The sequence below is a fragment of the Anabaena sp. FACHB-1237 genome (assembly GCF_014696225.1).
GTDB lineage: Bacteria > Cyanobacteriota > Cyanobacteriia > Cyanobacteriales > Nostocaceae > FACHB-1237.
On the sequence record NZ_JACJPV010000001.1, the window covers coordinates 115,343 to 173,013 of the forward strand.

A 57,671-nucleotide genomic window follows, 5' to 3' on the forward strand; every position below is an offset into this window, starting at 1 on the left:
GGCATATTTTAACTTTCAAGACTGGCAAATTATCGGTTCTAGTCCTGAAGTGATGGTCAAGGCAGAAAAAGACGAATTAGGGGGTATAATTGCCACTGTTAGACCTATTGCGGGAACACGGCCACGAGGTAAAACTAGTATTGAAGATGAGGCTTTTGCTAAAGAATTGTTAGCAGATGCCAAGGAAGTGGCTGAACATATTATGTTAGTAGACTTAGGACGTAATGATTTAGGTCGAGTATGTGAAAATGGCAGTGTAAAAGTTGATGAATTAATGGTAATTGAACATTATTCTCATGTGATGCACATTGTTAGTAATGTAGTGGGAAAATTAGCAAATCATAAGACAGCTTGGGATTTATTAAAAGCCTGTTTTCCTGCGGGTACAGTTAGTGGTGCACCAAAAATTCGCGCTATGGAAATTATTAATGAGTTAGAACCTACTCGTCGCGGAGTTTATTCAGGAGTGTATGGATATTATGACTTTGAAGGACAATTAAATACAGCGATCGCTATTAGAACTATGGTATTACATAATCAGATTGTCACAGTACAAGCTGGCGCTGGTTTAGTGGCCGACTCTCAACCAGAAACAGAATATCAAGAAACATTAAATAAAGCCAGAGGTATGTTAGAAGCCATTGGTTGTTTGAAATAAAAGATCGATCCCCGACTTCTTTAAGAAGTCGGGGATCTATGATAAACTCATACTGAATATCTAAATTACCTTTTTCATATTCAACAAGCCTTTAAGTATATACTTACCAAGTATTTGGTTTTGCCAAATTTTTAAACTTAGTAAATTGCGGATCAAATAACAATTTAATTGTTCCCGTTGGTCCATTTCTATGTTTTGCAACTATCACTTCTGCTATTCCGCGATCGGGAGTATCTGGACTATAATATTCATCACGATATAACATCATCACTATATCCGCATCCTGTTCAATTGAATTATGAACAATAATATTATTAGCAATAAAATTATGTAATTTATTTACTGTTAAATCAAATACTTCTTCTTCTCCATCCAATTCAATTGAGACAATTTCATCCCAATAAACATCACCATTAGCAAGAGTAATTAGTTGTTGTTGGCAATTTAATTGATCAAGTCTTTTCCAACCATGAATTGTCAAAAATTTATGATTACCTGTAGCCCTAATTTTTCTTCCTAATCGAGTTTTTAAAGTAAATACCGATTTTATACCTGTAGAAAAGGCATTAGTAACAATCGCCCTTTCTAGCTTCATTGTATCTTTGTTCAAGCCCCACACTGCAAAACCAGATGTCCCTACTAATTCTTTAATTGGTATTTGTAATCCATTATCATTATCTGCTAATGTTACTAAGCTATCGCCAGCTAAACAGCCTGATTCTCTCAAATCTGATAACATCGGACGTTTATTAGTTCTCGCTTCCACTCCTCGACTTAACTGAGATAAAGCAATAATTGGTACAGATAATTCCCGCGCTAAACCTTTCAAAGATCGGGTAATTCTCGATAATTCCTGTACTCGATTATCTCCTGCACCTTCCATTAATTGTAAATAATCTATTATTATTAATCCTAAATTAGCACTTTGTTCTGCTTGCAATCTCCGGGCTTGACTCCGCATTTGGGTAACAGTAATATTAGGAGTATCATCAATAAAAATCGGAGTTTCTGCTAATAAACTAATGGCACGACTTAAATCTTCCCATTGATTTTGGGCAATACGTCCAGTTCTTAAATAACTACTTTCAATTCTCGCTTCACTAGCTAATAATCTTTGTACTAATTGTTCTTTAGACATTTCTAAACTAAATACTGCCACTGGTAATTGATATCCCGCAGCAATATTATGGGCAAGGTTCAGGCAAAATGCAGTATTATGAACACAAATATCATTAGCTACAAAGTTATGGGTTTGAGGAATTGTTAAATCATAAACTTGTTTATTACCTGCAAATTCTATAGATATTATTTCATCCCAATATACATCACTATTGGCTAGTTTTTGGAGATGCAAATTATCTAAAGTAGTAGCTAATATCCATAGTCTTTCTCTAGTTAATGAACCTTTACCAATATGGAGATTACTGTAGTTATTAATACCATCATTTTTAGCTAAATTACTCCAAGATTGATCACCTTTTGCGGCTGATATTTCTTGCCAAATTTCTTTAGGAATTAAATCACAATTTGTTTGATATCTTTTTTTAGATATTGCTTTTGCAACTTTTTCTAATGCTTCTTCTTTACCGAAAATACCAATTTCTTCAATAAATACTTTAATAGCTATAGTATCCGTAATATCTAATTGCCAAGATGATCTAATAGTATTATTATACTTATTTAACCGAGGTTTTAATCTGGAAATAATGCCAAATCTGAGTAATAAATGCTGTATTTGTCTAGCTAACTTTTCGCTAACTGTTCCATAACCTAATTGTGATTGACCACTTGTAAGTACAGTAGCCCAACCATCTGTAGAAAATAGACGATTTAGAAATAATGCTATTTGTGATTTTTCTAGTTTAAAAATGATTTTTGGAATAGTTTTAGTATGAGCATCTTTCCCCCACAAACCTAATTTCTCTAACCATGCTGTTAAAGAATTTTTGGTAGATTTACTGATACTAGAAAATCCATAAGGTGCAAATTTTTCTGACTCTATTTGCAGAGTTTCACATAGTAAATTAAAAGTTTCATCATTGGCTAAACATAATCCTTTTTGCCACATACAAATTAACGATGGCTTTACACCTAATTTATTACTTAACTGTTTAGCAGATAATGAATGAGATAAAATAGCATTTTTAAGAGTTTTAGCAAAGATTTTTCTTTGATTAGCAATAAATTCTAAATCCCCTGGAACACAAAATGATGGTGTTCGTTTTCCTTGAGAATCCTCTCTTCTTACTGTTAAACCTCCAAATTCATTTACCGCTTTCCAAAAATCCTCTTGTATTAATTGGTTACTGTTTGTAAATCTAGGAGTGGTATTAGTTAAACCACTATCATTAATCAAGTAAGCTAATAATTTAACTTGACATTCTGGAATTTTCTCTTTTCCGAAAATATCAATCTTCTGAGGTACAGCTATTTTATCTCCCACTTGCAAATTTTCTAATTTCTGCCAACCTTTAATAGTTAAATATGGATGAGTAATAGTAGTTTCAATCATTCTCCCTAAACGAGTTGTTACCCGAAAAACAGGTTTAATACCATCATCTATAAATGCTGATGGTTGAGTAATAGTAAATTGCCAATTTTCATTTAATGTTAATAAAGATGCTGTACGATTTTGATATATTTCTTGAATAGTAGTAATTTCTCCATTTTCTAAAATAATTTCTGCATCAAAACTCAAACATTTCCCCATTGAAGGTCTTCCAGCCACTATAATTAAATCAGAGCGTTGAAACCCCGTAGTCATCGCATCTAAATCATAAAAACCACAGGGGATACCCGGTAAAGCAATTCCTTGATGACGACTATCTATATCATCAAAAGTATGAATTAAAGTATCACTAATATGAACTAACCCACTTTGAGGTTTTTCTTGAGTAACATTAAAAACTTTTTGTTCCGCTTGATCTAAAACTATCGGTAATTCTGTCTCTGTTTGAAAACCTAATTGCACAATTTCATTACCTGCTTTTATTAACTGTCTTCGCAGGTATTTTTCCATTACTAATTCCGCTAAAGCATCAATATTCACCGCTGAAACTGTCCGATCTATCAATGTGGCTAATTTGTTTCTACCGCCAATTTTTGTCAGTTGATCATGATCTGTCAACCAGTTAGTAATAGCTAATAAATCTGTGGGTTGTTGTTGGGCATGAAGACGTAATGCCGCTTGATATATAATACTATGGGTGCTAATATAAAATGCTTCTGGAACTAAGCGATCGCTCACCCTATTAATTGCTTCTGGATCTAATAATATCCCCCCTAAAATTGCCTCTTCAGCCTCTATATTTTGCGGAGGTAAACTATTTTTATGATCACCTTGAAAATTTAATTCTTCATTCATAATATTAGCTATCAGTAGTCAGCTATCAGCTATCAGTTTTTTTGCGTGTGACTCCTGACTCCTGACTTCTGACTCCTGACTCCTATTATCCTAATTAGAAACTACTTCAATCTCAATTTGCGCTGTAACTTCAGAGTGCAATTTAATATCCGCTTTGTAACTTCCCAATTTACCAATATCAGGAATGGTAATATTACGACGATCTATTTCTATACTAGCAGCCGCTTGAATAGCATCAGATACATCCTGAGTAGTTACAGTACCGAAAATAGCTTCATTTTCACCCACTTGTTTGGCAATTTTCAAACTAGCAAGTTTTTCTAAAGCCGCTTTTTGTTCTGTTGCTTGTTGTTTTAATTCTAATTGTCTTTGACGCTCTTTTTCCCGACGTATTTCCACTTGTCTGAGAACAGCAGGTGTAGCCTGTGTAGCTAAACTTTGGGGAATTAGATAGTTACGTGCATAACCAGGTGCTACCTCTACTAAATCTCCTGATTTGCCCAACTTACTCACATCTTTGGTTAATACTAATTGTACTCGTTTGGCCATGATTTTGCGCTTCCTGTCAATTTTTCTGTTAATTCTTAAATTTTGGTTATGAACCCCAAAGATTAAATATTATAACGAAATTGGTGGGGCGATCGCAATACATCAGCAAAAAAATAAATTTTCACAACCATGATCTTTGTATTCAGTAAATAGAAAATTAGCAACTTTCATCCCCAACTGACCATATAATGTAAAATATCACCTGTTGAGTAAGAGCTTCTACATAATGAAAACTCGACTACATATCCTCCAAAAAAATCCCACGTCATCTACCCATACTCCCATTTCTAACCCTTTCCAACCTCGTGGTTTTGGGATGGACGAAAACTCCCAGCAAAGCACATATTCGCCACAAGAAGTAGATTTAGACGCACGGTATGAACACGCTAAAAGGATGAGACGTAACTGGGATGAAATTTCTGTATATCCGTATGGACAAGAAACAATTATGCCTGTACAAGCTAAATTAAGTATAGGTCAGCCTAATGATAAATATGAACAAGAAGCCGATCAGGTAGCTGATAAAGTGGTTCAAAAAATGAACTCTCCTGAAAATAATATTCAAAAAGAAGCTGCTCCCGAAGAAGAAGAACTGCAAATGAAATCTTTAATTCAACGTGAAGCTGCTCCCGAAGAAGAAGAACTGCAAACTAAATCTTTAATTCAACGTGAAGCTGCTCCCGAAGAAGAAGAACTGCAAACTAAATCTCTAATTCAACGTGAAGCTGCTCCCGAAGAAGAAGAACTGCAAATGAAATCTTTAATTCAACGTGAAGCTGCTCCCGAAGAAGAAGAACTGCAAATGAAATCTTTAATTCAACGTGAAGAAATTAAAGAAGAAGAACAACCAGAAATTCAAGCTAAAGGAGAAAATACTAAAAATCCAGCAAATGAAAATTTTGAACAATCTTTAAATTCTAGTAAAGGTGGAGGACAACCGTTAGCTGATAATGTTCGTCAACCAATGGAAAAAGCCTTTGGGGCTGATTTTAGTGGGGTGAAAATTCACACAGATAGCAAATCAGATCAACTAAATCAACAAATTCAAGCTAGAGCATTTACCACAGGACAAGATGTATTTTTCAGAGGTGGAGAATATAATCCAGGAAGTACAGACGGACAGCATTTATTAGCCCATGAATTAACTCATGTGGTGCAACAAAATGGTGGTACTGTTCAGAGAAAACCACTAGCTACTCCTATCATCACATCAGCATACCAAATTATTCAAAAAGCACAATACGCTTACGGATCAGCAAATACAACACCTCATATTCACTGTTATGGTTCCGATTCCCATTTAAAAATTGCTGGTGGAAAACGATATGACTTAGTAAAAGATGGTTACAGGGTAGAACAAAATAGACTTAACGAAGCCTTTGATGCCATTAGGGAGCAATATCCTCAAGAAAATAATAACGTGAGAAATGCTGTTATTAATGCTATGAGAAATATTTTGAGAAATGCACAAATCAGACCTAGAAATGACTAATTTTAATACCTTATTTCTCCTGCCAACTGAACCCGCATCTCATACAATTAACGGTTAAAAATACATAATTAACCGTTAAGTATACAATTCTTACCTAACAATAGAACGTAATAATACCACTTGACGACCATCTGCTAAAATCGCAAAAAACCCATTTTCACCCAATCTTTGTAATGTGTTATATGCCTCTTTTTGGTTAGTTGTATAAACTGCTAATAAATAAGGTCTTTGTCCATAGGAAACAAACCCAACATCACCACCCACAGCTTTTCTTAAAGGTTCTACCAATTCTGGACGGTTAGAATAATCTACTAATATTGCATAACCTTCACCTAAAATTCTGGGATTATAATTACTTGATCTTGATGTGATAACTGTTGTTGTTTGCGGATTTTGTTGTACATTTTGTTCAGGAGGACGAGTGGTAATAATGGCAGATAAACCTACTACATTTTGAATATATCTAGCCCAACGATTAGCATCATCAATTTTACTAAAACCACCAATTCTGGTAACGGTTTGATTGCTATATTGACATACTGATGTTTTGATTTCTGTAGGTAAAGCACTTCGTAATTGTTGTTGATTTTCGTTACTAGGACTAACAACTAATAATAAAAGTTCTCCTGTATTTGGTGGTTGACAGTTAGGAAAGTTTTGCTGGGCAATAACAGGATTAATACTACTAATTAACGTATTAATTAAAGGAGCGATCGCTAATAATAATCCAGTGGTTAAATGTGGTAATCTTTTCATAAAAAGTAATTGGTGATTAATAATCTATTGATCATCTATATGAGAACAGGGGAAAGAACTAAAAATTTTCAAGTTCAAAATTTTAATTCATGTTCCCCAGTCTAACTCCTGATTAAGCTACTGCACTTAAAGATTCTAAAGGATTAGATATAGTTTCTGATGGGGCTAAAAATTCCCCAGTAATCACATATTCTAATCTTAGTTGTAACCAAGTAATAAATTGCTTATTAGTAGAAATGATAGCCGCCGCAGGTTGTGGACATTTGGCTTTAATATCTTTCATTTCTGGTGCTTCTATAAAAGCAGGTTGTTTAATTAACCAAAAATCAATAGCTTTTTCTTGCTCGTGATAGTTGCGGGTACGTTCTTTCAGAACTTCTGCTATTGGTTCTTCTTCCATTAGGAAGTGTTGACTGGCTAAAACGTAATAGTATGTTTGCATTGTTTTCCTTGACTGACTAACCAATTATTTTAGGATAAAGAGGGAATTTTTCTGTACTTTCACTACTTAACCCAAGTTGCTAGTTATTAATTTTCGGATATTTTGTAGTCTGTAGAGTGCGTCAGACAGAATAATTTAGGATAAAATTACTAATTTTAAGATTCTGACGCACCCTACTTCATCTAACTGGCAACTTACATTACTTATAGCAGGGAATAGGGAACAGCGAATACTCTTAAATAACTCATCACCCCGCACCCCGCACCCATTTAACTTTTCTTCAAACCTTTAAACCAACTACCAAAGGGACAACTTCCTTTTTGCTGACTATTTTCCTGACTATTTTCTAGTGTGCCACCTGCTGTCAATTTTTCCAAAAACAGGGCATTATCAAAATAGTGTTCTAGGTAAGTAATCTTTAAATCATCAGTAACATGAGCTACACTCATACCAACAATTTCTACGGTTTCCCCTGTGGGTTGATGGTTTTTATATGCACCGCGAAAATGTCCCCAGTGTCGCCATTTGAATGTAACTTTTGGGGGACCAGAATATACTTCTAATACTTCCCAGGGGAAACCTTGGGGAAAGGTACTGTGAAAAATATCATGGGATGATTCAAAGGTTTCTTCAGAGGATTTATAATGTTCTGAATCTGCCATGAACAGATTATAAGTACCCTTTTCCCCTAATTCGGCAGCAGTAAATTCTTTTCCACCGTTGGTAGTGACGCGAAATTGATCATTGACGATGGATAACCATTGTTGAGGGTTAGTTTTCCAAGAAACTTCCATTTCAAAGGTTCTTACCAGATTTTGTACTATAGATTCTAAAGAACCTTCTATATGATGTTTGATGCTTTCTTGGGCGAGATTTTCTACAGAACGACTATAATCAGGCTGATGATGATTACGCCATTGTACATTTGTAGCAGTTTTGATAACTGTTTCTCGGTCTTGTACCCATAATGGTAGGTTATTTGATGTTTGGGAAGTCATAGAAACCTAAGTTGATCTATTTACTGTGTGTTTAAATGAGATTGACTTGGATTTCCGCAAAGATTCGGATACAAAAAAGCTAACTAATGCTAACAAAAGTTCGCTTTTTCTTCCTGCTTTATCCTAGAAGTGTCGGCACTATCTAGTCCACAGGCTAACACGGTTAATCTAACCGCTTCTTTTTTTTAAATTTGTTGCCGCGTTTAAATCTCTGTCACACTCAAAACCGCGTTTACCACATTTAAACACTCTTTGAGTGGTAATTGAGATTTTTTCTCTCCACAATCATGTTACCACAGAGGTGTGACTTTGCACAGTAAGCATAAGTAGGTAATTGTTAGTAATTGTTAGCTTTTCAGTTACTGTTAATTAACCCCTATTTTAGCATGATTAGCGGAGTGCGGAGTGTAGGGGTTTAGCAGCGCTAAACCCCTACAATTGCCTTCTAATAACTGCTGATGGCTGATAGCTGAAGGATGACTACTAAATACTACCTGCGATCGCCTGTTTCATTTCTCTTACTGCTCTTTCTATACCAACTAAAGCAGCACGACTAATGATAGTATGACCAATATTTAACTCTTCCATACCAGGAATACTAGCCACAGGATAAACATTCCAATATGTTAAACCATGGCCGGCATTGACTCGTAAACCTGCTTTTATGGCCTGTTCACATCCTTGAGTGAGAATTTTTAATTCTCTGTGACGACTAGCTTCATCCCTAGCTTCTGCATATTGTCCTGTATGCAGTTCTATAAATTTAGCTTGGATTTGAGCAGATGCAGCAATTTGGGCAGGTTCAGCATCAATAAATAGACTCACAGGAATGTTAGCGCCTTGGAGTTTATTGACTATCTCTCCTATTCTAGCAATTTGCCCCACAATATCTAAACCACCTTCTGTGGTGACTTCTTCCCGTTTTTCTGGTACTAATGTCACATAATCTGGTTTAATGTCCACAGCGATCGCTAACATCTCCTCAGTAGCAGCCATTTCTAAATTCAAATGAGTTCTTACCGTTTCTCTTAATAATCGCACATCTCGATCCTGAATATGTCTTCTATCTTCTCTTAAATGTACAGTAATACCATCAGCACCAGCCAATTCTGCTAACAGTGCTGCTGCCACTGGATCAGGTTCCACAGTACGTCTAGCTTGACGAATAGTAGCAATATGATCAATATTTACACCCAATGTACACACGCCTAGTTTCTCCTGATTCTTGATCTTGTGAACTTGATTTTACTTTGTACAAGGTTAATTATCTTGTGGGACTTACGCAAGTGTCACACCAAAAATCTGATGTAGGGTACGTCAGATATCAAGAATAGGTTTATTTACATGATTTATGCTGTCTTACGTGGTTGGTGAGCTTGCCGCACCCTACTAATGTGCCGGTTACGTAAGTCCATTTAATTAGATATGCTAGTTAACTTATAACTTGTATATATAAATTCGTGACATAAAATGAATGTTACCAGTATTTACGTAAGTATCCAAAAATAATTGAGTATCATTATATCACTCTTTGCTGAAGTATAAATATATAAAAATAAATAAGTAACTAAGAGTTTATTAAGTAAACTTTTATTTTTTATTACTAGGTTAACAAAAAAGATAAGGTATGATTTGAATCAATATTAAAATAGTATGATCTCAACATCACTAAGGAGAATATGTAGTATTCACATACAAACCATTAGACATGAATGTACTTGATGGCATAGCAATGGATCAGCTAAAAACATCAAGAATTGCTGACTTTTCCACCCATAAATTTGTGATCACAAAAATGTTTTGATTTAGGCACATTCATATTAAACTCACAAGATGAGTTCTTCTACAAATCCGTGATAACTCAAAGATCAGAGGACAACATCAATGATATATATTTTAGGTCAAGCGGCTACACCAACACCAGCCGCAAATGCAGTTCCAGTAGCACCATTTATTATGCCTAATGTGCAACAGATCACTAGTTTTCTATCCACATTAGGCATCTGTGCGGCAATTTCCTTTGGTATATTCTTCGGGTTATTTTACATTTTAAGACCCTTAGTAAGACGCTGGGAAAAAGATACATTACTTCTGATTTTGGGAATTTCCCAAACTCCAGTGACAATATTCTTGATTCTAGTAAGTTTTAAAATTTCCTTATTTCATCTGCAAGGGTTAGGATCAATAATTGATTTGATTCAAAAGGTTCTGACAGCTTTCTTAATAGCAGACATTACCTACTGGGTATCTCAACTATTTACAGAAGCAGCAGTAACCTATTTGAAAGCCTATGCTCGCAAAACAGAAGCAGTATGGGATGATGTTTTAATTCCGCTATTGCAAAATTTCATACCAGTCATTACTTACATCATTGGTATATCACTATTCTTTACCACATTAGGAGTTGATTTAACAGGACTAGGACTAGCATTAGGTAGTATTTCGCTAGTATTAGGATTAGCAGTTAGAGACATTTTAAGTAACTTTTTTAGTGGTTTAGTATTATTAGTAGATACACCATTCAAATTTGGTGATGTAATTACTACTTCCGATGGTTCCTTAGCAATTATCAAACAAATTGGCATTCGGGTAACAAAGCTGTATTTAATTGAACAGCATTGTGAAGTCTATATGCCTAATGCGGCTTTGGGAAATCAAAGTATTACTAACCTCAGTCGTCCCACAACTCACTATGCTTATACTATTAAAGTTTCTGTGAGAATAGATGCTGATGCTATCATGGCTACAAATATTTTGAAAGAAATAGTTGTGGGACATCCAGATACCCTAGCTAATTTTGATGACAAATTAAAACATTTGGATGCTTTCTATGGATTAAGAGAAGCAGAAAATGATAAACTTTCCAAAAAAGAAGCTGGCCGTTTACGCATAAGTATTGAAAAGGACATTAATCTAGTTCTCCAGAAACTTAAAACTCTATTTGATGATTTAATTGAGGAGATTAAGATATTAGAAAGAGGAGGTTTAGATGCCCAAGAGTTAAGAATTCTGCAGAAAAATTATCAGGAAATATTGAATTTAGTAGGTATGGTTGTACTTACAGAACGTAAAGGTAAACGCCAACGTTCTTGGTTAGAAGAAGAACAGGAATCCCCAGAGAAACATAATCTCATTAGTTTAGTTAGAAATTGGTATAATATTTGGTTAAAAGACCCAGATCTAGTATTAGAAGATCAACATATTTTACCTGATGAATGGGAACAAAAAATTGACCTTTTGAAAATCAAACTGAATAAGTTATATCAAACTATTTCTAATCCCGGAGTTGATGAAACTAGATTAGATGACTATGCCGTGAGATTTGTAGATTGGTTAGAAAGTAATTTTAAGGAATCTACAACCGCTTGGAAAGAACCACAAATTCAAATCACTGATATTCAAGGTTCAGGAATGCAATTTTCTGTGAGATTGTATATTGATAATATTCAATTAGAACATTGGAGACGTGGAGAACGAGTTAAAAATGAGGTGCGTCGAGAAATGATTAGAAGACTCAGACAAGCTCACATTTATACTGGTTGATTTTGAGTTATCAGTTATCAGCTATCAGTTATCAACTTAAAATCAAAAACTGACTACTGACGGCTGACCGAAAATAATGGGATACAAGCCCCGTCCTTCTAGGACGGCTTTTCTTGAGTTTTGATATACTCCTTTAATATCTCTAGCTGCGCACCTCCTACAGAGATAGCAAAATAACTAGGACTCCACAATGCTTCTTTATGGGGTTTTTTATAGCCAGCTTGCCCATACCTACGACTAGATACGCCTTTTAAAGCATTTACTATCTGGGAAATAGATAGCTTGGGCGGATACTCAATAAGTGCATGAACGTGATTATCTTCACCATTAAACTCAAGCACTTGAAAATTCATTTTTTCAGCGACTTCTCGAAATGATTTTTCAATGTTATTAGCAGATGGGAAGCAACAAGTCAAGTTGGCTCTGAATGTGGATACAAATGGGGTAAACTTGATTTAAAAATTCGGAAAATTCAGTGTTTAAATTATGGAACTGAACAGGACCGTGATGAAAACCAAAAATATCAATAAAGTCGGGATAGGGCATTGCCACGACTCTAAACGGACGCAGAGGCAGAGTAAGACTACTTCGGTAGCATCAGTCAGTGAAGCGTCAAGAATCACCGCGCCTTTAGGTCGGTGAGTATGTCAATAGTGTACAATTATAAAGTTAGGTTATTTAAAGAATTAACTAGAAAATTAGCCAATTATAGCAGCCATGAATCAAGCAAATACAAGTACCAGTACAAATACAAAAATATGTATATTAGGCGGAGGCTTTGGAGGACTATACACAGCATTGCGCTTAAATCAATTGCCTTGGGAAAATAGAAAAAAGCCTGAGATTATTTTACTGGATCAGAGCGATCGCTTTATCTTTTTACCTCTACTTTATGAACTCCTCACTGGAGAAATGCAAACTTGGGAAATAGCACCACCCTATACAGAAATACTCCAAGGTACAGATATCCATTTTCATCAAGCTACTGTCACTGACATTGATATTAATACACACACTGTCACTGTCCAAAATCACACCAATATTCAAGCTACTACCTCCATCACTTATGATAGATTAGTTCTTTCCTTGGGAGGAGAAACACCTTTAGAATTAGTACCAGGGGCTAAAGAATATGCTTATCCCTTCCGCACTATTAGCGATGTTTATAACTTGGAAGAAAAACTGAGGAAATTAGAAAAAACTAACTTAGAAAAAATTAGAATTGCCATAGTTGGTGCAGGTTATAGTGGAGTGGAAATAGCTTGTAAACTAGCAGACAGGCTAGGAGAAAAAGGGCGTTTTCGGATCATTGAAACCGGTGATCAAATATTACGTACATCTTCAGATTTTAACCGGGAAATTTCTAAAAAAGCCCTAGATAAACGAGGCATATTTATAGATTTAGAAACTCAAGTTACAGCCATAAATGAAAACAGCATTTCCCTAGAATATAAAAATCAAATAGATACCATACCTGTTGACTTAGTAATTTGGACAATAGGTACAAAAGTTTCCCCAGTAATTCACAATTTACCACTACAAAAAAATCCCCAGGGAAAAATTACCACTAACAACAAATTACAAGTTATTAACTATCCCGAAATCTTTGCATTAGGAGATGTAGCAGACAGTCGAGATATACAAGAAAAACCAATTCCATCTACAGCACAGGTAGCATTTCAACAAGCAGATTATACCGCATGGAATATCTGGGCTTCTTTAACAAATCGTCCTTTATTACCCTTTTGCTATCAACCTTTAGGAGAAATGATAGCTTTAGGAATAGATAATGCTACCCTCACAGGTTTAGGAATTAAATTAGATGGTTCTTTGGGCTATTTAGCGCGTCGTTTAACCTACTTGTACCGTTTACCAACTTTCAATCATCAAATGAAAGTAGGATTTAATTGGTTAGTTCAACCTATAATTCAAACCATGACCAAAAATCTGGGATACAAGCCCCGTCCTTGACGGCTTTTCTTGATTTTTAATATACTCCTTTAATATTTCTAATGGCGCACCTTCTACAGAAAAATTATTAGGCGTTGCTGAATTGGGGTATGATACTTATTTCGCGCATCAGCGAAGCGAAGCACTTGAGTTAGACGCAAAGTTTCAAATTTTGAATTTCTCAATTTCATACCTGAGTTCAGCAACGCCAATTATTAATTATGTAGGGTATATTTATAGCAAGGTTGTTAAAAGATTAACTAGTACAGCTTGGCGTAAATAAACAGACCATTCTAAATCGTCCAAAAGCCTATACCGTCTTGGTTTTGAATGCATTACTTTTGAATGCATGACTTCCGCCTTGCGCTACTAGGGTTAAAACTTGCATACAACCACAGTTTTTTACCTCTGTCACCCGTAACCTGCTATAATACCTCCAACCTGTGACATTTAGTTATTGTTTCAGTTTCATGCACCCTGTTTGTAGAAAACTGGAAAAGTTAGTATCATGCAAAAACCAAAAGTTATTTTTTTAGATGCCGTCGGTACATTATTTGGGGTAAAAAATAGCGTGGGTGATATTTATAGTCAAATTGCCCAACAATTTAATGTTGATGTTGAACCGCAACAATTAAATAAAATTTTTACCAAAAGTTTTCAAGCAGCACCACCTCCCATATTTCCTAATACAGATAGTAAAGATATCTCTGAAAAAGAATATCATTGGTGGTATAGGATAGTTTTCAACACTTTTGCAGACGCAGGAGTTATTAACCAATTTGCTAACTTTTCAGATTTCTTTAGTGAATTATATGTTCATTTCAGTACTTCCGATCCTTGGTACGTCTATCCAGATGTACCTTTAGCATTAGTGAATTGGCGTAGATTAGGGATAGAATTAGGTATATTATCTAATTTCGATTCTCGTTTATATCTAGTATTGCAAAGTTTAGGGCTAAAAGAATATTTTAACTCTATTACTATTTCTACACAGGTATGTGCAGCTAAACCTGATCTAAAAATCTTTAAAATTGCTTTAGAAAAACATAATTGTTACCCGGAAGCAGCATGGCACATAGGAGATAGTCTTAAAGATGACTATGAAGGTGCCAAAGCAGTAGGTATGAGAGGTATTTGGCTGAATCGCCATCTCAGTATAGGTAATATAAAAAATTAAGCTTATGGCCTAACTAACTTTGATAATTTTAGAAGCAGGATTTTATTAAATTGCTATTGCTGCTACCAATTTATCATATTTACAGCACATTCCATCTACATGAGGTACACTATGAACACAGCAAGATGCCTGTGTTACAAGGGTTTTATCATTAACATCTGTACCTCATAATAACGGAAACTGCCGTATCATATTTAGTCTGGGAGAGCCAAAATAATTTGACTGATATATTGTAATAACGGTTTTTTTGCTGAATTAATAAAAAAATGATCACCTGGTAACATTTTTAAACAGAAACTAGCATTAGTTTGTACTTCCCAAGCCTGTAAAGCATTATGACTGACTTCAGGATCTTGTAATCCTCCAAAAGCAGTAATAGGAAAATCAAAAGGTGCTTTTTCAGTATAATTATAAGATTCTAAAAGAGTAAAATCAGCGCGAATGACCGGTAAGAAAATCTCCATCAATTCAGGATTATCTAATATTACTTGGGGAGTACCATTAAACTTAGATAATTCTACAATAAATTGATCATTTGGTAAATGAGATATCAAAGGTTTTTCTGGAGGAAATTGCGGTGCGCGACGGGCAGCTACCAACAAATGTAAGGGGGATAAATTATATTGAGAACGTAAAAGACGACATAATTCAAAACTAATTAATGATCCCATACTATAACCAAAAATTAGAAAAGGTTTATCTAAAAAAGGGATAATATGATCAGTAATTTCTGTTAATAAAGGGGCAATTTTTTGGTGAGGAATTGCTTTGATCTGTCTTCCTCTACCGGGAATTTCTATAGGACATACTTCAATGTTATTAGGTAAGTTATGATGCCATGTTCTAAAAGTTGTTGCATTTCCACCAGCATAGGTAAAACAAAATAACCGCATTGTTGCGTCAGGATTAGGTTGAGGAGAAGTTACCCAGGAGTTAAAGGTGGTTGTGCTTTTCATAATGTATTTTGTGATTGATCTTGCGAAGTGATATAAGTAGCAACTTTAATTGCTGGGTCATGTATCACAAAACTGAATTATACATGATTGACTAACTCTGATCTTAATTGTGACTCTATTTACCACTGATTAGAACAAACTTTTAATCAATTTAATGACAGTGGAAAATACAGCAAATTCCATCTACATGAAGTACACTATTAGCACAGCAAGATGCCGGGACTACAAGGGTTTTATCATTAACATCTGTACGTCAATAGATCCCCGACTTCTTCAACAAGTCGGGGATCTGGCGCAAAAGTGAAATTAAAATTTCTCAATCCCTGTTATTGTTATATGGGCTGATTACTGATTACTGTTCGCGTAGCGTCCAGTTAAGAATTAACTGAATACTTACGTTTTGACAAAGTTATAATTACAGGTTACATTAGAAAAAACTTAAGACAGAATTACTTACTGAATTTTGATACGTAGTTATGAATGATGAATCTTACAATCTTGGTTTAGAAAAGGCTAAGTCCCAAGATTATACAGCCGCGATCGCACAATTTACCTTAGCTATTGCTAATAATCCCTACTTTACCTCAGCCTATATTCACCGAGGTTTAGCATATTACGATTCTGGAGCAATTCTCCAAGCTGTTTATGATTATACAGAGGCTTTAAAAATAGATGAATCTAGTATGGAAGCCTACTATTGTCGTGCTTTAGCTAGGGTAGCATTAAAAAATTTACCTGGCGCTTTGGAAGATGTAGATAAAGCCATTCGCTTAAATGCAAATTATGCCCCAGCTTACAATTTACGGGGAATAATTCACAGGAAACAAAGCTGTATTTTAGAGGCGATCGCTAATTTTAAAAAAGCCGCAGAATTATATTTAAAAGAAAAAAATGCTGCTCAATGTCAACAATGTTTAGATAATATTAAACAACTACAACCACCAACAACAATATCTCCAGAAGTTTCATCTATACCCCTACCAATTATCTCCACTGAAGAATATTTTATCCAACTATTACAAAAAGCACAAAACGGTAAAACTAGAGAAGCTATTGCTGACATAGATTGGATATTGAAAGCCGATCCGCAAGATGCACAAGCCTATTGTTATCGCGGAGTAGTCAAGTGTAAAATGGGTAATTACCGAGAAGCGATCGCTGACTTTAATCAATCCTTAAACCTGAAATTTACCGATGCTTTAGTATATCGTAATCGCGGCAAAGCTAGGTTTATGATTGCAGATTATCAAGGAGCATTAAACGATTTTCATAAAACTATAGAGATTCAACCGGAAGATCCCCTAGTTTATGTCGCTAGAGGTAATGCTTATCAAAAAATGGGTAAATATTTAGACGCTATGCAAGATTATGAAAAAGCATTACAACTAGATCCCAATTATGCTTTAGCTTACTACAATCGTGGACTTACCTACACATTATTAGAAGAAATGAGTAATGCTATCTTAGATTATCAAAAAGCCGCCAGTATTTATTCAGAAAAAGAAGATTGGGACAATTATCAACAAGTATTAAATAGTTTACAGAAAATTCACACATCTACACCAGAAATTCATCAACAAAAATATGAAATCCTGCGTCAAAGACTATTACGTAAGGTAGGAGGCCATTGGGAAATTGCACAACGTTTAATTCAACAACAAGAATATAATTATCCAGGAATGTCTCAAGAATGGTATTTACAAAGAGTCATTGAAGAAATAGAAAGCGATCGCAGTTAAAATCCCTGATATCCCCTATTTTTCAAGATTTTTTAAGAAATTTGGGGATTTTATTTTCATAAAGTTTAAACTCCTGATAAAGATTTTGTGAAAGCCACTATCTAACTATAGTCATTTGTTTTTTATTACTATAACATAGATTTTTATCAATAGATTAGTAGTCTAGCTAGTAAAACTTGAGTAAAAAACTGCTGGAACTACTAAATACAACCGTGCAAAATAATTAATAAAAATCAGATGGTATAAATGTATGTCAATCATAGATTTTAGACAAACACATCCCCAAACTACTTTTAAAAAACAACTGGAACAACAGTTTAAACAAAGATTCGTTTGTAACCGTTTAATTAATCCTCCTGAAAATTTTATTCCATTTTCTAAAACAGAGATTGAACAATCAATATCCCAAAGATTTGTACAACAAGTTAATAAATATCCTGATGCGATCGCTATTAAAGCTGATCAACAAACTTTAACCTATGAACAACTTAATCACAATGCTAATCAACTAGCAAATTATATACTGCAACACAGAGGAAATCAACTAGAAGTAATTGTCATTCTCTTAGAAAAAGGTACTGATTATATTACTAGCATTCTGGGAATATTGAAAACCGGAAAAATATTTGTTCCCTTAGATCCTACATTTCCCCTAGATAGATTAACTTATATTATTCAAGACTCTCAAGCAGTTGCAGTGATCACAAATAATCAAAATCTATCTTTAGCAAATCAATTAATTCATCCCCTAATTAATTGCCAATGTCAACTATTAAATATTGACGCAATAGATCCAGAAATTTCCGCTCAAAACCCCCAAATTAACATAGAACCATCCACACCAGCTTACATTATTTACACCAGTGGATCAACAGGAAATCCTAAAGGAGTATTACAAAATCATCGTCATTCTTTACATTATTCTATGAATGACACAAATACTTTATTAATTAGTCATCAAGATCGGGTAATTTTCCTCTATTCCTGTAGTGCTTTAGGAGGAATATTATGTATTTTCTACACATTATTAAATGGTGCAAGTTTACATTCATTTGATGTAAAAAGACAGGGATTAACTAATTTAATTAGCTGGTTAATTGATGAAGAAATTACAATTTACCATTCCTTTACGACACTATTTAGACACTTTATAAATACACTAGTTGGTACAGAAAGTTTTCCCAAAATTCGCCTAGTTAAATTAGGAGGAGAAGCCACATCTATTAGAGATGTGGAAAATTACAAAAAGTATTTCACCACAGATAGTATTTTATATGCCAGTTTGGGAGCAACAGAAACAGGAACTTTTAGAAATTTTATAGTAGATCATCACACGAAAATTACTCATAGTACCGTACCTATAGGTTATCCAGTGCAAGATATGGAAGTCATTTTATTAGATGACAATGGCCAAGAAGTTCCACAGGGTAAAATTGGGGAAATAGCAGTTAAAAGTCCATATTTAGCTTTAGGTTATTGGCAAAAACCAGAATTAACAAAAACTGTATTTTTACCAGATACAGAAAATCATCATCAAAGAATTTACCGCACAGGAGATTTAGGTTATATTCAACCTGATGGTTGTTTGTTTCATGCAGGAAGAAAAGACTTTCAAGTGAAAATTCGTGGCTTCCGCATTGAAGTTACAGAAATTGAAATGGCATTATTAAAAAGTGGTAATCTTCAAGAAGTAGTAGTCATAGCTAGTGAAGATATAAACCAAGATAAACGATTAATAGCTTATATTGTTCCCAAAGCAAAATTAACCCCAACTGTTAAAGAACTACGGCAATTTTTACAGCAACAACTACCAGAATATATGATTCCTGCTGAATTTGTATTTTTGGAGGCATTACCATTAACACCTAATGGTAAACTAGATAGAAAAGCATTACCACAATATCACCGGAAATATCAAAATATTGAACTTCATACTTTTACTCAAGTTCATCATAGTGTAGAACAACAGTTAATAGCTATTTGGGAAGAGTTATTAAATGTGCGAGGAATTAATCTTTATGATGACTTTTTTGAATTAGGAGGAAATTCTTTATTAGCTGTGAGATTATTTGCCATTATAGAACAGCAATTTCAGCAAAAATTACCATTATCTAGCTTATTTCCTGATAGTACAATATCAGCGATCGCCCAAGAAATTCGCCAGCAAAAAATCTTAACAAATCAAAAAATCAAAAATTGGTCATCCATTGTTAAATTACAACCCCAAGGAACAAAACCACCTTTATTTTTAATACATTCTTTAAGAGGAGAAGTATTATGTTATCGTAATTTAGCCTTACATCTAGGTTTAGATCAACCTGTATATGGTTTACAACCTCAAGGATTAGATGGAAAACAACCATTTCTCGTTACAATTGAAGATATGGCTAGAAAATATCTCCAAGAAATGCAAACTATTCAACCCCAAGGTCCCTATTATTTAGCAGGTTATTCTTTCGGAGGTATTATTGCTTATGAAATAGCCCAACAATTACATCAACAACATCAACAAGTAGCAATTTTAGCTATAGTTGATACCCTACGTCCAGGTTATAGTCAACGTTTATCATTTATACAACGTTTACCTTTGCATCTCAAAAATATCTTACAACAAAAACCCGATTATTTGTGGCGAAAACTTCCCGGTTGGTATGAACACACTAAATATTATTTTCAAAAAGGATATCATTCCCTAAATATTAATCATACAAAATATATCGATCTTGGTATGATTAATTTACAAGCTATGAATCAATATGTTTTTCAACCTTATCATGGTCAAGCTATCCTTTTCCGTACTAAGGATGAAGAACGTACTGACTCAATAAGTGTAAAATATGATCCGCAATTTGGCTGGGGTGAAATAATTACAGGAGGTGTTAATGTGGAATATATTCCCGGTTCCCATATTTCGCTATTAAATGAACCTTATGTTAAAGTATTAGCACACAAATTAAAAACTTATTTGTAGCAGTCAGTTATCAGCTATCAGCTATCATTAACCTGTACTTTCTGGTCTATTCTATCTTAATCTGTGATAATCTATGATATAAATAAAATCACGGTATTCCTACCTGTAATTCGTAGATTATTTAAGATTATTGACACGAGGTATAGTATCAGTGGGCATAGTAGTTGAAAAAATTTGTAAAAAGTTTGGTAACTTTCAAGCAGTTCAAGACGTGAACCTAGAAGTTAAAAGTGGTTGCTTAGTAGCTTTATTAGGTCCATCAGGATCGGGTAAATCTACACTGTTAAGATTAATAGCTGGTTTAGAAATACCTGATAGTGGTAAAATTATCTTAACAGGTAAAGATGCCACCTATCAAAGTGTGCAAGATAGAAATATAGGCTTTGTGTTTCAACACTATGCCCTATTTAAACATTTAACCGTGAGAGAAAATATAGCTTTTGGCTTAGAAATTCGTAACCTACCAAGGAAAAAAATTAAAGGTAGAGTGGAGGAATTACTAGAACTGGTACAATTAACTGGATTAGGCGATCGCTATCCTTCCCAACTTTCTGGAGGACAAAGACAGAGAGTAGCCTTAGCTAGGGCTTTAGCAGTAGAACCTAAAGTCTTATTATTAGATGAACCCTTTGGGGCGTTAGATGCTAAAGTGCGAAAGGATCTGCGTGCTTGGTTACGTCGTCTCCATGATGAAGTTCATGTTACCACAGTATTTGTTACCCATGATCAAGAAGAAGCAATGGAAGTTGCTGATGAAATTGTGGTCATGAATAAAGGTAAAGTGGAACAAGTTGGTACACCCGCAGAAATTTACGATCACCCAGCATCAGCCTTTGTGATGAGTTTTATTGGACCTGTTAATGTATTACCCAGTTCTGCCAAAATATTCCAAAGTAGTGGTTTTGACTCAGCAAACCCAGAAATATTTTTACGTCCTCAAGACATTTTAGTAGAAAGAGTGGCTAACGGTACAACCACACCGGCATTAATTAGGAGAGTGATTCATTTAGGGTGGGAAATTCAAGTAGAATTAGCTTTAGATGATGGACAAACCATGACAGCCCATTTAACTAGAGAAAAATTTGATGAATTAAAATTAGAACCACAAGAAAGAGTTTTTGTGAAACCTAAAGATGCGAAATCATTTCCTCTGGATTATTCTATTTAGGTGGATAATTTCTCAAAATCATTAATTAGCATTAACTAGTGTGTGTAAAATCTTAACTAAATCAACGCCAAAATATATGAAAATATATTTAATAGTGCTAAGTAAACACACACTACTAAACATTATTAAACATTAATCTTGAAAAATCCTAAAAACTTAGTCATATTTTGTAAATTTCCTGTATTGTAAATATCTAATTTCACAGTACAACCTTATTATATTTTTACATATTTAAACAATGGATAAATTTAGAGTGGAAGTTATTAGTAAAACACCAAATCCGCAACAAACAATCTACGCGGCTATGCACCAAGATTATACTGATGAGTTTGTCTATAATGAGCGCAATTCCTGGCCATCGGAAAGTGAAGCAGGAGAAATTATTGTTAAACGTTTATTAGCTGGACAAAGGGGACATTATGGACCTTTAGAACATCCCCAAATAGTTTTTAATTGCGGTTATTTTCCTCATGGTGTGATGCAGCAAGCGCGTACTCATCGCGTAGGAGTGAGCTTTGATGTACAATGTTTGTCCTATGATACTGAAATTACTCTTGTGAACTGTGAAGGGGAAACTAATGAGAAACTGAAAAAAAGTATTGGTGAACTATACAATATTTGGACAAAGAACGAAAAACAAGATATGGGAAAAATGCCGTTGCGAGTTCTTGATGAAGGAACTGGAATATTTAAAATTGGTAACATTAAAGATGTAATATGTAGTGGTATTCAACCAGTTTACAGAGTATCTTTAGAGGATGGTAAAACCTTAGATTGTACTGTTAATCACCGTCTATTTACGTCAGAAGGATGGTTGACAATGGGTGATGCAGTTGGTTTAATAACTAAACATGATGGTACAGTCCTAAAAATAACGAATCCTTGTTATTTAATGTGTAATGGTTTAGCAGTGGCAGAAAACCCTATTGAACAAAATTCCCATCATAAACAGATACAAGCACATCCAGTCAAGGTCAAAACTGTAGAATACCTTGGTCTACAAATGACCTATGATTTAGAAGTGGAAGGTAATTGGCATAATTTTGTGGCTAATGGCGTAGTTGTTCACAATTCATTTCGGTATACGGGAAACCAATTTATTGAAGTAGCAGAAGGTAAAAAAGATATAGAAGATGTTTTCTATCTGCGTCCTGTGGGTTATTACGCAGATAGACAAGGTAAAAAGTATTATTATTCACCAGAAAAGAGAACAGCAGATTTACAATGGTGTTTGGAAGCAGTTAAACAATATAAAGCAGATTTTGAAAGTGGAATGTCGGAGGAGCATATTCGCGGGAAGATGCCTTTTGATTATCGTCAGCATTTTGTAGTAAGTTTTAATTTGCGATCGCTTTTACATTTTCTCGACTTAAGAAATAAAAAAGACGCCCAGTTAGAAATTCAGAAGTTATGTGAATTGATGTGGCCACACTTTCAAAAATGGAGTCCTGCTATAGCTGCATGGTATGAAAAAACCAGGTTAGGAAAGGCTAGGTTAGCGCCATAATGTGAAACAGGACTTACTCAAGACAGAACAAAACTAAAGGATAATTCATGAATTACCCCATACGCAATAATGGTATTGCTGAACTCAGGTATGAAATTGAGAAATTCAAAATTTGAAACTTTGCGTCTAATGCAAGTGCTTCGCTTCGCCAATGCGCGAAATAAATATCATAGTAAAATTACTGTAGTGCAAGCTTCTTGCTTGCATCTATTATCCAAATTAAAATCAAAACAGCTTATTACTCTGTGCAACAGTGCGATCCTCATGCGTGAAACAAAGTCATAAGCTGTTGTGCCTTTAACTTGAATAATTAATACAAGCAAGATGCTTGTGCTACTGTAACTTCAGGTTTTTTAATTATACAGTGAGTGCTGCACATTAGCTTACTCTTAATCAGTAACATAAAAATCTGCAACTATCCACTAAAAATGATCCAACAACATCCTCTAAATCGTAAAATTCTGGATATCCTGATTTATGGTATACTCAATAGATATCTGGTGATAATTAATGTAGAGACATTTTATAGAATGTCTCTATAAGGTTTTTAAACATTTACAGCGATTTTCATCAGATGTCTAATATCTAATTTACGCAAAAACTTAGAAAATCATCAATGAACATTAGTAACATATTTCAAGCAGGTGGGGTAGTAATGTGGCCACTACTATTTTTCTCAGTGTTAGCAGTAGCACTAATTATAGAAAGGATAGTATTTTGGCAAAAAATTATCAATCGTCAAAATCGTACAGCTAGACAAGTATTAAACTTTTATCGTCAAGGAAATGTTGTCATAACTTTAGATATATTAAAAAATAATGCTGATTTACCAATTGCCAGAATTTTTTTAGCAGCTTTGGAATTAGAAGAAGCTACTCCAGAAGAGTTTAGATTAGCTTTAGAAAGTGAAGCGCAAGCAGAGATTCCACTGTTGAAAAGGTTTCAAAATATCTTTGATACAATAATTGGACTAGCGCCGTTATTAGGACTTTTAGGCACAGTATTAGGCTTAATTTCTGCCTTTGCATCTTTAAATATTGGTGATGTGGGAGGTACAAAAACCGCCACCGTTACATCTGGTATTAGTGAAGCGTTAGTTTCCACAGCTTCAGGACTAATAGTGGCAATTTTTACCCTATTTTTTGCTAATACATTTCGCGGTTTATATATACGTCAAATAGCTAGTATTCAAGAATTGGGCGGACATTTAGAATTATTATATCGTCGTTATTATGAAAGAGGAGATAAGGATAAATCCTATGCGCCTACAAGATGAACCAGACATTCCACCACAAATTAATATTGTGCCAATGATAGATGTGATCTTTGCAATTTTAACATTTTTCATCATGTCCTCATTGTTTTTAACTAAATCTGCTAGTTTACCTGTTAATCTTCCCAAGGCTGCCACTGCTAAATCACAAACTTCCCCGGCTCCAGCAACAGTAACTATAGATAAAATGGGTAATATTAGTTTGAATAAACAATTAACTAACTTGGATAAATTACCTACAAACATTAAAAACTTAATGGGTAATAATTCGGAAATAATTGTGATTATTAATGCTGATAAACAAGCTACTCATGGACAAGTGGTAACAGTTATGGATAATTTACGTCAAGTTAATGGTGTAAAATTAGCGATCGCTACTGAAAAACCGTAATTAGCTATCAGGAAATTTCCCTTTACTTCCTGAAATATTGAGTTTTGCAAATAAAAATGTCAAAAATAAACTTTCTGTAGTACCTTAAAAAGTACTTAACTCCTACGATCCTAAAATAGTAGTGTAAGCATCTTACCTGCAACAAAGATCAAAACTCAACACTTAACAACTTAATTATCTAAAATATAGGATGAAAAACAATTATGACTATTTGGGTAAACGAACAAATTGATCCATCAGGCATGGTTTATGCTTGTATTGCCTGTTGCAACGAATCTCAAGCACAGGAATGTCATGAATCATTTAGAAAAAACCTGACCCCCATGCAAAAAGCCGAGGGTTGGATTGCTAAAATCAGAACAGTGAGTTCCTGGGATGAAGTACCCGTGAATGCTTTGAAACTCAATTGATTTTGATGGATTGATTTTACTTTACTGATTTTACTTGATTGCTAAAATCAAATTGATAGTATTTCCTGAGCAAAAATGTGTTAACAACATTTATTATCATTGTCATTGGATTCTTAGCATTTTTATGTTCATTTTGGGCAATGCGTAAATATCAAAGACATAAAAGAAATCATAGAAATAGAATCAGACAAAACATCCCTGAATATATACCGAGCATTGCCCTTAACTCTATGATTGAGCAAATACAAACAGATCCACAGGATGGTGATTTTCCCAGCGATCGCTATTATTTAGAAGGAGTAGGCTATATTATAGGCGATATTACTTGTGAATTTAACGCCCAATCTAGCCATATTCGTTGTGCAGTTAATCCTCTAGGTCCGTGTGAAAACTGTCCTCACTATAGCAAACAACAACAATCAGACTATCAATCAGATAATAGTCAATAGGTTCTCAATAATGAATTATATCTGAGGTATGGTATAGAATGGATAATGATCGATCCTAGTGAATCATCTATGATAAATTGCAGTAAAACCATTAAAATAGTTATGTTTTGTAAAGTATAGACCACAGATGCTGATCAAGTTAGAAACCAAGAAATATTATAAATGGGTATGGGACGAACCCCTGGGAGGAGACTTTGACGAATGGGGTACTAGTACATACTTTATGGAAATTGGCAAAGATTTATACCCTTTAAGACAAATAGAAGTTTACCAAAATGGTAACGTTTTATTTTATGATAATAGCCATATATTAGATGACTATGGGATGCTGTGCGATAAGAAAATAGATATAGAAGATATAGAAGAATTTGAAATTACACAAGCGGAATTTGAAAAAGTCTGGCATAGCAAAATACCCATTAATAGGTAGTTGTGGTGTGTGTATAGACCTGTTAATTCTTAGGATAGCCTAAAGCCAGTCTCGCATTTACCTGCTATGCTTGAGGTAATCATGCCAGAGCCATGGAATATCAGTAAATCTACTCATTTTTAATCATGACCAACAATACTCAACTTAGTCTTTTTGATAACTCTAACAATCACCAAAATGATTTTATACCTACAGATGCAAAAGTTCCCATTCTATCAGCAACTTATCAGACCATAGAACAAATAGAAAAACACTGCAATCAATGTCAACGTTGTTCCTTAGCAGAAAATCGTACTCACGCAGTGATAGGCCGAGGTAATTTGCAAGCAAAAATCATGATTATTGGGGAAGCACCAGGAAAAAATGAAGATGAAACTGGTTTACCATTTGTTGGTAGATCAGGACAATTACTAGATAAAATTTTAGAATCAGTAAATTTAAGCACCGAAAAAGATACTTATATAGCTAATATTTGTAAATGTCGTCCGCCAGAAAACCGTGTTCCTACTAATGAAGAAATTACAGCCTGCAAACCATATTTATTAGAACAAATTAGATTAATAGACCCAAAAATTATCCTGTTAACAGGAGCAACATCTGTAAAAAGTATTACAGGAGATAAAAGAGCAATTACGAAAATTCGCGGGCAGTGGTTAGAATGGCAAGGGCGGTTATGTATGCCCATTTTTCATCCATCTTATCTACTACGCAACCCTTCCAAAGAGCCAGGATCACCTAAGTGGTTAATGTGGCAAGATATTCAAGAAGTACGGAATAAACTGGATAGTTTGAGATGAAAGGGAGTTTAGGGGGTAGGGGAAAAGTCAAAATTCTTGATTCTGACTTCTTCTGATCTGTTGCTGCCTAATTTCGTTTTGTTTTGTATCAGGTAGGATATAAATCATATCATGTCCGGTTTAACACTTATCATATCTGTTGAGGCTGGTAATGGGTCATTGGTAATTGGGCGGACATGATACAGCAGTTTCCGTTATTATTAGGTACAGATGTTAATGATAAAACCCTTGTAACACAGGCACCTTGCTGTGTTCATAGTGTACTTCATGTAGATGAAATGTGCTGTATCATACCCAAAATTAGCAATACTGGGGAATATTTGGGGAATTTGGTAATTTCAACAACCTATTCTATTCATCAATCTCTAACACATTATAAGTACCAAATATCTTTAATATCTCCGTGTATTCTTGTAGCTCTAACAAAGCAGATTGCATATTTGCTGAATTAATATCTGCCTCTATATCCAGAAAAAACAAATATTCCCCTAAATAGCGCTTAGTAGGACGTGATTCTATTCTACTCAAATTAATGTTTAAATCAGCAAATATTTGTAATGTTTTCACTAACGCACCAGGTAAATTGGCGGGTAAACTAAAAGCTAAAGATGTGTGACTATGACTTGTAAATTCGTGGTTATGCTCACTCACTACCCAAAATCTAGTACAATTATCAGGGTAATCATTAATACCTTTTGCTAATATTGGTAAATTATAAATTTCCGCAGCGCGACTAGAAGCAATAGCGGCTGTATTAGTGTTTTCTTTAATTCCTTTTAGTGCTTCTGTAGTAGAATTAGCCGGAATTAATTTAACATTGGGTAGAAATTGTGATAACCAACCTTGACATTGTGCTAATGCTTGAGGATGAGAATATACAAAATTTATTTCATTTAAGCTATTTGCACAGGAAATAATAGTGTGATTAACAGGTAGAATCAAAGCTAATTGAATTTGTAAATTTTCTAATTGCCAAAAAGTATCCAAAGTCATGCTAACACTACCCTCAATGGAATTTTCCACAGGAACAACAGCTATTTCCGCTTCTTGATCAGCTACAGCTTGCAAAGACTGGGCAATTGTAGTATGGGGATGCAAAGTTGCCGGAATGCCTCGATTTGTTCTTAACCAATTAAGATAGAATAAAGCCGCTTGTTCGGCATAAGTTCCTGGTGGTCCAAGATGGGCAATTTTCTTATGGATGTCTTGCATTTTTCCTCCCTAAACTGATTAATAATTAAATTAAATTAATTATTGTTTCTAATTTGCTACTGTTGACTCTAGTTGATTGTTAAGTGTCTTACCAAAAATCTTTTGTAGGGTGCATTAGACAACATGACTGCAAATAAACAGATTCTTGATATCTGATGTACCCTACCAATGTTCCAGTTGCGTAACTCCTGTAATTTGTTACTGTTTACTCTAGTTTATTGTTAAGAAATATTACAATAATAAAATAATCAATGTAAAATGAATAATCTAAATTTACTAATGGCTACCAAGTTTACTGCTTCTCAATCAGTGGAAATTTCTGTTCCTAAGCAGCCTATTCCCATTCATCATTACTTGCGTCAGCCGCAAAGGTTGGTTTATGCTTTGGCTGATAATAGTCTCATTAAACATATATCTGATGACGTATATCGTTTAAAAATGCGTCCGTTATCGTTTATGTCGTTAAGTATTCAACCAACAGTAGATATGAGAGTATGGGCAGATGCAGATGGAACAATTTATTTGCGATCGCTTAGTTGTGAAATACTAGGATTTGAATACATCAATCAAAGATTTGCCCTAAATTTAAAAGGTTACTTATCGCCTGTATCATCAGATAATGGTACAATGTTACAAGGAAAAGCGGATTTAGAGGTACAGGTAGATATTCCTCAGCCATTTTCCCTAACACCAAAAAACATTTTAGAGGCAACAGGTAATAGCCTACTCAAGAGTGTACTATTGACCATTAAACAAAGACTGTTGCATCACCTATTAGCAGATTATCGTCATTGGGTAGCATCACATATAGATAATATCAAAGAGTCAGGAGTCAGCAAGGGCTTAATGTTAAGCCCAGACTAGGAGTCAGGAGACTGTAGGGGTTTAGCAGTGCTAAACCCACAAGTCAGCATTCCCCACTCCGCACTCAACAGTCAGGAGAAACAATCAGTTGTAATTAAACCTGACAAGGACGAAATGATAGACGATGTAAGGGAGATGGTCCATACTGTTGTAAAGCCAGTAAATGTTTCTGGCTGCCATAACCCTTATTGTTGGCAATATCATACATCGGATATTTAGATCCTAGACGAGTAATTAAATCATCACGCCATACCTTAGCCATAATACTAGCTGCGGCGATGTTCAGCGATCGCTCATCACCCTTAATTACAGTATTTTGTGACCTTGACAACCCAGGTACTAACTGATTACCATCAATTAAACATAAACTAGGTGTAATTTTTAACTTATCCACAGCCCGTTTCATAGCCAATAAACTAGCCTGTAAAATATTTAACTTGTCTATTTCCGCAGTAGTAGCATAACCAATTTTCCAATCTATAGATAGACTAGCAATTTGTTGAGCCAATTTCACCCTACGAGAACTAGAAAGCTTCTTACTATCATTAATTTTGTCCCCCATCAGCATTGAAAAAGCACTTTCTGGTAAAATTACAGCCGCAGCAACCACAGGACCAAATAAACAACCTCTTCCCACCTCATCCACACCAGCAACCATACCATGAAAATTTGAGTAGTCAGATAATTCTAACCACATAGAAGTTAATGGTAATAGTTGTGTTTGTGTCATAATAGTGCGGAGTTGGGTGTTAGGAGTCAGTAGGGGTTTAGTGCCACTCATAGATGTCAATTTACAGCATTTTTCAGGTAAATAAGCTACAGTAGTTGAACCAGTTGAAGGCATCATCCTTTGTAATATAATTAACTATTAAATCGTTCAGCCAGCAAATAATTATATTGATATCGCAACATTTCTAGGGTTTTATCAATTTTTTCTGCTTGCTCTTTTGTCGGTTTAATTTTGTATTGATAGGATATCCGCACCTGATTATTGCCTTTTTCTGCTGTTGGTGTTACTGTCTACAAGCCATTCATCCCACGCTCTTAAGAGTGAGACGTGGGGCTTCTGTCAGGATAGCTAAACCCCGGAGTTGGAAGTTAGTAAAATTAGTCGTTTAAAACCGACTTAAGCTTTGAGACAGGGAATAAATTCCCTGGCTGGCTACTCATTCATATCATCACACGAAGATACATCTCCTTCCGTTGCTGAAGAACGACGACGGCGACGACGGTTAGGAATAGAAGTTGTTATAGATTCTATCTCCTCCGTATTTGATGTCATCATTGCTTCATCACTGGTTGTCATAATTGGTGTACTATCAGATGTACTAACGGTTGTAAAAATAGGAGAAGCTTCAAATTCAGAAACAGCAGGAGTATACTCATCCATCACATCAGAAGTAGGTTCTGCTTCAGGGAAAATATCATCAATGCTTGTACTGTTGACCCTGGGAAAAATAGAGATAATTTCCTCATCAGGCATTTGTCCAGGTTCAACTACATTAATCGTAACCGGACGAGAAATTTTTTCCATACCTAACTTAATTAAAGGAGAAACTCCCATTTCTGCAAAGGTATCTTGTTCTCTAGTGGACATTTCCACCATCACAATTTCTGGTGGTTCAATTTTTACAGTTTCTAATTTTACCTTACCCCGTTCTGGTTTTTCCGTCCAACTCGATTTAAGATTAGGTGTAGGTAGGTCTGATGCTCCTAATTCCCCTTCATCTAAATCTAAATCTGCATCATTAATAAACCCTAATGGATTATTATCTTTACCATTACTTCCCGTCATGCCCAAACGACTGCGACGGGTACGAGTGCGGCGTTTATCCCCTAATTCTTGATAACTGGGATGATGGGAAAGAGTTAAAGAGCTAAATTCTGACTCACTTTCAAAACCATCAGCAAAAGTATCATATTCCTTGGGTTCAGGAATACGCGGTGCTGGTAAACGTACCTCCTTTTGTGGAGTGGGAACAAAACGCTCAGGAATATCCGCCGCAGGTATAGGTAGACGGTTTTCCAGTTCTCCTGGTAATCTCACTGTATGACCTAAACCACCGCAAGTAGGACAAGTTTCCCCAAACAACTCATAGATATTTTGACCCTGACGTTTACGAGTTAGTTCTACTAACCCTAACTCTGTCAACTGGGCAATTTGGGGACGTGCTTTATCAGCCTTGAGTGTTTTATTAAAGTGCTCTAAAACCTGCATTTGATCACGGCGAGATTCCATATCAATAAAATCTACCACAATCACACCAGCAATATTTCTTAAGCGTAACTGACGAGCAATTTCTGTAGCAGCTTCACAGTTTGTCCATAATACCGTTTCTCTGGCTGTAGCTGATCTGGTAAATGAACCAGAGTTCACATCAATTACCGTTAACGCTTCCGTTGGCTGAATGATGATATAACCACCCGAAGGTAAATCTACTCTCGGCCTAAGTGCTTCTCGAATAGCAGCATTGATCCGGAAATATTCTAAAATTGGTGAGCGATCGCGGTGATGATCAATTAATAAACCCTGGGGCGTTTGGCCACCGCTCCAATTTTGTAAATACTGCTTAACCCTTCTTAACCCAGTGTTAGAATCAACTACAATGCGGTTTACATCCCCACCATACATATCCCGTAACACACGCTGAATAAAATCATCATCCCTATTTAACAAAGCTGGTGCACGAGTAGAAGCTGCTTCTTGTTGAATAGCTTCCCACTGCTTTTGTAATACTTCTAAATCCTCAATAATTGCTTCCTCTGGCTTTCCTTCCGCTTCCGTTCTTACCAATAAACCCATCCCAGCAGGTTTAATCAAAATTGCTAAAGCTCTTAACCTATTACGTTCATTTTCGTTCTTGATACGTCTTGATAAGTTAACACCTCTACCATAGGGCATTAACACCATATAACGACCTGGCAACGTAATATTACCTGTTAACCTTGGACCCTTGGTTCCCGTTGGCTCTTTCATCACTTGCACCAGAGCCTTTTGTTGCGGAGTCAATAGTTCCGTGATTGCTGCTGCACTGCGTTTTAACCTCAATGGACCTAAATCAGTCACATGAATAAAACCATTGCGCTCAGGGTCGCCAATATTGACAAAGGCCGCATCTATACCAGGTAATACGTTTTCAACTACACCTAAATAGATATCACCAATTTGATGATGCCCCGTAGCTACAACCAACTCTTGTATTTGATCTTCCGAAAAAACCGCAGCTATTTGATGCTGTTCGGCGATAATAATTTGTTTTGGCATTCAATTTCCTCAAAAACTGACAGCATAAATGATGGGATTTGTGAAAAATTTTCTGTTATTCTTCTTCCGTTGATGTTATTGCTGCAAAGTGCTAATTAGTCATCAGTAGTCAGTAGTCAGTAGTCAGCCATCAGCTTTTCTTCTTCTATAAAACTCAAGGTGGTTGTTACAGTAAACATCTTTTGTATTGTGCATCAGCATATAGCAGGTGACAGGTAACAGGTAACTCCAGTTGAAAGTCCGTTGGTGTCTTGTGTTGTATGATCACAATATGTTCTCATCTAACTAACAACCACTATATTACTAATTTACTGATAGCTGATAGCTGATAGCTAATAGCCGATTATAGCTTAAGAAATCAAATCAACCATCTATGGTTAATTTTTCACAAATTATATCTACCATTGAGTGAAATGCTATGTAGCAGGTATTTGTAGAAAGCATCATGGACGAGAACTTGACAAAAGCTATGGTAACTATCAATTCACAAGGTACTTATAGAAAGAGTGTTTTATAATTTACATATCTGGGATATAATTCTAATTGCACTCTTATATATTTACTTACATCTCCTGAACTTCAGGTTTGTGAACTAAGTCATTCAATGCAGCGCCAGAAAATTTCTCTTCACCTAATTGTAACGCAAACTTGCAAAAAATCAATTAGTATTTTTGGTAATTGGTAATTGGTGATTGATAATTGGTAAGCTGTTGTGCTTTTAATTTGGGCGTTGCTGATTAAGGGTATGATCAAGGTTTAACGCAGAGGCACTCCAGATACACAAGAGTAAGATTTTCATTTTTGTAACTTTTCCATTTCACACTCTAATTGAGCAACGCCTTAATTTGGATAATAGATGCAAGCAAGATGCTTGAACTACAGTAATTTTAGGTTTTTTAGTTATACAGTGAGTGCTGCACATCAGCTTATGATAGTATATATTATGGAATATATCTGTATTAATCAGCATAATCTTACAAATTAGAATTTAGATATAGAATATCACTTCCTAGTTTAAAGAAGTACAAAATTATCTGCGTTCATCCGCGTTCATCTGCGTTTAACTCAAACTTTATGTACTTCAATGCAATACTATTTTAGACATCTCCATCATTAACCAAGCGTTGACGATGAATGTGCAACATCTGAAATTCTGTCATCATTTCTGACTCTGGAGTGCGGAGTGAGGAGTGCTGATAGCTGACCCTTGAAAACATTAATAATATCTGTTCAGGACGCAATATTGAACCATCAGCGCGACAACTTCCTAAATAACGAATTACTGCGATAGATTCTCCATCTACAATTGTAGTTTTAATTAACTCTATTTCCCACAATCTTTCTCGCAGATTTATCATTTGTTCTTTTCCTGACTTGGTTGTATGTGGTGTTAAAATCTCCTGTGCATTTTTAATACTATCTATCCAATTTTGCCATTGTTCATGACTGGCTGATGACGTAGATATAGTTAATAAATACTCTGCTCCTACCAATGTTTGATTAGCTGACTTATTTTTTAAGTCAACCTCTACTACTTTATACACAGGTATATCTGCTGGTAATTGATTTACTAACTGTTGCTGAAAATTATTAATATCCATCCGTTCTGTTAATTCAAAGTCTACCATTTCGCCACTACTAGTTGCGCCTAAAGCTAAAGCACTAGCTATAGCAATACGTGGTGAAGGATGAAAACCTCCTGTAAAAGCTATCGGTAAACCTGCACGACGGATAACTCTATCAAATAATCTTAACAAATCTAAATGACTGACTAAAGCCATATCACCTTGTTTACCAAACCATACCCGCAGTCTTTGACTCTTTGTGGTATTGGGAACAAATTCACCTTGAAACTGGGGAATAGGAGGTGCAGGAATTACCACATTATGCCCAAATTCCGGGCTACAAACCCCACAATGGGAACAACCTTCAAAAGAGCAGTCAGGAACGGTTGCGGCTGCTAGAGCGCGTTCTAGGTCTTCCTGAAGCCATTTTTTATCTATACCTGTATCTATGTGATCCCAAGGTAGGGGAATGTCTAAGGGAGATACTGGTTTTTGTTCGTCGTTGGTATGAAATAAGTTCCATTCGCCATTTTCCACTTGACGATATTTCCAGTCTAGGCCAGCCTCGGATATGGCTTGTCCCCAGGCTGCGTAAGCTGTTTGTATATTATCAAACCATGAATCCATACCTGCCCCTAGTTCCCAAGCCCGACGGAGAACTTTTCCGAGACTGCGATCGCCTCTGCCGATAAAATCTTCCATAGCAGAAATACGAATATCGGTAAAATTGGCTTTAACATTTCGCATTTGGCGAAATTCCTGCCGCAACAAGTCTCGTTTACGCGCAAATTCTGCCGTTGCTACGGAATGCCATTGAAAAGGTGTATGGGGTTTAGGGGTAAAATTAGAAATAGTTAAGGTAAAATTAATTGGCCTACGTCCTTTACTCCAACATTCCCGTTGTAACCATCGGATAGTGTCTGCAATACCAATCACATCTTCATCAGTTTCACCGGGTAGACCAATCATAAAATACAATTTGATTTTATCCCAACCTTGATCTCTAGCGGTTTTTATCCCCCGCAATAATTCCTCATTGGTTAACCCTTTATTTACTATATCGCGCATTCTTTGCGTTCCCGCTTCTGGCGCAAAAGTCAAACTTCCCTGCCGTGTTCCTCCTAAAATATTAGCAATATTTTCATCAAACCTATCTACTCGTTGACTGGGAAGTGATAGGGAAATATTGTCATTCTTTAAGCGGTTTTTAATTTCCATACCCACCGCAGGTAAAGCCAAATAATCGGAACAACTCAGAGATAATAGAGAAAATTCGCTGTACCCCGTTTGTCGCATTCCCGTTTCTATGGCTTCTACCACTTTTTCCGGTTCTACATCTCGCGCTGGCCTGGTTAACATTCCTGGTTGACAAAAACGACAACCGCGAGTACATCCCCTACGAATTTCCATAACTAGTCTATCATGTACTGTTTCCATATAAGGAACTAAACCGATGGAATAGGCAGGAATAGGAGTAGCCACACGCCGAATGATACGCTCTGGTACATCTGCTGTGAGAGGATAGACAGATCCGGTATCAGCCATAGCATAAAATTGAGGTACATAAACACCAGGAATTTGTGCCAAATCTAGTAAAATAGCTTTTTTGCTTAAACCAGCATTTTTGCCTTCTGCCATCACTAAACCTATTTCGGGAAGGAGTTCTTCTCCATCCCCTAAAGCGAAAAAGTCGAAAAAGTCTGCATAAGGTTCGGGGTTAGATGTGGCAGTTTGTCCACCCGCAAAAATTAGGGGATAATTCCCTTGGAGTCTTTCTTCCCAAGTCAGAGGAATACCTGCTAAGTCTAACATTTCTAAGATGTTAGTCGCGCCTAATTCATAGCTGAGACTAAAACCTAAAATATCAAATTCTGTTAAGGCACGTTTTGATTCTACTGCAAATAGTGGTATTTGAGTTTGACGAAGTTTAGCAATTAAGTCTGGACCAGGAAGATAAGAGCGATCGCATAATTGTCCAGGTTGAGCATTTAAAATATTATATAGGATAATATGTCCTAAATTGGACGCGCCCACTTCATATATTTCAGGATAAGTTAATACCCAGCGTACTGTAGCATTTTCCCAAGGTTTATGAACCGCTAACCGCTCATTGCCTAAATAACGGGCAGGTTTTAAAATATCTGATGTGATTAATTTTTCAGTTATAATAGTCACTTTGTCTCTCTTTATAACTATGTAAATAAAGCTAACAGTTTTTAATTATAGCATGATTGTAAGTATTTCGAGATAAGTAGGGTGTGTTAGCGATAGCGTAACGCACCATAGCACCATAAATGGCAATTATTTATAGATAAAGTGTTAGCGATAGCGTAACGCACCATAGCACCATAAATGGCAATTATTTATAGATAAAGCGATTAAAAATTGGCGACTAGAAATCGCATCTACACAAATAAAACCTGCCTACGCAGGTTAAAATATTTATACCAATTCTGTATGAAGATTCTCTAAATTTAGATCATAAATGAACCACGAAGACACAAAGGAAGCGAAGAAAGAAATACAAGATCAAAAAATTTGGCGCAAACTCATAAAGAAATGGTATTACTATATTATTATTAGTCCACGAAAGTGGACTTTGATTGTGTAGCAGCGAATTACATTCGCCCAATACCGCCCAATAAATTTAAAATATCCTCTTAATTTATCACCTAATTTCCCAAGCAACTTGACTTAAAATATTCATAGGTTTAATCTCTTTTAATAACTGCATTTGTTCTGTATTTTTAACTAATAAACAACCTGCAAAACCCAAAGAATTAATCGAAATTGAAGCAAACTCTTCTAACTTTCTAGGAACTATTAATAACCATTCTTTAGTTGCTAATAAATTATATGCTGCTGATTGTTGATGATTAATTTCTGTAATTCCTAAATATGCTAGTAATGTCTTATATTTCTCATAAATTGTAATTATATCATCTGTAATATTGATTTTAGCAAAAGCGTGTAAAAAAGGCAATGTAGGAATAATACCAACATCATGAGAAAATTTGGCTAATGCTAATAATGGAGTAATGGGAATATCTGTTTTTGAAAAAGGTACTAATTGCAAATGTTTATGTTTTTGACTAGCGCCAGCAATTTTACCACCATTATAAAATACTAAACCAGGAAAATCTTGTAAACAAGTCCATGTAGCGGTAAAATCTGCTAAATCTAATAAAGTTTCTTGTTGTACAAAATTGCGAGTCACAATTAATAAATGATGATTGACAACATTGAATTTATTTAAAATACAAAGATGTGTATTAGAAATTTCTGTAACAAATAAATCTGGTTCAGGAGGTAAAAAAGGATTGAATTGTTGACCATGAATATCTTTTTTCTTGGCTGCTTTTTGTTTATTATTAATATTAGTTAAAATTCTCACTAAAAATTGCACTCCATCTTGTTCAACTATTTCTAATTCTGTGGAAATGGATTTTAATGCACCTGTTTCTAAGGCCTTTTGAGTGGTTTGCTTTACGCTTGTCCATAATGTTCCTGGTTTTAATAGTATTGTATTGTTATTCATAATATATAAAATAATATATAAAATTTAGATAAATTTAGATAAATTTAGATCCCGGACTTCTTTAAGAAGTAGGGGATCTAAAGATTAACACCAAATACGACCACGACGGAAAGGTTTATCAGGTTCAGTTTGTTGGGCTTTTTGTCTAGCCATTTCCTGTTACCAAAAACTATAATCTTCCAAACCAGTTGACAGAATATTACGTTTAATTTCTTCTGGTTGTTTAGGTTGTGGTTCGCTAGAATTTACCGATGTTTTATTTTTTTGACTCATAATATTAACAACTCCTAAATCATACAACTACAAGAAGATTTAATTTGCTGATAGCTACGATATTGAAAAGCAGCCGGATAATTATAATTAGCGCCATGTAATAAATCCATGCGAAGCACAGGGAGGGTGAGAAAGGGGTGCGATCGCTCCTATGAGGATATGTGGTAGTTTTAGAGCGATGGCTTATCACCTAAAAAAGATTCTGGTGAATCACAACTCGTTAAATTACCCTTCAACATCAATTTAACGCCTTCACCAAACCAGTCTTCTTCACAAGGAAGAAGTTAAACTCGAAATCCAGGGGGGTATCCTTTTGCGGGCGACGACGCGGAGTAACTCACCCCATTATACCACTCACCTCAACGAAAGTAATAAGTCTATTGACCCATCCCTTGGCGCACGGTTCGCCTCGATGAATTGACGAACAACCCTTGTCAGTTCCGGGGTTTCGGATACCTGGCACGGGGGTGGTGGAAAACTGGACTTAGATCCCACATTCCGCACCCTGGGGTGTCACATGGTATTATCACTTAATTTACTCTTGATTTTTGGATATAAATTATGCGTTTTTGGCATCCTACCTCCGTTAATTTTCCGAGAATTAGTATACAATACAACCTCATGTTATCATAAAAAACGGTAAAAACCGATTGTGACAGTTGAGGGTGCGAAAGATAGGTTTAATAAAATAATAAAAATTTAATAACACATACAAAAAGTTTGATAGTTAACATCTAACTGTTAACTCTTATGTCTTTGCCAAATTTGATTTATGAATAAATTTAATTGTTTTTGAGCAATCTTATCAATTTCAAATCTTAGCTCCTTTGGTACAAGCTGTGATAATAAATTAATAACTTCTGTATCTAAAGCGGGTCTAAACGCGGTAGTATTCCATAATAAATCACCTGCTTCTCGTAAATCAATAATATTAGCAGTATCTTCGTGCAGATTTCCGTTAAAATAGTGATTATAATGTTGTAAATCGTCATGATACTCAACTAACAATAAAGGACGAACCCAACATAAACCACGAGAAACTACTTCTTCAATTACTTCTACATAAAGATGCTTATTGTAATCATCTAAAGATATAATTTGCCCTGATTGAAACTTTGGTTTAATATTCATATTGATTTAATTTTCTCTCAATTTCTGGATCAACTTAATTATAATCAAGTATAATTAAGTTTATATCCCTGTGATGACAATGCTGAACAGTTAGCGTAGCAACAATTAAGGTACTTAGGTAATTAACTGATGATCAAAGTTAGACATAAATAAACTGTTAAGTCTATCTTGCTGATGTTGTACCTATATCCTTTACTTTGCTATATATTGTAGTCTATTAAAATTAAAAGAGCAAAGAATAGTGTCAGTTCAAACCATTGAGAAAAACTCTACTACCCGCAAAATTGCACCTAGATATCGGGTGTTACTCCATAATGATGATTATAATTCTATGGAGTATGTTGTTCAAGTTCTTTTAACTACTGTTAGCAGTCTGACTCAACCTCAAGCTGTTAGTATTATGATGGAGGCACACCATAATGGTTTAGCTTTGGTGATTACTTGCGCTCAAGAACACGCTGAGTTTTATTGTGAAACGCTAAAAAGTCATGGTTTAAGTAGTACAATAGAACCAGATGAATAGCTATCAGCTATCAGCTTTTAGTTGTAAAATTTGTTTTTTGCATGGCTAGATCATGTTAAATATTATCAAATATGAGATCCCCGATTTCTTCAAGAGGTTGGGGATCTAAATAATTTTAATAGTGATCATATCAAGTATTATGAAATTAAATTTGGCTGAATTTGCTCAACGCTCTGCTCCCGTGAGACTAGGTTGTTTTATTATAGCATTATTATTAATATGGTTGCCTTTTGCCATTCCTATTTATTTATTAGTTGCAGATACTAATTTACAAAGTATTATTACATTAGTAATATTATATATCCAATTCATGATTTTAGTCAAGGTTTCTGGTAAGTTTATTTATCAACAACCTCGCATTTTTAGTGATTATGGTTTAGAGTTTTCGGGGCTGAATTTTGTGAATATTATTCAAGGTTTAAGTTTAGGTTTCTTCAATATATTCTTAGTTTTTATTATTCAAGGTTTATTAGGTTTATTAACATGGCAAAAACCGCAATTATTGTTAATTAACCTGATAGGAGAAAGTTTATTAGTGGGGTTAGGAATAGGTTTTGCAGAAGAGTTATTTTTTCGTGGTTGGTTTTTAGAAGAATTGCGAAAAGATTATAGTTTTGATGTGGCTTTATGGGTAAGTGCAATTTTCTTTGCATTAACTCATTTTATTAAACCTATAGATGTGATGATTGCCAGTTTACCACAGTTTCCAGCTTTGATATTATTGGGTTTAAGTTTGGTATGGGCTAAAAAATGGAAAAGGGGAAGATTGGGTTTCTCTATGGGTTTACATGGTGGTTTAGTGGGTGGTTATTATATTATTAATGTGGGTAATTTGGTGAAATATTCTGGTGTTGTTCCTGATTGGGTTACAGGGGTAAATAATAATCCTTTACAGGGTATAATGGGGGTAGTTTTTATGTTAGGTTTAGCTGGGTTGATGTATCACAAAGGAACAGCAAATAATTAGCCGTAGGGGCAAAACCCCTGTGGTTGCCCAAGGAGTCAGAATAAACAATTTGCACTCCGCACTACCCAATTATCAATTCCCTAAATATTTTTGTACAACCATCCAACCTGTGATAGATACCCAAGTTAAACCTATAAATAATAAGAGATTACAGGTAATATGTAAAGGTTTTGCCCAAGTTGCACCACTACTAATTTGAGTGGCACTAAAAGAGGAAATTAAGGTTAAAATAACGACGGTTACACCTGCTATTAAATGTGATGAATGTCCTAAATTTCCAAAATGTCCTAATGTGCCGATAATACCAATTACTAGTAATAATAATACTAAACCTACCATTGTTAAACCGATGATATAATGGAGCGATCGCAATTCCTCACGGTTTCTTGGTAATAATATTCCTAAAGGTGCTTGTTGTCTGGTTCTCATGATAAACATAGAAAAACCACTAATAGCTAAAAATAGATATGCTAATAATGATAATCCCATAGACCAGGCTGCTATTTTCCATAGCCATAAAAATGAAGGTAGGTGCATATTTTTTATTTCTTTATTTAGACAATTATCAAACTATTATATATCATAATTTCATTATTTGCATTAGGAGTTAAAAAATAAGGCGTTGCTGAATTGGGATATGATATTTATTGCGCGCGTCAGCGAAGCGAACCACTTGCGTTAGATGCAAAGGAGCAAAGACACAAAGTTTCAAATATGGTATTTTATCACCAATTACCAGCCTGAATTAGATGAATAGTAATTTGTGTAACTAACAACAATAAAGAACAAAAATATGGCAACTAAACTAACTGAAAGATTTGAAAAAGCTGTGGTTTATGCCATTCAATTGCATTCTTTACAAGTGCGTAAACAAACAGAAATTCCCTATGCGACTCACTTATTGAGTGTATCATCTTTAGTATTAGAAGATGGGGGAGATGAAGATGAAGCGATCGCTGCATTATTACATGATGCTATTGAAGATCAGGAAGGGTTATAAACAAGAAAAGTAAATATTAGAATATTTTGGAGAAAGAGTGACAGAAATAGTAGATGGTTGTACAGAATAAATTATCAAACCTAAACCACCTTGGCGCGATCGCAAATTGAATTATTTAGAAAAAATTCGCAATGGTTTCTTACCGTCGTGTAGCCTTAGCAGATAAGCTCCATAATTCCCGTTATATTTTAACGGACAAAAGACAAAAGAAAGATGTAATTTGGGATAAATTCGGTGGTAAAAAAAGCAGGAATTTTATGGTTTTATCGCACGTTTTTAGATATTTATAAGGCCGATAATTTTCTATCTATGTTACTACCAGAATTGGAAAAATAGGAAGATGGTGTAATTCGTTTATTTAGTTTTAATCCTGAACAGGAGGTAATTGTCAAATGGATTCCTTAACTAATCAATATCGTCAGATTATTAAAAAAAATCTTGAAGAATATGCTGATTTATTTGGTAAAGCTGAAAAAAAACTTGCATCTTTACAAGCTGAATACTTAGAATTACAAGAATCTATTAAGAATATAGAAATACTGAAATCAGAATCATCTTTGCGAAAGCAAGAATTAGACCTGGAAACCATAAAAATAGAAGAGGATATTGAACAAATTACAACAGAAAATAAAAATCTCAAAAGTCAATTAGAAGAATTAAATCAGAGTAACCAAAACTTAACCAAGGTGAATTTACAACTAGAAAAAGAAAATGAAGAATTAAAACTATTAGAAAATCAATTATTTCTGTTACACAAAGAATATAAAGAATTAAAAGAATCTATTGAACATATAGAAATCTTAAAATCAGCATCAACCTTACGGAAGCAAGAATTAGAACAAGAAACAAGAAAACTAGAGGAAGATATTCAACGCATTTCTAAAGAGAATAAAAACCTTCAAACTCAAGTAGATACATTAAGTTATAATAATCAACAGCTAACTGAAGCTAATAGTAAGCTGAAAAAAGATAACAGAGATTTAAAGAATATATTAGATCAAATCAAACTTAAATTAACAATTCATATCAATAGTTTATTGAGATTAGAAGATAGTGAAATTCGCAAGGGTTTAATCAAGTTATTACAATCTATACAGGGTTAATAATTTTTATGGTTAATTATAAAAGTAAGAAAATTTTTCAAGGGATGACTTATTGTGAACTGCAAAAACATAACTCACAAAATAGAATTAAATTATCTCCAGAAGATCAAAAATGGTTAAAAGAGAATAATTATAAAAATATCAGATGGGAAAATGTTATTAGTCTATATAATCAAATTCAAGATTTTTTAGTGAAGTATCAGGTAGAAGATTTAACCCTGGAAGAATTATTTTTACAAGCGGATCATATTGGTAATAAATATCTCACAGAGGAAGAAATACAAGATTTTCAGCAAAAACTAGCAAAACAACTTAATGAAATTGCAGAAGAAATAGATAAACAGTTTCCTGATACAGAAATAGAAATTATTGATTTTAGTCAAAACACTAAATCTAAACCCAGAAAAAAACGCAATCAAAAAACCTACAGAACTACTAAATTATAGGAATCATAAAAATATGAAGTTAGAAAATAAAAATATTGACGAATTATTTAAAATAGCAGATAAAATTGGTAACAAGAGATATCATAAGCTGACAGCGCAAGATTTTGAGAATTATAAAAAATTCGACCATTGGAGATATATTAATGGTGATTCAGAATGTGGAATAACTGAAGAAAGTAAAAATTGGGTAAGAGATAATTCTGATTGGTGTTGTCCAATTTGTGATCAGAAATACAAAGACGATAATGTGAGAACTATTGATCATAAGTTAGCAAGATCACAGTATCCCTGGTTATCATTAGAATTTAAAAATTTATGGGTTATTTGTCGAAATTGTAATTTGGAAAAGGGAGAAATGCACTGGTATGAATATGAACTTTATATTTTTAAAAAATATCCAGAAATTTATCCTTTTATAAAATCTGTACGTCCTGTTAGCTTATTACGTTCTTTAAAGGAATAAATAAAAGGAAATTATGTAGAATGACAGGCGATCGCATTTTTGATTTAGAGTAAGGAGTGCGATCGCATTATCTAATGTAGATTTGAGAGCGATTTTTAATATTTTCAAGTCATATCCTAGTTTAACAATAAATGGAAGTAAGTACCATAATTAAACACTAAAAACCTGCCTAAAAAATTACCTACATCTATTTGCAACCATCAGCCATATCAAACAATAATCTCACGCCCAAACACAAAAATACTTAGTTCACTGCATATTTTCGCGCCTCTGCGTGAGAATTAAAACACATTTTCAGTCAACAATAAACTTTACTGCTGATAGCTAATCACTAATAACTAATTCAACCACCTAGCAGCATCTTTAGCATGGTAAGTTAAAATTAAATCAGCACCAGCGCGCTTAAAACTAGTTAAAGTTTCCATTACTATTCTTTCTTCATCAACCCAACCATTTAAAGCCGCAGCTTTTACCATAGAATATTCACCGGACACATTATAAGCTGCCACAGGTAAATTACTAGCCTGCTTAACCTGCCAAATAATATCCATATAAGATAAAGCTGGTTTAACCATCAAAATATCCGCACCTTCAGCTACATCTAATTCAATTTCTTTGATAGCTTCGCGGGAGTTACCAGGGTCCATTTGATAGGTGCGTCTATCTCCAAATTGAGGAGTAGAATCTGCTGCATCTCTAAAAGGTCCATAATAAGCAGAAGCATATTTAGCTGCATAAGACATAATAGGAATATCTATAAAACCTGCTTCATCTAAACCGGAACGAATAGCTTGCACAAAACCGTCCATCATTCCCGAAGGTGCAATAATATCCGCACCAGCTTGCGCTTGAGAAACTGCGGTTTTTTTCAACAATTCTAAAGTAGGATCATTTAATACTCTACCTGTTAAATCACCTGTTTGTAAATAACCACAATGACCATGACTTGTATACTCACACAGACAAGTATCATTAATCACTATTAAATCAGGAACAGTATTTTTAACTGCGGTTGTGGCTTTTTGGACAATACCACAATCATGCCATGCACCAGTAGCTTCTATGTCTTTATCGGCGGGAATACCAAATAAAATAATTGCGGGTATTCCTAAGTCATAAACTTCCTTAGCTTCTTCCACAATTTTATCTATTGAAAGCTGATAAACTCCTGGCATTGACTTTACTTCATTAGCAATTTGTTCACCAGGAACTGCAAATAATGGATATATCAAATCACTAGTATTTACAACAGTTTCGCGCACCATACGACGTAATTGAGGATGAGTGCGTAAGCGACGAGGACGATGTATAGGAAACATGGCTTTTTGTCAATTAAAAAAATAAAAATGGACGCAAAAAAAACCGTCACAAAAACTAGTTTTGTGTTGACTTTATTCAGGGAAACTACAAACAGTGCTTTTAACTGTCTTTTGCCCTGCTCTTCATGAAGTGGTGGGGCAATTTTGTATTTTACATCTTTATGGACATTTTCCTGGATTTTTTTGCGAAAATATCAAAAAAATATTTCAAAAATATTTCAAAAATATCGAACATATTTTCTCATTAAGTAGTGATTCAAAGTAAATTGTATATTTAGGAAGGTAACTTAGGAAAGGGTTTTTATGAACTATTTAGTATCATTTACCCCATCTGCCGTAATAAAAATCACTAAGTTGTGAAATCTCTTTAATGTTGGCCGATGTCCCACACTAATAAAAGTAGTACCACTTTGTAACAGTAAATCATAAAGACTAGCTTCATTTTGTTCATCTAGGGCACTGGTAGCTTCATCTAAGATGACATATTTAGGTTTGCTTACTAAAAACCTAGCAAAAGCGAGTCTTTGCTGTTCTCCTAAAGATAATACCTCACTCCAATCCTGTTCTACATCAAAACCACCAAATCTCATATCTAAATCTAATAAATTGACTTTTTGGAGAATTTCATGTAATTGATGATCAGTTAAATGACTATTACCAAAAGGGTAAAATAGTTGATCTCGTAAACTTCCTAACATCATATAAGGACGTTGGGGTAAAAATAGCATTTCTGATAATTCTGGACGAAAAATCACACCAGTACCGCTATTCCATAACCCAGCAACAGCACGTAATAAGGAACTTTTCCCACAACCACTTTCTCCCATAATTAATAATCCCTGGCCTGTAGCTAATGTAATAGACAAATTTCTAAATAGGGTTTTTTCATAGTTAGGAGTTTGTAAGGTGAGATTTTCTACTGCTATTTTATTACTAGGAATAATTTTAATTACTTCCTGTGGTTCTACCAAAATGTGACGATTTTTTAAAGAATGATTTAATAAATATAAACGATTAATAGAAGCAGCAAATTTGGTAAATTTCTCAAATTGATACATAATTACATTTACAGAAAAAGCCACTTGTCCAAAAGCACCTCCAGCTTCCACTACTTTTCCTACCAGAATTTCTCCACTTAATACTTGATTTCCTAAAATAATTGCGGGAATGATCACTGGTAAATAACTAAATTGGTATTTGAAAATATTTAGATACACCTCTGACCATAAAATTAGTTTTTGGAAGTTTTGAAACACTTCTTGAAAAATTAATTTAATTTTATTATCTTCTTGGATAATGCCATTATAAAAAGCGATAGATTCGGCATTTTCTCTAATTCTCACTAGTCCGAATCGAAAATTAGCTTCTTTTTTTAGTTGCTCATAATTTAGATTAGTTAATTTTTTTCCATAAAAACCAATAGTTAAGGCATAAGCTAAAATAGAGTAAATTACTAAGGCAAAAACTAAACTTTGAGAAATAGACCAAAGAATAATACTAAAAGTACCAACTACAAAGATAGACTCCACAATATTTACTAAAAATTGTAAACATTGTTGACAAAAATTAGCGATATCCTCAGAAATACGTTGATCGGGATTATCAATATCTTTATAAAGATAGGTTAAGTCATAAAATGAGCGATCGCTAAAATACTTATCTAAGAAAAAATTAGTTAACCACCTGCGCCAATAAATGCCCAAAGTTTCTCTTACGTAACCATAACCAGAATTAAATAATCCAAAAATCATGATTCCGGCCAAAACTAGCAAAATGCCTTGCCAAAAACCTGGACTATTTTTAGCTGCAAGGGATGTAATTAAATTACCCTGAACAGTATTTAAAACTACCTTGAGTTGTGTATTAGCAAATAAAAGGACACCGAGAAATACTAACAAAGCCAAAGCACCTTGTTGTTCATTGCCAAACCAATAGAGTTTAGCGATCGACCAAAACCGCTTAACAGATTGAAACTTAAATCTTTTGCGTAAATTCATAAAAACCCGGCAACCTATAAAATAGAAATTAATGACTTAATCAAACTACTCAGGTTTACTGACACAAATTAGGTTAGTATCATAACTGAATATCAATATTACATATCATTGAGAATATAGGACAATGCGTAATTTCACATTCATTTGGATAGGACAACTAATATCACTAATTGGCACATGGATGGCATCCTTCGCCCTAGACATTTGGGTATTTCAAAAAACTGGATCTGCTACCCAATTTGCTCTGGTTACAATTACCACCAGCTTACCACTAGTTTTAGTCTCACCCATAGCAGGAACATTAATAGACCGATGGAATCGCCGATGGACTGTAATTATTAGTGATGCTTGTATAGGAATATGTATTCTTATCTTCACCATTTCAGTGAGTACAGGTCAATTACAAGTATGGCACATATATTTAATTAACACATTTATATCCCTTTTTAGTGGGTTTCAGAATCCCGCCTACAAAGCCTTAATTACCTGCTTAGTACCAATAGAAAAACTACATAAAGTAAGTGGTATGGTACAATTAGCCTTTGGTATTCAACAAATAGCATCCCCCTTACTAGCAGGTTTATTACTTTCTATCATAGATATTCAAGGTATTCTCATCATTGACCTAAGTACAGTTATCATTGCTTTAATTCCACTACTGATGACTAAAGTAGTAGAAATTTCTCAATATCCTGTAGAAGAAACCCAAAAAGTATCATTTTGGCAAGAAATGATTTATGGATGGAAATACCTGCAAGAAAGTTCTGGACTGCTAGAATTTTTAATCCTCTATACTATTTATCAATTTTTAGTAGGTTGTGTTTTTGTTCTAGCTTATCCACTAGTTTTATCCCTCACTACCTCCTCACAACTAGGAATAATCATGTTTGTTGGTGGGTTAGGAATACTCACAACCTCACTAATTATCAGTAAATGGGGGAATCAATGGGAAAACCTGACGAATATAGTCATCACAGCTATGATATTCAGTGGATTATGGATAGCGATCGCCGGATTACGTCCTTCCATATTACAAATTAGTATATGTACCCTCCTATTTTTTCTCTGTAGTCCCATCATCAACGGCTTAACCCAAGTCATCTTCCAGAAAAAAGTCCCCCCTCAAGTACAAGGCAGAATTTTCGCCATCACTGGTGCAATTTCCACCGCCGGTTTACCAGTAGCCGCCGTATTTGCTGCCCCCCTAGCAGACAACATTTTAGAACCACTCATGGACTTTAACGGTCCTTGGGCAAACAACATCATCGGACAAATCATTGGTTCAGGTCCAGGAAGAGGTATAGCCCTATTATTTGTTATCTTAGGATTATTCACCTTAATAATCACATTGATTGGTTCACAATATCCCACCATTCGTAAATTATGATTTAGGTAATTGGCAATTGCCAATTGCCAATTAGTCTCTTAACAACTCCCCCAACACAAAAGTAAATGGTGGTAACAAAATCCGCATTCCACCATTGGTAAAATGTAACCCACCACCAGCCGTAGCCAACAGTAAATTAACACCAGAAAACTCACCATACCAATCAGGAATTTTTACATCCTCTTCAGAAATAGAATTTCCGCTCAAATTCATCGCCACAAATAACCATTTTTCCCCCTCATCACCATGAATTAACACACACCATAAACCATTATTTCTTGAAAATAATAAAGTTCTCACCCCTTCATAAAACAAAGGATGATGAAAGCGAATATTTGCTAATTGGTGAATAATTTTAAAAGTGGGATTATCTTGACTATAAGAAACAAAAGATTGGCGATTAATTGGACCAAAAATCCATACACAACCAGGATTTTCAAACATATCTTCCCGCACATAACAATCATGGCCAATAGTTTCCCCGGTTTCCTGTTTTTGGTGAAAACCTAAAGCCCCAGAATATTCCTGTTCAGTACCCTGATACATATAGGGAACTTGGGGACCCAAAATCAAACAAGCTAAACCGAAATGTAACCTAATTCTAGCTTCCTCTGCATTTCCTAAACGACTTAAAAACTGATGAAAAATTCTGGTAGTATCTTGATTATCCAAAAACATCAAATTATTTTGCCACCCACCAGAATAAATTTCTGAAGGTTCTAAAAAACCACAAAAATAGTCAGCTAAACCTCCCAACCAATGTGGATTATCAAACGAACGTTTCACCGCATAATATGTGGGATAATCAATCATATTAGTGAACTTAGCATCATTGTATTCCAGCACTTCTGCATGGTTACTACCTGCGTGTTCAGCAATCTGTAAAAACTTATTTTTACCTAAAAATTTTGCATATCTATCAATTTCTTCCACACAAGGTTGCCAAAAATCTAAACCAATATGTCGCGCTGAATCATATCGCAACCCATCCACATCTGTTTCTGCAATCCAATATTTTAAATGTTGAATTAATAACTCTCTGACATAACTTGTTTCCGTGCGCCAATCTTCCAAAAAACCAAATAATCTTTGATTGATCATATCAGTATATTCAGGACCATGAAACAAGCAAGTATTCCGTGCTTCTATAGGATAAGGTAAAACCGCCTCTGGATCACCCTGTATATACTTAAATTCCCCTCCAGGAGGACCACCATACTGTTCCCAATTAATACTATCAGTAATGTGATTATTAACCACATCTAAAATTACATAAATATCAACATCATGAGCTTTTTTGACTAATTCCTTGACACAGTTAAGTGTACCCAAACGAGGATCAACCATTAACAGATGAATAGGATGATAACCATGATAACCATCCGGTGCATTTACATAAACTGGACTTAAAATAATAACTTTCACTCCGAGAGATTTTAAATAATCTATCTTTTCAGTTACACCACGAATTGTGCCACCATGACTGGTATAAGGTGAAGCAGGATCATATTTAACTCTACCTAAACCTGCAAGATTAACTTGAGAACTACGGGCAAATCTATCAATAATAATAGAGTAAAATACTCGTGATTGCCAGCTTTTTGGACTAGGTGTAGTTTCCCCCTTTGGTAATGGTCCATAGAGGGGTTTACCATCTACAAAACCCAAAAACGTGGCAGGTATTTCTGTCATACTCTGAGGTGCTTCATCACAAACTAATATACACCTTGATTCTCGACTAGTATATTCATTACCAAAATCATCAATATATCCTAGTCTATATTTATAATCTCCACCATTACCAATAGGCGGTAAAGTTACAGAAAATAATTTAAAACCATTTTCCAAAATTCTTTCACTGTGTGCTGTAATTCTACCAGAATCACTGTATCCTTTTTGATCATGTATTTGATATGCTATTTGTCCTATTTTGGGATTTTTGGACAGGGAAACACCAAAATGAATACATATTTTCTCATCACTTCTAAAAACCCAATTAAAGGGTGCTGTATGATGATCTAAATGCAGTTCACAATATTCATCAAAATAACGCATAAATTTATTTTTCTCCCCCAGATTTTGCTGACTGATGATGTGAGAATGAACAATTAATTGTTGATTATCCAGACTATAACTTCTGCGTAATGTAAATGTAGAAGTGTAACAGTTAAAATTATAACCTCTTATAACTTATAAAACTAAGTAACAACTGAGGATACATGGTAGCATCCTCAATCATACTATGTGAAGCTATCTTACGAGTTAGTAATTTTATCAGATTCTTCTATTGTATTAGCTATTGTAGTAGCTGTAGTATTTAGCCATTGCTCATCCATTTTAGGCATTGACCATTTTTGATCAGATTGCCGAAAATAAAAGTAATTGTATAATAACATAGCAGTGATTAACATAAGTAATCCTTCTAATATCATCAACAAACCGATACCACGACCTTGACCAATTTCTATAATTTGTCCTACTGTACTAGCTAATAAGCCACCATTAGATAACATTGGTTCTAGCATACCATCAGCTAGGGGACTAGCACTAAGATTACCACAAGCTAATCCTAATCCTGTCACTGCTCCTAATAGTGAAAGTACACGACCTTGGACTTTAGGATGTACACTAGTTTGCCAAATTGTATAGTTCGTACTTAAAACAATAGGAATGGTAAAGAAAGATATAAAAAGACCTACTGCTATAGTAGGAATAAAGGGTTTAAACCCAGCAATTATTAAAGCAACACCATTAAGTGCAGAAAATACAAAGAGGGTTAATATAGATTTTTTTCCTCCTCCCCAAATACTCATAAATACACTACCAACTACCATACCACAGCCAGCAATTGACATCACTGTACCAAAAGTTATTGTGGAAGCGAATGATAAAATCAACGGATCAATTAACACCGTAGTCATACCACTAATAAAAAAGTGTAGTGTCATAAATACTAGCAGAATTACCAAGACAAAGTGACCAGAAATACTTGCCCAACCGTAAGCAATTTCCTGGAAAACTGTCAGTCGTTGACTCAAATTATTATCAGAAGATTCAGGTTCAGGAATTTTGATAATAGATAATATTATTAAAGCAATGATATAGCTAGAAAAATCAAGTACTAGTAATCCTTGTAGTTCTATTGCGCCTATTAGTATACCTGCTAAAATTGGTGCTGTTAATTGTCCTACTGCTGTACTTAATTGTATTAAACCATTGGCTCTACCTATTTGATCGTTTTTTACCATCATGGTAACTGCTGCTGATTTGGCAATCATTTGGAAAGAACCACATAGTGATGTGATAAAGGCAGAAATGTAGGTATGCCACACTTCTAAATAATTTGTAAATAGTAGTATTGCTAACGTTAATGTCACTATTGCAGCTACCATATCACTGATGATAATAATAACCTGACGATTCCATCTATCTACTAATGCACCCACTACAGGTGTAATTAATACTCCTGGTAATGTTGTCAAAAATATTACTACACTTAACTGTGTAACTGCGTGAGTATGTTGATATACCCAAATACTCAGTCCAAACCCTGTCAGACGGTTGCCAATTTCTGACAAAGATTGTCCACCCCAGAAGAGAAAAAATGTTCGTATCTCTAGGATGAAGTTAATTAGTTGATGGAAATATCTAATCATATAAACAGTAATGAATGTGGGAATTATAACTCTTTTTATCAATAATCAGTATTTTTTGATGCTAGAGTTGTGATAGCATTATACAACCTCTGGTCAAAAACTGTCTCAAAATTTTTGAATTAGTTATCACCAGTCAGGAGTCAGTAGGGCCGCCGTTGTTGTTTTTGTTGTTGTTGTTTTTGTTCAACCCTACCGCACTCCGCTATTGCCAAGTTGCTACATCTGTTAGTATTTCAGGAATTTGGCCTTGTGATATAGGAAATTCTAATAAAGTTTCTCTAATGCCTAAATAACCTGACTCTGCAAATGATAGTAACATCCTTCTCAATGCAAACCACACATCTGACTCGTATTCCCAATCACTATACCGTTTAGAATGACCTGCAATAGAACGTAATGCCCAAAAGTAGGAATTTCTGACTACAGAACCACCTTTTTTAAATTCTGGTAAGTCTTCATGATATATAAATAATATGTTATTCTCGATTCTAGCTCTCATAGATGATTATCGGATAAATTACAGTTACTAATAAGTATAAGTATTTATATTATATATATTATAAATCCCTGTTCAAAGTTAGCTCTCTATATTTTATGCCTAGACACAATTTACTATACTACTTTTTACTCTTAGGAAATGCTTATAATCAAAAACATTAAGTAATGATTCTAGTGGTCTGTCAGGCTAAAAATTGTGAGTTTGAGGGAAAAGAGAGAGCCTATAAACTATAAACCTCATCTACAAATAGGAAATTGACGTACCATTAGAAATCATAGAAGCAGCCTGCAAAATTCATGGGGATTTAAAAATCAAATGTATACCTATACAAGATGCAGATATTTTAATTGGAGCTACAGCTATTGTACGCGGGTTGAAATTCGTTTCTAATGATACTGATTTATGGGAAGTGGAGAGCATTAACTTAGAAAACTGGCTGATAACTGATCATCAATAATGGGTAATCGCTCCTTTATTAATCTAACATTGACGATTGATCTTAGAAATTCCTGTATTATAATAAAACTTCTAAATTTAGATACCATAATCATGTCCAAGGTTCTTGTTTCCGATCCTATAGATCAAGTTGGCATTGACATCCTTTCCCAAGTAGCAACTGTAGATGTCAAAACTAATCTCAAACCTGATGAACTTAAAGCCATTATTGGTGAATATGACGCGCTAATGATTCGTTCTGGTACTCGCGTTACTGAAGATATTATCGAAGCTGGTACACAGTTAAAAATTATTGGACGTGCCGGAGTAGGAGTAGATAATGTAGATGTTCCTGCTGCCACACGCAAAGGTATTGTAGTTGTTAATTCTCCTGAAGGTAATACTATTGCGGCGGCTGAACACGCTTTAGCAATGATGTTATCTCTATCTCGTCACATCCCAGATGCGAATGCTTCTGTAAAACGCGGAGAATGGGATAGAAAAAGTTTTGTTGGTGGAGAAGTCTATAAAAAGACTCTGGGTGTGGTTGGTTTAGGTAAAATAGGTTCTCATGTAGCTACTGTAGCTAAAGCTATGGGGATGAAACTGTTAGCTTATGATCCTTTTATTTCTGCCGAACGGGCTGAACAATTGGGTTGTCAATTGGTGGATTTAGATTTACTATTCCAACAAGCTGACTATATCACTTTACACATTCCTAAAACCTCGGAAACTACTAATTTAATTAATGCTAAAACCCTGGCATTAATGAAACCTACTACCCGGATTATTAACTGCGCTCGTGGTGGTATTATTGATGAAGCAGCTTTAGCCGCAGCTATTAAGGAAGGTAAAATCGCAGGTGCAGCTTTAGATGTATTTGCTAGTGAACCTTTGGGAGATTCGGAATTGCGATCGCTCACTAAAGACATAATTCTTACACCCCATTTAGGTGCATCCACCACTGAAGCACAAGTTAATGTGGCTATAGATGTAGCTGAACAAATTCGTGATGTAATATTAGGATTACCTGCCCGTTCTGCCGTGAATATCCCCGGACTCGGACCTGATATACTAGCAGAATTGAAGCCTTATATGGAATTAGCAGAAACTTTGGGTAATTTGGTAGGACAGTTAAGTGGTGGTAGAATTGATAGCTTAACTGTGAGACTACAAGGGGAATTGGCCAGCAATAAGAGTCAGCCTATGGTAATTGCTGCTTTAAAAGGACTATTGTATCCAGCATTACGGGAGCGGATTAATTACGTTAATGCTACTATTGAAGCTAAGGAACGTGGTATTAGAGTTATTGAGACGAGAGATAGTTCCGCTAGAGACTATGCTGGTTCATTACATTTAGAAGCAATAGGTACTTTGGGTACACATTCAGTAACAGGTGCATTATTAGGGGACAAAGAAATTCACCTCATAGATGTGGATGGTTTCCCCATCAACGTCCCACCTAGTAAATATATGTTGTTTACCCTACATCGGGATATGCCTGGTATTATTGGTAAACTTGGTTCTTTGCTAGGTAGTTTTAATGTGAATATTGCTAGTATGCAAGTAGGCAGGAAAATCGTCCGTGGTGATGCGGTTATGGCCTTAACTATTGATGATCCTTTACCTGAAGGGATTTTAGAAGAGATTAAGAAATTATCAGGTATTCGAGACGCATACACAGTTACTCTGTAACAGTGAGATACTACGCAGACATAACGCTAAGACTATGGTAATAGGAGTCAAGAGTCAGAATAATTTTGACTTTTGACTTTTGATGAAAATTTGGGATCACAAGTGCGGATGCGATCGCACCAATGATGACTTTTATGTATAATGAAAGAGCGATCAATATCCCAATAATTTGATTACCAACAGGAACAAATTTAATCATTAACCAATAGACATCTTGTGCTAATTAAATGTGCATAACCACCAAACCCTTGTAGGGAAAATTCATGAATTGTCCAGGGGATAATTTTCACTCATAAGTCTAATAACTTTCAACAAAGTCCAAATCTGATTTGGTATTGACATGGATTTTGAGTCAAGATATTTCTAGCAGTATGTGGCCACGCTACGCTATCAGACTATAGCCAAATTAGCTAAAATATAAATCATCATCATACCTCTAAACTTACTTGACCAATGAATACAAAAATCAAACCAGACTGGACTGGACAAACCTTACTTTCGCAAATGGTTAATCTGCTCATCAATACTAAGCCTATATATAGTATTATGAAACAACAAGCTAGGCAAGTAATGATCAAAACTGCGGAAAAAAATGGTATTCCTTGGCGTAAAAATTACGAAAAGCTAGACAAGTCAGGAATTAAAGAAAAACTAGCAGAAATTGTTAATACTAATGTAGTTTATCCCGATTATTACCAAGTTCCTTTTCATGCTTATAGTCAAGGAAATCTTTGTTGGGAGGCTGCTTTTGAAGCTGCTAGTGCTACCTATTCTATGGCATTACGAGTATATCCACAAGAAAATATTACTTGGGAAACTGCACACCGCAGATTAAGATCCAGTTTTCACGAAGTTGTAGGCAATTATGTAACTCAAGAGGTACAAGATATCCTAGATATTGGTTGTTCCATTGGTATTTCTACTTTACAAATACATCGCTATTTTCAACAAAAACAAAAGCATCCAGTCAAAACAGTCGGTTTAGATTTATCTCCCTATATGTTGAGTGTAGCTAAATATTCGGATGTTAATCATGAAATATCTCAATGGTTACATTCTCTAGCAGAAAACACACAATTACCCCATGAATCTTTTGATTTAATCACTCTCCAATTTATCACTCATGAACTGCCAGATTTTGCTAGTAAAGCTATTTTTCAGGAAGTTTTACGTTTATTGCGTCCAGGTGGTTGTATTGCTATCGCAGATAATAATCCTAAATCTCCTGTAATTCAAAATTTACCCCCGGTACTCTTTACATTAATGAAAAGTACAGAACCTTGGAGTGATCAATACTATCTTTTTGATATAGAAGCAAATTTAGACAATATAGGTTTTCAGAATGTCAAAACTTTTTGTACTGATCCTCGACATCGTGCTATTGTTGCCCAAAAACCAAGTTTGTAACAGCAGAAACCAATACCAAAAGGGTGGAGTAACCCCCACCCTTGAACATTTGACGCTAAAAAAAGATTAACGTTTTGCCAGTTTTTTCGCCATTTTACGCAGACGAATTGATTGCGGTGTTACTTCTACTAATTCATCCGGTCCAATATATTCTAATGCCCGTTCTAAGCTCATGTCTACTGGTGCCTGTAATTGCACTAATTCATCACCACCTGATGCCCGATGGTTTGTTAACTGCTTGGTTTTACAAACATTCAATTCTAAGTCTTGAGGACGGTTGTGTTCACCTACTATCATCCCTCTATAAACTTTAGTTCCAGGAGTGATAAAAAATGCACCTCTATCTTCGGCGTTTTTCATGGCGTAGAATGTGGAAACACCTTCTTCAAAGGAAATTAATACGCCTTTATTGCGAGCTTCAATTTCACCGCAAAGGGAGCGATAGTCTAGGAAGCTGTGGTTCATGATTCCTTCACCACGAGTCATCCGCATAAATTCACCACGGAAGCCAATTAAACCACGGGCGGGAATAACAAACTCTAATTGTGTGCGATCGCCTGCGCCGGGCTGCATATCTTGCATTTCGCCTTTTCGTTGTCCCAAACGTTCAATACAGCTACCAACGGAGTCCGCAGGAACGTCTAAAACTAATAACTCATAAGGTTCGCAAGGTTGGCCATTCACTGTGCGGTAAATTACTTGGGGTTGGGAAACTTGGAATTCGTAACCTTCACGACGCATGGTTTCAATTAAGATCCCCAGGTGTAATTCTCCCCGTCCAGATACTAGGAATTTTTCGGGAGAGTCTGTTTCTTCTACGCGCAAGGCCACGTTTGTTTCCAATTCACGGAATAAGCGATCGCGCACTTGTCGAGATGTTACCAGCTTACCTTCTTGACCTGCAAATGGTGAATCATTCACCCAGAAGGTCATTTGTAATGTGGGTTCATCTACCTTAATCAGAGGTAAAGCCAGAGGTTCATTAGGATCTGTAATAGTTTCACCAATATAGGCATCAGCAAAACCAGCTACAGCCACAATATAACCTGCGGTAGCTTCGGCCATTTCTACCCGTCTTAATCCTTCAAATCCCAATAATTTGGTAATTTTACCCTTAACAATATTGCCACTTTCTGTTACTAAAGCTGCTTGTTGTCCAGAGCGGATAGTACCATTATGGATTCTACCAATTACAATACGTCCTAGATATTCAGAATAATCTAGGGTTGTCACTTGTAACTGTAGAGGTTTATTAGGATCTCCCACAGGTGCAGGTACATGACGCAGAATAGCCTCAAATAAAGGCTGCATATCTACCGCTTCATCATCCAAACTTTCTTTAGCGTAACCGCCCATACCGGAGGCGAACAGATAGGGAAAATCACATTGATCTTCATCTGCGCCTAATTCTAGAAATAGATCCAAAACTTTATCAACAGCAACGTGGGGATCAGCTTGTCCTCTGTCTATTTTGTTAACCACAACAATAGGACGTAGACCTTTCTCCAAAGCCTTTTTCAGTACAAAGCGGGTTTGGGGCATTGGTCCTTCATTGGCATCAACAATCAGTAAACAACCGTCAACCATGCCAAGTACCCGTTCTACTTCTCCGCCGAAGTCAGCGTGTCCAGGAGTATCAACAATATTGATCAGTGTTTCTCTATAGCGAACTGCTGTATTTTTAGAAAGAATAGTAATCCCACGTTCCCTCTCCAAAGCATTGGAGTCCATGACGCAATCCGGAACGTCTTCGCCTTCGCGGAAAATGCCGGACTGTTTCAAAAGAGCATCAACCAGGGTGGTTTTACCGTGGTCAACGTGAGCGATAATGGCGACGTTACGAATTGGGAGCGTCATAGATTAGGTAAACTTTAATGTTTTTAGATTAGTAACTAAGTGTTTGGCG

48 protein-coding genes and 4 pseudogenes (1 of these 52 cut by a window edge) are annotated in these 57,671 nt (G+C 35.1%); 28 read left to right on the forward strand and 24 right to left on the reverse strand.

Annotation, left to right across the window (positions count from 1 at the left end):
* On the forward strand, window positions 1-658 hold the 3' portion of the coding sequence (trpE, locus tag H6F32_RS00540; RefSeq protein ID WP_190367385.1) for an anthranilate synthase component I. Its footprint begins 854 nt before the window's first position; only the last 658 of its 1,512 coding nucleotides appear in the window; its start codon lies off the left edge, out of view; it ends in the stop codon at window positions 656-658.
* Between the two features lie 103 nt (window positions 659-761).
* On the opposite strand, the gene dnaB is transcribed toward trpE, so the two are convergent.
* Together dnaB and rplI are read right to left on the reverse strand one after the other, a co-directional pair.
* Window positions 762-4,022 carry a replicative DNA helicase gene (gene dnaB, locus H6F32_RS00545; protein WP_190367386.1) on the reverse strand — a complete coding sequence of 1,087 codons (3,261 nt, stop codon included), beginning with the start codon at window positions 4,020-4,022 and terminating at the stop codon, window positions 762-764.
* A 90-nt stretch (window positions 4,023-4,112) separates the two neighbouring features.
* Window positions 4,113-4,571, reverse strand: coding sequence for a 50S ribosomal protein L9 (gene rplI / locus H6F32_RS00550; RefSeq protein ID WP_190367387.1), 459 nt, complete (start codon window positions 4,569-4,571; stop codon window positions 4,113-4,115).
* Between the two features lie 226 nt (window positions 4,572-4,797).
* Between rplI and H6F32_RS00555 the strand changes: the two genes are divergently transcribed.
* Window positions 4,798-6,063 carry a DUF4157 domain-containing protein gene (locus H6F32_RS00555; RefSeq protein WP_190367388.1) on the forward strand — a complete coding sequence of 422 codons (1,266 nt, stop codon included), beginning with the start codon at window positions 4,798-4,800 and terminating at the stop codon, window positions 6,061-6,063.
* Between the two features lie 90 nt (window positions 6,064-6,153).
* On the opposite strand, the gene H6F32_RS00560 is transcribed toward H6F32_RS00555, so the two are convergent.
* The 5 genes from H6F32_RS00560 to H6F32_RS00580 form a co-directional block, all read right to left on the reverse strand.
* The gene (locus tag H6F32_RS00560; protein ID WP_190367389.1) at window positions 6,154-6,819 is read right to left on the reverse strand and encodes a hypothetical protein; all 666 of its coding nucleotides are present in this window, start codon (window positions 6,817-6,819) and stop codon (window positions 6,154-6,156) included.
* Window positions 6,820-6,931: 112 nt separating this feature from the next.
* Window positions 6,932-7,261, reverse strand: coding sequence for an MgPME-cyclase complex family protein (locus H6F32_RS00565; RefSeq protein ID WP_190367390.1), 330 nt, complete (start codon window positions 7,259-7,261; stop codon window positions 6,932-6,934).
* Between the two features lie 269 nt (window positions 7,262-7,530).
* A complete protein-coding gene (locus H6F32_RS00570; protein ID WP_190367391.1) occupies window positions 7,531-8,259 on the reverse strand; it encodes a SnoaL-like polyketide cyclase in 729 nt (242 codons plus the stop codon).
* Window positions 8,260-8,427: 168 nt separating this feature from the next.
* On the reverse strand, window positions 8,428-8,508 hold the full coding sequence (locus tag H6F32_RS21130; RefSeq protein WP_395939570.1) for a hypothetical protein: 81 nt from the start codon (window positions 8,506-8,508) through the stop codon (window positions 8,428-8,430).
* Window positions 8,509-8,742: 234 nt separating this feature from the next.
* Window positions 8,743-9,465 carry a pyridoxine 5'-phosphate synthase gene (locus tag H6F32_RS00580; protein WP_190367393.1) on the reverse strand — a complete coding sequence of 241 codons (723 nt, stop codon included), beginning with the start codon at window positions 9,463-9,465 and terminating at the stop codon, window positions 8,743-8,745.
* Window positions 9,466-10,143: 678 nt separating this feature from the next.
* Here H6F32_RS00580 and H6F32_RS00585 point away from each other — a divergent pair.
* A complete protein-coding gene (locus tag H6F32_RS00585) occupies window positions 10,144-11,802 on the forward strand; it encodes a mechanosensitive ion channel family protein (protein ID WP_242031005.1) in 1,659 nt (552 codons plus the stop codon).
* A gap of 98 nt (window positions 11,803-11,900) precedes the next feature.
* Here H6F32_RS00585 and tnpA read toward each other — a convergent pair.
* A pseudogene (gene tnpA / locus H6F32_RS00590) lies at window positions 11,901-12,188 on the reverse strand (IS200/IS605 family transposase); the annotation flags it as partial.
* Between the two features lie 3 nt (window positions 12,189-12,191).
* On the opposite strand from tnpA, the gene H6F32_RS21135 reads away from it, so the two are divergent.
* From H6F32_RS21135 to H6F32_RS00600, 3 genes are all read left to right on the forward strand, one after another.
* Window positions 12,192-12,332 carry a hypothetical protein gene (locus tag H6F32_RS21135; protein ID WP_395939571.1) on the forward strand — a complete coding sequence of 47 codons (141 nt, stop codon included), beginning with the start codon at window positions 12,192-12,194 and terminating at the stop codon, window positions 12,330-12,332.
* A gap of 187 nt (window positions 12,333-12,519) precedes the next feature.
* On the forward strand, window positions 12,520-13,773 hold the full coding sequence (locus H6F32_RS00595) for an NAD(P)/FAD-dependent oxidoreductase (RefSeq protein WP_190367394.1): 1,254 nt from the start codon (window positions 12,520-12,522) through the stop codon (window positions 13,771-13,773).
* A 487-nt stretch (window positions 13,774-14,260) separates the two neighbouring features.
* Complete coding sequence (locus H6F32_RS00600) at window positions 14,261-14,929, forward strand: HAD family hydrolase (RefSeq protein WP_190367395.1); 669 nt, start codon at window positions 14,261-14,263, stop codon at window positions 14,927-14,929.
* Between the two features lie 194 nt (window positions 14,930-15,123).
* On the opposite strand, the gene H6F32_RS00605 is transcribed toward H6F32_RS00600, so the two are convergent.
* Window positions 15,124-15,885 (reverse strand): thioesterase II family protein, encoded by a 762-nt coding sequence (locus tag H6F32_RS00605; RefSeq protein WP_190367396.1) that lies wholly within the window; start codon window positions 15,883-15,885, stop codon window positions 15,124-15,126.
* Window positions 15,886-16,361: 476 nt separating this feature from the next.
* On the opposite strand from H6F32_RS00605, the gene H6F32_RS00610 reads away from it, so the two are divergent.
* The 11 genes and pseudogenes from H6F32_RS00610 to H6F32_RS00655 all read left to right on the forward strand — a co-directional run bounded on the left by H6F32_RS00610 (window position 16,362) and on the right by H6F32_RS00655 (window position 27,020).
* On the forward strand, window positions 16,362-17,624 hold the full coding sequence (locus H6F32_RS00610; RefSeq protein WP_190367397.1) for a tetratricopeptide repeat protein: 1,263 nt from the start codon (window positions 16,362-16,364) through the stop codon (window positions 17,622-17,624).
* Window positions 17,625-17,874: 250 nt separating this feature from the next.
* The gene (locus H6F32_RS00615; RefSeq protein WP_190367398.1) at window positions 17,875-20,595 is read left to right on the forward strand and encodes an amino acid adenylation domain-containing protein; all 2,721 of its coding nucleotides are present in this window, start codon (window positions 17,875-17,877) and stop codon (window positions 20,593-20,595) included.
* 151 nt (window positions 20,596-20,746) lie between these two features.
* Window positions 20,747-21,763, forward strand: a complete 1,017-nt coding sequence (locus H6F32_RS00620) for a TOBE-like domain-containing protein (protein ID WP_190367399.1) — start codon at window positions 20,747-20,749, stop codon at window positions 21,761-21,763.
* Between the two features lie 238 nt (window positions 21,764-22,001).
* Window positions 22,002-22,832 (forward strand): annotated as a pseudogene (locus tag H6F32_RS00625) (FAD-dependent thymidylate synthase); the annotation flags it as partial.
* A 3-nt stretch (window positions 22,833-22,835) separates the two neighbouring features.
* Window positions 22,836-23,270: pseudogene (thyX, locus tag H6F32_RS21030) on the forward strand (FAD-dependent thymidylate synthase); the annotation flags it as partial.
* A 616-nt stretch (window positions 23,271-23,886) separates the two neighbouring features.
* Complete coding sequence (locus tag H6F32_RS00630) at window positions 23,887-24,546, forward strand: MotA/TolQ/ExbB proton channel family protein (RefSeq protein WP_190367401.1); 660 nt, start codon at window positions 23,887-23,889, stop codon at window positions 24,544-24,546.
* A complete protein-coding gene (locus H6F32_RS00635; protein ID WP_190367402.1) occupies window positions 24,530-24,934 on the forward strand; it encodes a biopolymer transporter ExbD in 405 nt (134 codons plus the stop codon). Before H6F32_RS00630 ends, H6F32_RS00635 begins: the two co-directional genes overlap by 17 nt.
* Before the next feature lie 203 nt (window positions 24,935-25,137).
* On the forward strand, window positions 25,138-25,344 hold the full coding sequence (locus H6F32_RS00640; RefSeq protein ID WP_190367403.1) for a glycogen debranching protein: 207 nt from the start codon (window positions 25,138-25,140) through the stop codon (window positions 25,342-25,344).
* A 77-nt stretch (window positions 25,345-25,421) separates the two neighbouring features.
* On the forward strand, window positions 25,422-25,793 hold the full coding sequence (locus tag H6F32_RS00645; protein ID WP_190367404.1) for a DUF6464 family protein: 372 nt from the start codon (window positions 25,422-25,424) through the stop codon (window positions 25,791-25,793).
* Between the two features lie 127 nt (window positions 25,794-25,920).
* Window positions 25,921-26,223 carry a DUF6881 domain-containing protein gene (locus H6F32_RS00650; RefSeq protein WP_190367405.1) on the forward strand — a complete coding sequence of 101 codons (303 nt, stop codon included), beginning with the start codon at window positions 25,921-25,923 and terminating at the stop codon, window positions 26,221-26,223.
* A gap of 125 nt (window positions 26,224-26,348) precedes the next feature.
* Window positions 26,349-27,020, forward strand: coding sequence for a uracil-DNA glycosylase family protein (locus H6F32_RS00655; RefSeq protein WP_190367406.1), 672 nt, complete (start codon window positions 26,349-26,351; stop codon window positions 27,018-27,020).
* A gap of 351 nt (window positions 27,021-27,371) precedes the next feature.
* Here H6F32_RS00655 and pheA read toward each other — a convergent pair whose 3' ends face one another.
* Window positions 27,372-28,232, reverse strand: a complete 861-nt coding sequence (gene pheA, locus H6F32_RS00660) for a prephenate dehydratase (RefSeq protein WP_199294428.1) — start codon at window positions 28,230-28,232, stop codon at window positions 27,372-27,374.
* 279 nt (window positions 28,233-28,511) lie between these two features.
* Here pheA and H6F32_RS00665 point away from each other — a divergent pair, with 279 nt between their 5' ends.
* Window positions 28,512-29,096 carry a DUF1997 domain-containing protein gene (locus tag H6F32_RS00665; RefSeq protein WP_190367472.1) on the forward strand — a complete coding sequence of 195 codons (585 nt, stop codon included), beginning with the start codon at window positions 28,512-28,514 and terminating at the stop codon, window positions 29,094-29,096.
* A 94-nt stretch (window positions 29,097-29,190) separates the two neighbouring features.
* Here H6F32_RS00665 and H6F32_RS00670 read toward each other — a convergent pair whose 3' ends face one another.
* The 7 genes and pseudogenes from H6F32_RS00670 to H6F32_RS00700 form a co-directional block, all read right to left on the reverse strand.
* Complete coding sequence (locus H6F32_RS00670) at window positions 29,191-29,826, reverse strand: ribonuclease HII (protein ID WP_190367473.1); 636 nt, start codon at window positions 29,824-29,826, stop codon at window positions 29,191-29,193.
* Window positions 29,827-29,963: 137 nt separating this feature from the next.
* Window positions 29,964-30,080: pseudogene (locus tag H6F32_RS00675) on the reverse strand (helix-turn-helix domain-containing protein); the annotation flags it as partial.
* 178 nt (window positions 30,081-30,258) lie between these two features.
* Window positions 30,259-32,361, reverse strand: coding sequence for an Rne/Rng family ribonuclease (locus tag H6F32_RS00680; RefSeq protein ID WP_190367407.1), 2,103 nt, complete (start codon window positions 32,359-32,361; stop codon window positions 30,259-30,261).
* 1,097 nt (window positions 32,362-33,458) lie between these two features.
* A complete protein-coding gene (locus H6F32_RS00685) occupies window positions 33,459-36,101 on the reverse strand; it encodes a TIGR03960 family B12-binding radical SAM protein (protein ID WP_190367408.1) in 2,643 nt (880 codons plus the stop codon).
* A 493-nt stretch (window positions 36,102-36,594) separates the two neighbouring features.
* Window positions 36,595-37,464, reverse strand: coding sequence for a DUF4922 domain-containing protein (locus H6F32_RS00690; RefSeq protein WP_190367409.1), 870 nt, complete (start codon window positions 37,462-37,464; stop codon window positions 36,595-36,597).
* An 84-nt stretch (window positions 37,465-37,548) separates the two neighbouring features.
* Window positions 37,549-37,617: a cyanobactin biosynthesis PatC/TenC/TruC family protein gene (locus H6F32_RS21035; RefSeq protein WP_225880494.1), complete on the reverse strand. Its 69-nt coding sequence runs from the start codon at window positions 37,615-37,617 to the stop codon at window positions 37,549-37,551.
* A gap of 861 nt (window positions 37,618-38,478) precedes the next feature.
* Window positions 38,479-38,868, reverse strand: a complete 390-nt coding sequence (locus H6F32_RS00700) for a hypothetical protein (RefSeq protein WP_190367410.1) — start codon at window positions 38,866-38,868, stop codon at window positions 38,479-38,481.
* A gap of 241 nt (window positions 38,869-39,109) precedes the next feature.
* Between H6F32_RS00700 and clpS the strand changes: the two genes are divergently transcribed.
* Window positions 39,110-39,391 carry an ATP-dependent Clp protease adapter ClpS gene (clpS, locus tag H6F32_RS00705; RefSeq protein WP_190367411.1) on the forward strand — a complete coding sequence of 94 codons (282 nt, stop codon included), beginning with the start codon at window positions 39,110-39,112 and terminating at the stop codon, window positions 39,389-39,391.
* Between the two features lie 139 nt (window positions 39,392-39,530).
* Window positions 39,531-40,358 (forward strand): CPBP family intramembrane glutamic endopeptidase, encoded by an 828-nt coding sequence (locus H6F32_RS00710; RefSeq protein WP_190367412.1) that lies wholly within the window; start codon window positions 39,531-39,533, stop codon window positions 40,356-40,358.
* Between the two features lie 72 nt (window positions 40,359-40,430).
* Here H6F32_RS00710 and H6F32_RS00715 read toward each other — a convergent pair whose 3' ends face one another.
* Window positions 40,431-40,895: a DUF4079 domain-containing protein gene (locus tag H6F32_RS00715; RefSeq protein WP_190367413.1), complete on the reverse strand. Its 465-nt coding sequence runs from the start codon at window positions 40,893-40,895 to the stop codon at window positions 40,431-40,433.
* A 256-nt stretch (window positions 40,896-41,151) separates the two neighbouring features.
* Here H6F32_RS00715 and H6F32_RS20335 point away from each other — a divergent pair, with 256 nt between their 5' ends.
* From H6F32_RS20335 to H6F32_RS00735, 5 genes are all read left to right on the forward strand, one after another.
* Window positions 41,152-41,358 carry an HD domain-containing protein gene (locus H6F32_RS20335; protein ID WP_242031006.1) on the forward strand — a complete coding sequence of 69 codons (207 nt, stop codon included), beginning with the start codon at window positions 41,152-41,154 and terminating at the stop codon, window positions 41,356-41,358.
* A 131-nt stretch (window positions 41,359-41,489) separates the two neighbouring features.
* Window positions 41,490-41,648, forward strand: a complete 159-nt coding sequence (locus H6F32_RS20340) for a hypothetical protein (RefSeq protein ID WP_242031007.1) — start codon at window positions 41,490-41,492, stop codon at window positions 41,646-41,648.
* A 102-nt stretch (window positions 41,649-41,750) separates the two neighbouring features.
* Window positions 41,751-42,461, forward strand: a complete 711-nt coding sequence (locus tag H6F32_RS20345) for a hypothetical protein (protein WP_190367414.1) — start codon at window positions 41,751-41,753, stop codon at window positions 42,459-42,461.
* An 8-nt stretch (window positions 42,462-42,469) separates the two neighbouring features.
* Window positions 42,470-42,907, forward strand: coding sequence for a hypothetical protein (locus tag H6F32_RS00730; RefSeq protein WP_190367415.1), 438 nt, complete (start codon window positions 42,470-42,472; stop codon window positions 42,905-42,907).
* A gap of 13 nt (window positions 42,908-42,920) precedes the next feature.
* Window positions 42,921-43,370, forward strand: a complete 450-nt coding sequence (locus tag H6F32_RS00735) for an HNH endonuclease (protein WP_190367416.1) — start codon at window positions 42,921-42,923, stop codon at window positions 43,368-43,370.
* Between the two features lie 338 nt (window positions 43,371-43,708).
* Here the strand turns inward: H6F32_RS00735 and hemB are convergent, their stop codons facing one another.
* The gene (gene hemB / locus H6F32_RS00740; protein WP_190367417.1) at window positions 43,709-44,689 is read right to left on the reverse strand and encodes a porphobilinogen synthase; all 981 of its coding nucleotides are present in this window, start codon (window positions 44,687-44,689) and stop codon (window positions 43,709-43,711) included.
* A gap of 308 nt (window positions 44,690-44,997) precedes the next feature.
* A complete protein-coding gene (locus tag H6F32_RS00745; RefSeq protein ID WP_190367418.1) occupies window positions 44,998-46,686 on the reverse strand; it encodes an ABC transporter ATP-binding protein/permease in 1,689 nt (562 codons plus the stop codon).
* Window positions 46,687-46,810: 124 nt separating this feature from the next.
* On the opposite strand from H6F32_RS00745, the gene H6F32_RS00750 reads away from it, so the two are divergent.
* Complete coding sequence (locus tag H6F32_RS00750; RefSeq protein WP_190367419.1) at window positions 46,811-48,073, forward strand: MFS transporter; 1,263 nt, start codon at window positions 46,811-46,813, stop codon at window positions 48,071-48,073.
* A gap of 30 nt (window positions 48,074-48,103) precedes the next feature.
* Here H6F32_RS00750 and H6F32_RS00755 read toward each other — a convergent pair whose 3' ends face one another.
* From H6F32_RS00755 to H6F32_RS00765, 3 genes are all read right to left on the reverse strand, one after another.
* Window positions 48,104-50,128, reverse strand: a complete 2,025-nt coding sequence (locus H6F32_RS00755) for an alpha-amylase family glycosyl hydrolase (RefSeq protein ID WP_190367420.1) — start codon at window positions 50,126-50,128, stop codon at window positions 48,104-48,106.
* A 200-nt stretch (window positions 50,129-50,328) separates the two neighbouring features.
* Window positions 50,329-51,729 (reverse strand): MFS transporter, encoded by a 1,401-nt coding sequence (locus tag H6F32_RS00760; RefSeq protein ID WP_190367421.1) that lies wholly within the window; start codon window positions 51,727-51,729, stop codon window positions 50,329-50,331.
* A gap of 202 nt (window positions 51,730-51,931) precedes the next feature.
* Entirely contained in the window at window positions 51,932-52,228 is a 297-nt protein-coding gene (locus H6F32_RS00765) for a hypothetical protein (protein ID WP_190367422.1), read from the reverse strand.
* 549 nt (window positions 52,229-52,777) lie between these two features.
* On the opposite strand from H6F32_RS00765, the gene serA reads away from it, so the two are divergent.
* On the forward strand, window positions 52,778-54,358 hold the full coding sequence (gene serA, locus H6F32_RS00770; RefSeq protein ID WP_190367423.1) for a phosphoglycerate dehydrogenase: 1,581 nt from the start codon (window positions 52,778-52,780) through the stop codon (window positions 54,356-54,358).
* A gap of 453 nt (window positions 54,359-54,811) precedes the next feature.
* Window positions 54,812-55,765, forward strand: coding sequence for a class I SAM-dependent methyltransferase (locus H6F32_RS00775; RefSeq protein ID WP_190367424.1), 954 nt, complete (start codon window positions 54,812-54,814; stop codon window positions 55,763-55,765).
* Between the two features lie 66 nt (window positions 55,766-55,831).
* On the opposite strand, the gene typA is transcribed toward H6F32_RS00775, so the two are convergent.
* Window positions 55,832-57,622 carry a translational GTPase TypA gene (gene typA / locus H6F32_RS00780; protein ID WP_190367425.1) on the reverse strand — a complete coding sequence of 597 codons (1,791 nt, stop codon included), beginning with the start codon at window positions 57,620-57,622 and terminating at the stop codon, window positions 55,832-55,834.
* Window positions 57,623-57,671 lie beyond the last annotated feature (49 nt).

Excerpts from the sequence above, each read along its gene's own strand:
- H6F32_RS00755 (WP_190367420.1), bottom strand. The coding sequence starts at position 50,128 with ATGCGTTATTTTGATGAATATTGTGAACTGCATTTAGATCATCATACA.
- H6F32_RS00565 (WP_190367390.1), bottom strand. The coding sequence starts at position 7,261 with ATGCAAACATACTATTACGTTTTAGCCAGTCAACACTTCCTAATGGAA.
- H6F32_RS00715 (WP_190367413.1), bottom strand. The coding sequence starts at position 40,895 with ATGCACCTACCTTCATTTTTATGGCTATGGAAAATAGCAGCCTGGTCT.
- H6F32_RS00765 (WP_190367422.1), bottom strand. The coding sequence starts at position 52,228 with ATGAGAGCTAGAATCGAGAATAACATATTATTTATATATCATGAAGAC.
- rplI (WP_190367387.1), bottom strand. The coding sequence starts at position 4,571 with ATGGCCAAACGAGTACAATTAGTATTAACCAAAGATGTGAGTAAGTTG.
- H6F32_RS00640 (WP_190367403.1), top strand. The coding sequence starts at position 25,138 with ATGACTATTTGGGTAAACGAACAAATTGATCCATCAGGCATGGTTTAT.
- H6F32_RS00690 (WP_190367409.1), bottom strand. The coding sequence starts at position 37,464 with ATGAATAACAATACAATACTATTAAAACCAGGAACATTATGGACAAGC.
- H6F32_RS00555 (WP_190367388.1), top strand. The coding sequence starts at position 4,798 with ATGAAAACTCGACTACATATCCTCCAAAAAAATCCCACGTCATCTACC.
- H6F32_RS20345 (WP_190367414.1), top strand. The coding sequence starts at position 41,751 with ATGGATTCCTTAACTAATCAATATCGTCAGATTATTAAAAAAAATCTT.
- serA (WP_190367423.1), top strand. The coding sequence starts at position 52,778 with ATGTCCAAGGTTCTTGTTTCCGATCCTATAGATCAAGTTGGCATTGAC.
- H6F32_RS00615 (WP_190367398.1), top strand. The coding sequence starts at position 17,875 with ATGTCAATCATAGATTTTAGACAAACACATCCCCAAACTACTTTTAAA.
- H6F32_RS00560 (WP_190367389.1), bottom strand. The coding sequence starts at position 6,819 with ATGAAAAGATTACCACATTTAACCACTGGATTATTATTAGCGATCGCT.
- H6F32_RS20340 (WP_242031007.1), top strand. The coding sequence starts at position 41,490 with ATGGTTTCTTACCGTCGTGTAGCCTTAGCAGATAAGCTCCATAATTCC.
- H6F32_RS00585 (WP_242031005.1), top strand. The coding sequence starts at position 10,144 with ATGATATATATTTTAGGTCAAGCGGCTACACCAACACCAGCCGCAAAT.
- H6F32_RS00710 (WP_190367412.1), top strand. The coding sequence starts at position 39,531 with ATGAAATTAAATTTGGCTGAATTTGCTCAACGCTCTGCTCCCGTGAGA.
- H6F32_RS00570 (WP_190367391.1), bottom strand. The coding sequence starts at position 8,259 with ATGACTTCCCAAACATCAAATAACCTACCATTATGGGTACAAGACCGA.
- pheA (WP_199294428.1), bottom strand. The coding sequence starts at position 28,232 with ATGCAAGACATCCATAAGAAAATTGCCCATCTTGGACCACCAGGAACT.
- typA (WP_190367425.1), bottom strand. The coding sequence starts at position 57,622 with ATGACGCTCCCAATTCGTAACGTCGCCATTATCGCTCACGTTGACCAC.
- H6F32_RS00775 (WP_190367424.1), top strand. The coding sequence starts at position 54,812 with ATGAATACAAAAATCAAACCAGACTGGACTGGACAAACCTTACTTTCG.
- H6F32_RS00670 (WP_190367473.1), bottom strand. The coding sequence starts at position 29,826 with ATGACACAAACACAACTATTACCATTAACTTCTATGTGGTTAGAATTA.
- H6F32_RS00680 (WP_190367407.1), bottom strand. The coding sequence starts at position 32,361 with ATGCCAAAACAAATTATTATCGCCGAACAGCATCAAATAGCTGCGGTT.
- H6F32_RS00735 (WP_190367416.1), top strand. The coding sequence starts at position 42,921 with ATGAAGTTAGAAAATAAAAATATTGACGAATTATTTAAAATAGCAGAT.
- H6F32_RS00745 (WP_190367418.1), bottom strand. The coding sequence starts at position 46,686 with ATGAATTTACGCAAAAGATTTAAGTTTCAATCTGTTAAGCGGTTTTGG.
- H6F32_RS00595 (WP_190367394.1), top strand. The coding sequence starts at position 12,520 with ATGAATCAAGCAAATACAAGTACCAGTACAAATACAAAAATATGTATA.
- hemB (WP_190367417.1), bottom strand. The coding sequence starts at position 44,689 with ATGTTTCCTATACATCGTCCTCGTCGCTTACGCACTCATCCTCAATTA.
- H6F32_RS00655 (WP_190367406.1), top strand. The coding sequence starts at position 26,349 with ATGACCAACAATACTCAACTTAGTCTTTTTGATAACTCTAACAATCAC.
- H6F32_RS00635 (WP_190367402.1), top strand. The coding sequence starts at position 24,530 with ATGCGCCTACAAGATGAACCAGACATTCCACCACAAATTAATATTGTG.
- H6F32_RS00665 (WP_190367472.1), top strand. The coding sequence starts at position 28,512 with ATGGCTACCAAGTTTACTGCTTCTCAATCAGTGGAAATTTCTGTTCCT.
- H6F32_RS20335 (WP_242031006.1), top strand. The coding sequence starts at position 41,152 with ATGGCAACTAAACTAACTGAAAGATTTGAAAAAGCTGTGGTTTATGCC.
- H6F32_RS00630 (WP_190367401.1), top strand. The coding sequence starts at position 23,887 with ATGAACATTAGTAACATATTTCAAGCAGGTGGGGTAGTAATGTGGCCA.
- H6F32_RS00730 (WP_190367415.1), top strand. The coding sequence starts at position 42,470 with ATGGTTAATTATAAAAGTAAGAAAATTTTTCAAGGGATGACTTATTGT.
- H6F32_RS00750 (WP_190367419.1), top strand. The coding sequence starts at position 46,811 with ATGCGTAATTTCACATTCATTTGGATAGGACAACTAATATCACTAATT.
- H6F32_RS00700 (WP_190367410.1), bottom strand. The coding sequence starts at position 38,868 with ATGAATATTAAACCAAAGTTTCAATCAGGGCAAATTATATCTTTAGAT.
- H6F32_RS00610 (WP_190367397.1), top strand. The coding sequence starts at position 16,362 with ATGAATGATGAATCTTACAATCTTGGTTTAGAAAAGGCTAAGTCCCAA.
- dnaB (WP_190367386.1), bottom strand. The coding sequence starts at position 4,022 with ATGAATGAAGAATTAAATTTTCAAGGTGATCATAAAAATAGTTTACCT.
- H6F32_RS00650 (WP_190367405.1), top strand. The coding sequence starts at position 25,921 with ATGCTGATCAAGTTAGAAACCAAGAAATATTATAAATGGGTATGGGAC.
- H6F32_RS00600 (WP_190367395.1), top strand. The coding sequence starts at position 14,261 with ATGCAAAAACCAAAAGTTATTTTTTTAGATGCCGTCGGTACATTATTT.
- H6F32_RS00760 (WP_190367421.1), bottom strand. The coding sequence starts at position 51,729 with ATGATTAGATATTTCCATCAACTAATTAACTTCATCCTAGAGATACGA.
- H6F32_RS00605 (WP_190367396.1), bottom strand. The coding sequence starts at position 15,885 with ATGAAAAGCACAACCACCTTTAACTCCTGGGTAACTTCTCCTCAACCT.